52 protein-coding genes and 1 riboswitch (2 of these 53 only partly in view) are annotated in these 56,613 nt (G+C 62.7%); of the genes, 29 read left to right on the top strand and 23 right to left on the bottom strand.

Going from position 1 to position 56,613, the window contains the following annotated elements; genetic code table 11:
* From EXN22_RS03695 to tkt, 8 genes are all read right to left on the bottom strand, one after another.
* A protein-coding gene (locus EXN22_RS03695) for a YgjP-like metallopeptidase domain-containing protein (protein ID WP_130262755.1) crosses the window boundary here: on the bottom strand, positions 1–222 show its start. It extends 279 nt beyond the left edge of the window; only the first 222 of its 501 coding nucleotides appear in the window; its start codon is at positions 220–222; its stop codon lies beyond the left edge, outside the window.
* Between the two features lie 40 nt (positions 223–262).
* Positions 263–2,383 (bottom strand): putative bifunctional diguanylate cyclase/phosphodiesterase, encoded by a 2,121-nt coding sequence (locus tag EXN22_RS03690; protein WP_130262753.1) that lies wholly within the window; start codon positions 2,381–2,383, stop codon positions 263–265.
* Between the two features lie 214 nt (positions 2,384–2,597).
* Positions 2,598–3,662, bottom strand: a complete 1,065-nt coding sequence (gene fba / locus EXN22_RS03685) for a class II fructose-bisphosphate aldolase (protein ID WP_043863595.1) — start codon at positions 3,660–3,662, stop codon at positions 2,598–2,600.
* A gap of 97 nt (positions 3,663–3,759) precedes the next feature.
* Positions 3,760–4,086 (bottom strand): MliC family protein, encoded by a 327-nt coding sequence (locus EXN22_RS03680; RefSeq protein WP_130262751.1) that lies wholly within the window; start codon positions 4,084–4,086, stop codon positions 3,760–3,762.
* A 51-nt stretch (positions 4,087–4,137) separates the two neighbouring features.
* Positions 4,138–4,356, bottom strand: coding sequence for a hypothetical protein (locus EXN22_RS03675; protein WP_130262749.1), 219 nt, complete (start codon positions 4,354–4,356; stop codon positions 4,138–4,140).
* A 32-nt stretch (positions 4,357–4,388) separates the two neighbouring features.
* A complete protein-coding gene (locus tag EXN22_RS03670) occupies positions 4,389–5,552 on the bottom strand; it encodes a phosphoglycerate kinase (RefSeq protein WP_130262747.1) in 1,164 nt (387 codons plus the stop codon).
* 12 nt (positions 5,553–5,564) lie between these two features.
* Positions 5,565–6,632 (bottom strand): erythrose-4-phosphate dehydrogenase, encoded by a 1,068-nt coding sequence (gene epd, locus EXN22_RS03665; RefSeq protein ID WP_130262745.1) that lies wholly within the window; start codon positions 6,630–6,632, stop codon positions 5,565–5,567.
* A 103-nt stretch (positions 6,633–6,735) separates the two neighbouring features.
* The gene (gene tkt / locus EXN22_RS03660) at positions 6,736–8,733 is read right to left on the bottom strand and encodes a transketolase (protein ID WP_130262743.1); all 1,998 of its coding nucleotides are present in this window, start codon (positions 8,731–8,733) and stop codon (positions 6,736–6,738) included.
* 259 nt (positions 8,734–8,992) lie between these two features.
* Between tkt and EXN22_RS03655 the strand changes: the two genes are divergently transcribed.
* From EXN22_RS03655 to EXN22_RS03640, 4 genes are all read left to right on the top strand, one after another.
* On the top strand, positions 8,993–9,994 hold the full coding sequence (locus EXN22_RS03655; RefSeq protein ID WP_130262741.1) for an ArsR/SmtB family transcription factor: 1,002 nt from the start codon (positions 8,993–8,995) through the stop codon (positions 9,992–9,994).
* Between the two features lie 12 nt (positions 9,995–10,006).
* On the top strand, positions 10,007–11,197 hold the full coding sequence (gene metK, locus EXN22_RS03650) for a methionine adenosyltransferase (protein WP_130262739.1): 1,191 nt from the start codon (positions 10,007–10,009) through the stop codon (positions 11,195–11,197).
* Between the two features lie 185 nt (positions 11,198–11,382).
* On the top strand, positions 11,383–13,068 hold the full coding sequence (gene ligB / locus EXN22_RS03645) for an NAD-dependent DNA ligase LigB (protein ID WP_177413992.1): 1,686 nt from the start codon (positions 11,383–11,385) through the stop codon (positions 13,066–13,068).
* A gap of 59 nt (positions 13,069–13,127) precedes the next feature.
* Positions 13,128–13,523 carry a DUF1090 domain-containing protein gene (locus EXN22_RS03640; protein WP_130262735.1) on the top strand — a complete coding sequence of 132 codons (396 nt, stop codon included), beginning with the start codon at positions 13,128–13,130 and terminating at the stop codon, positions 13,521–13,523.
* Between the two features lie 59 nt (positions 13,524–13,582).
* On the opposite strand, the gene EXN22_RS03635 is transcribed toward EXN22_RS03640, so the two are convergent.
* Complete coding sequence (locus EXN22_RS03635) at positions 13,583–14,029, bottom strand: c-type cytochrome (protein WP_130262733.1); 447 nt, start codon at positions 14,027–14,029, stop codon at positions 13,583–13,585.
* A gap of 130 nt (positions 14,030–14,159) precedes the next feature.
* On the opposite strand from EXN22_RS03635, the gene mltA reads away from it, so the two are divergent.
* Positions 14,160–15,311, top strand: coding sequence for a murein transglycosylase A (gene mltA, locus EXN22_RS03630; protein ID WP_130262731.1), 1,152 nt, complete (start codon positions 14,160–14,162; stop codon positions 15,309–15,311).
* Between the two features lie 6 nt (positions 15,312–15,317).
* On the opposite strand, the gene EXN22_RS03625 is transcribed toward mltA, so the two are convergent.
* On the bottom strand, positions 15,318–15,704 hold the full coding sequence (locus tag EXN22_RS03625) for an MAPEG family protein (protein WP_130262729.1): 387 nt from the start codon (positions 15,702–15,704) through the stop codon (positions 15,318–15,320).
* A gap of 25 nt (positions 15,705–15,729) precedes the next feature.
* Positions 15,730–16,563: an EamA family transporter gene (locus EXN22_RS03620; RefSeq protein ID WP_130262728.1), complete on the bottom strand. Its 834-nt coding sequence runs from the start codon at positions 16,561–16,563 to the stop codon at positions 15,730–15,732.
* Positions 16,564–16,745: 182 nt separating this feature from the next.
* Between EXN22_RS03620 and EXN22_RS03615 the strand changes: the two genes are divergently transcribed.
* Positions 16,746–17,978, top strand: a complete 1,233-nt coding sequence (locus tag EXN22_RS03615; RefSeq protein ID WP_130262726.1) for a cation:proton antiporter — start codon at positions 16,746–16,748, stop codon at positions 17,976–17,978.
* Between the two features lie 90 nt (positions 17,979–18,068).
* Here the strand turns inward: EXN22_RS03615 and EXN22_RS03610 are convergent, their stop codons facing one another.
* Entirely contained in the window at positions 18,069–18,467 is a 399-nt protein-coding gene (locus tag EXN22_RS03610; RefSeq protein ID WP_010221517.1) for an acyl-CoA thioesterase, read from the bottom strand.
* 335 nt (positions 18,468–18,802) lie between these two features.
* Here EXN22_RS03610 and EXN22_RS03605 point away from each other — a divergent pair, with 335 nt between their 5' ends.
* From EXN22_RS03605 to EXN22_RS03580, 6 genes are all read left to right on the top strand, one after another.
* Positions 18,803–19,309 (top strand): inclusion body family protein, encoded by a 507-nt coding sequence (locus EXN22_RS03605; protein WP_130262724.1) that lies wholly within the window; start codon positions 18,803–18,805, stop codon positions 19,307–19,309.
* 79 nt (positions 19,310–19,388) lie between these two features.
* Positions 19,389–19,898, top strand: coding sequence for a hypothetical protein (locus EXN22_RS03600; protein ID WP_130262722.1), 510 nt, complete (start codon positions 19,389–19,391; stop codon positions 19,896–19,898).
* A 99-nt stretch (positions 19,899–19,997) separates the two neighbouring features.
* A riboswitch (S-adenosyl-L-homocysteine riboswitch) is annotated at positions 19,998–20,102 on the top strand.
* A gap of 21 nt (positions 20,103–20,123) precedes the next feature.
* Complete coding sequence (gene ahcY, locus EXN22_RS03595; protein ID WP_130262720.1) at positions 20,124–21,533, top strand: adenosylhomocysteinase; 1,410 nt, start codon at positions 20,124–20,126, stop codon at positions 21,531–21,533.
* A gap of 96 nt (positions 21,534–21,629) precedes the next feature.
* On the top strand, positions 21,630–22,475 hold the full coding sequence (metF, locus tag EXN22_RS03590) for a methylenetetrahydrofolate reductase [NAD(P)H] (RefSeq protein WP_130262718.1): 846 nt from the start codon (positions 21,630–21,632) through the stop codon (positions 22,473–22,475).
* A 66-nt stretch (positions 22,476–22,541) separates the two neighbouring features.
* Positions 22,542–23,327, top strand: coding sequence for a substrate-binding periplasmic protein (locus EXN22_RS03585; protein WP_130262716.1), 786 nt, complete (start codon positions 22,542–22,544; stop codon positions 23,325–23,327).
* 221 nt (positions 23,328–23,548) lie between these two features.
* A complete protein-coding gene (locus EXN22_RS03580; RefSeq protein WP_177413990.1) occupies positions 23,549–25,426 on the top strand; it encodes a DEAD/DEAH box helicase in 1,878 nt (625 codons plus the stop codon).
* A gap of 64 nt (positions 25,427–25,490) precedes the next feature.
* Here the strand turns inward: EXN22_RS03580 and EXN22_RS03575 are convergent, their stop codons facing one another.
* The 3 genes from EXN22_RS03575 to EXN22_RS03565 form a co-directional block, all read right to left on the bottom strand.
* Positions 25,491–26,069 carry a YceI family protein gene (locus tag EXN22_RS03575; protein WP_130262714.1) on the bottom strand — a complete coding sequence of 193 codons (579 nt, stop codon included), beginning with the start codon at positions 26,067–26,069 and terminating at the stop codon, positions 25,491–25,493.
* Between the two features lie 33 nt (positions 26,070–26,102).
* Positions 26,103–26,654: a cytochrome b gene (locus EXN22_RS03570; protein WP_130262712.1), complete on the bottom strand. Its 552-nt coding sequence runs from the start codon at positions 26,652–26,654 to the stop codon at positions 26,103–26,105.
* 259 nt (positions 26,655–26,913) lie between these two features.
* A complete protein-coding gene (locus EXN22_RS03565) occupies positions 26,914–28,773 on the bottom strand; it encodes a flavin monoamine oxidase family protein (RefSeq protein WP_130262710.1) in 1,860 nt (619 codons plus the stop codon).
* A 192-nt stretch (positions 28,774–28,965) separates the two neighbouring features.
* Here EXN22_RS03565 and EXN22_RS03560 point away from each other — a divergent pair, with 192 nt between their 5' ends.
* Both EXN22_RS03560 and EXN22_RS03555 read left to right on the top strand, forming a co-directional pair.
* Positions 28,966–30,372 carry an adenosylmethionine--8-amino-7-oxononanoate transaminase gene (locus EXN22_RS03560; protein WP_130262708.1) on the top strand — a complete coding sequence of 469 codons (1,407 nt, stop codon included), beginning with the start codon at positions 28,966–28,968 and terminating at the stop codon, positions 30,370–30,372.
* Between the two features lie 98 nt (positions 30,373–30,470).
* A complete protein-coding gene (locus tag EXN22_RS03555; protein WP_130262706.1) occupies positions 30,471–31,190 on the top strand; it encodes a 16S rRNA (uracil(1498)-N(3))-methyltransferase in 720 nt (239 codons plus the stop codon).
* On the opposite strand, the gene trhA is transcribed toward EXN22_RS03555, so the two are convergent.
* The 7 genes from trhA to pilG are packed head-to-tail and all read right to left on the bottom strand — an operon-like array spanning position 31,187 to position 41,085.
* Positions 31,187–31,804: a PAQR family membrane homeostasis protein TrhA gene (gene trhA, locus EXN22_RS03550; RefSeq protein ID WP_130262704.1), complete on the bottom strand. Its 618-nt coding sequence runs from the start codon at positions 31,802–31,804 to the stop codon at positions 31,187–31,189. The genes EXN22_RS03555 and trhA overlap by 4 nt on opposite strands.
* Before the next feature lie 55 nt (positions 31,805–31,859).
* On the bottom strand, positions 31,860–32,327 hold the full coding sequence (locus EXN22_RS03545) for a chemotaxis protein CheW (RefSeq protein ID WP_130262702.1): 468 nt from the start codon (positions 32,325–32,327) through the stop codon (positions 31,860–31,862).
* Positions 32,320–37,629, bottom strand: coding sequence for a hybrid sensor histidine kinase/response regulator (locus tag EXN22_RS03540; protein WP_130262700.1), 5,310 nt, complete (start codon positions 37,627–37,629; stop codon positions 32,320–32,322). Before EXN22_RS03540 ends, EXN22_RS03545 begins: the two co-directional genes overlap by 8 nt.
* A gap of 25 nt (positions 37,630–37,654) precedes the next feature.
* Positions 37,655–39,700 (bottom strand): methyl-accepting chemotaxis protein, encoded by a 2,046-nt coding sequence (locus EXN22_RS03535; RefSeq protein ID WP_130262698.1) that lies wholly within the window; start codon positions 39,698–39,700, stop codon positions 37,655–37,657.
* Positions 39,701–39,715: 15 nt separating this feature from the next.
* Positions 39,716–40,270, bottom strand: a complete 555-nt coding sequence (locus EXN22_RS03530; RefSeq protein ID WP_130262696.1) for a chemotaxis protein CheW — start codon at positions 40,268–40,270, stop codon at positions 39,716–39,718.
* Complete coding sequence (gene pilH, locus EXN22_RS03525) at positions 40,267–40,632, bottom strand: twitching motility response regulator PilH (RefSeq protein ID WP_130262694.1); 366 nt, start codon at positions 40,630–40,632, stop codon at positions 40,267–40,269. Before pilH ends, EXN22_RS03530 begins: the two co-directional genes overlap by 4 nt.
* A 42-nt stretch (positions 40,633–40,674) precedes the next feature.
* Entirely contained in the window at positions 40,675–41,085 is a 411-nt protein-coding gene (gene pilG, locus EXN22_RS03520) for a twitching motility response regulator PilG (protein ID WP_130262692.1), read from the bottom strand.
* 218 nt (positions 41,086–41,303) lie between these two features.
* Here pilG and gshB point away from each other — a divergent pair, with 218 nt between their 5' ends.
* The 15 genes from gshB to EXN22_RS03445 all read left to right on the top strand — a co-directional run bounded on the left by gshB (position 41,304) and on the right by EXN22_RS03445 (position 56,190).
* The gene (gshB, locus tag EXN22_RS03515; RefSeq protein ID WP_130262690.1) at positions 41,304–42,257 is read left to right on the top strand and encodes a glutathione synthase; all 954 of its coding nucleotides are present in this window, start codon (positions 41,304–41,306) and stop codon (positions 42,255–42,257) included.
* 109 nt (positions 42,258–42,366) lie between these two features.
* A complete protein-coding gene (locus EXN22_RS03510) occupies positions 42,367–43,272 on the top strand; it encodes an energy transducer TonB (protein ID WP_130262688.1) in 906 nt (301 codons plus the stop codon).
* 82 nt (positions 43,273–43,354) lie between these two features.
* Positions 43,355–44,335 (top strand): ankyrin repeat domain-containing protein, encoded by a 981-nt coding sequence (locus tag EXN22_RS03505; RefSeq protein ID WP_130262686.1) that lies wholly within the window; start codon positions 43,355–43,357, stop codon positions 44,333–44,335.
* Between the two features lie 70 nt (positions 44,336–44,405).
* Positions 44,406–44,975, top strand: a complete 570-nt coding sequence (locus tag EXN22_RS03500; RefSeq protein ID WP_130262684.1) for a YqgE/AlgH family protein — start codon at positions 44,406–44,408, stop codon at positions 44,973–44,975.
* Entirely contained in the window at positions 44,975–45,406 is a 432-nt protein-coding gene (gene ruvX / locus EXN22_RS03495; protein WP_038997540.1) for a Holliday junction resolvase RuvX, read from the top strand. The genes EXN22_RS03500 and ruvX overlap by 1 nt, the downstream gene beginning before the upstream one ends.
* Before the next feature lie 62 nt (positions 45,407–45,468).
* Positions 45,469–45,987 (top strand): bifunctional pyr operon transcriptional regulator/uracil phosphoribosyltransferase PyrR, encoded by a 519-nt coding sequence (pyrR, locus tag EXN22_RS03490; protein WP_130262682.1) that lies wholly within the window; start codon positions 45,469–45,471, stop codon positions 45,985–45,987.
* A 12-nt stretch (positions 45,988–45,999) separates the two neighbouring features.
* The gene (locus EXN22_RS03485) at positions 46,000–47,004 is read left to right on the top strand and encodes an aspartate carbamoyltransferase catalytic subunit (RefSeq protein ID WP_028945574.1); all 1,005 of its coding nucleotides are present in this window, start codon (positions 46,000–46,002) and stop codon (positions 47,002–47,004) included.
* Positions 47,001–48,272: a dihydroorotase gene (locus EXN22_RS03480; RefSeq protein WP_130262680.1), complete on the top strand. Its 1,272-nt coding sequence runs from the start codon at positions 47,001–47,003 to the stop codon at positions 48,270–48,272. The genes EXN22_RS03485 and EXN22_RS03480 overlap by 4 nt, the downstream gene beginning before the upstream one ends.
* 177 nt (positions 48,273–48,449) lie before the next feature.
* Positions 48,450–48,980 (top strand): ATP-dependent protease subunit HslV, encoded by a 531-nt coding sequence (gene hslV, locus EXN22_RS03475; protein ID WP_038615396.1) that lies wholly within the window; start codon positions 48,450–48,452, stop codon positions 48,978–48,980.
* A 77-nt stretch (positions 48,981–49,057) separates the two neighbouring features.
* Positions 49,058–50,395 (top strand): ATP-dependent protease ATPase subunit HslU, encoded by a 1,338-nt coding sequence (hslU, locus tag EXN22_RS03470; RefSeq protein ID WP_130262678.1) that lies wholly within the window; start codon positions 49,058–49,060, stop codon positions 50,393–50,395.
* A gap of 45 nt (positions 50,396–50,440) precedes the next feature.
* A complete protein-coding gene (locus EXN22_RS03465; RefSeq protein ID WP_130262676.1) occupies positions 50,441–50,818 on the top strand; it encodes a gamma-butyrobetaine hydroxylase-like domain-containing protein in 378 nt (125 codons plus the stop codon).
* A gap of 350 nt (positions 50,819–51,168) precedes the next feature.
* Positions 51,169–52,848: a class II poly(R)-hydroxyalkanoic acid synthase gene (phaC, locus tag EXN22_RS03460; RefSeq protein ID WP_130262674.1), complete on the top strand. Its 1,680-nt coding sequence runs from the start codon at positions 51,169–51,171 to the stop codon at positions 52,846–52,848.
* A 60-nt stretch (positions 52,849–52,908) separates the two neighbouring features.
* On the top strand, positions 52,909–53,760 hold the full coding sequence (phaZ, locus tag EXN22_RS03455; protein ID WP_130262672.1) for a poly(3-hydroxyalkanoate) depolymerase: 852 nt from the start codon (positions 52,909–52,911) through the stop codon (positions 53,758–53,760).
* Between the two features lie 119 nt (positions 53,761–53,879).
* Positions 53,880–55,562, top strand: a complete 1,683-nt coding sequence (gene phaC, locus EXN22_RS03450) for a class II poly(R)-hydroxyalkanoic acid synthase (RefSeq protein WP_130262670.1) — start codon at positions 53,880–53,882, stop codon at positions 55,560–55,562.
* A 13-nt stretch (positions 55,563–55,575) separates the two neighbouring features.
* Complete coding sequence (locus tag EXN22_RS03445; protein ID WP_130262668.1) at positions 55,576–56,190, top strand: TetR/AcrR family transcriptional regulator; 615 nt, start codon at positions 55,576–55,578, stop codon at positions 56,188–56,190.
* A 71-nt stretch (positions 56,191–56,261) separates the two neighbouring features.
* Here EXN22_RS03445 and EXN22_RS03440 read toward each other — a convergent pair whose 3' ends face one another.
* Positions 56,262–56,613, bottom strand: partial view of a phasin family protein gene (locus tag EXN22_RS03440; RefSeq protein ID WP_130262666.1) — the 3' portion only. Its footprint extends 404 nt past the window's final position; 352 of the gene's 756 nt are visible here — the last part of the coding sequence; its start codon lies off the right edge, out of view; it ends in the stop codon at positions 56,262–56,264.

Below are 56,613 nucleotides of genomic sequence, written 5' to 3'. Positions count from 1 at the left end.
AAGTCGATTGTCGAACAGCACCTTGTCAAGGTTCGGCGCGTTGCGCAGGTGCTCCTGTTTGAGCGCCTGGGCATAGGTGTAAAGCGCTTTGTCGCTCTGCACCGCATGCTTGTCCGGATAGCGCTGCAGCAGGTAGTCGCCCAGGCGATTGCTGGCAATCAACTGACGCACCTGATCTTGCAGGGCGGGCGGGTAGGCTTGCAGGTACTTGAGCACGGTCATGATCAAAAACGACGGGCGAGAAAACGCCCAGTGTACCCAACTACACCCGCTGCCAGTCAAAAAAGCCCGGAAACACGCCGGCATCACGCGCGGTCATCGGCCGTGCCACCAGAAAGCCCTGCACGTACTCGCAGCCATTGGCCCGCAGCCAGTCTGCCTGCGCAAGGGTTTCGACACCTTCGGCAATCACGCTGATAGCGTATTGCTTGCACAATTCGATAACACAGCACACCAGCGCCGCGTCAGCCTGCGAGTCAGGCAAACGGGCGACCAGATGCCGATCGAGCTTGAGCGTATCGATCGGCAGGTCGCGCAACATACGTAAAGAACAATCGCCGGCACCGAAATCGTCCAGGGCGATACGCACACCCAGTTCGCGCAGCTTGCGCAGTTGCTTCAAGGCCACATCGTTGTTGACCATCAACGAGGTTTCGGCAACCTCGACCTCGAGCTGCGTCGGGTCCAGGCCCTGGCTGGCGATCACCCGCCCAAGCTCCTCGGCAAGGTTTGGCATGGCGAATTGCACCCGGCTAAGGCTGATACCCAGCACCAGGGCCGGGTCGAAGCATTCGCGCCAGTCGCGGCGCTGGGCCACACCTTGGGCATAGATCCAGCTGGCCAGCTGCGAAATCAGCCGCGCCTCCTCCAGCAAGGGCAGGAATAACCCCGGCGGGACATCGCCGACACTTGGGTGCTGCCAGCGCAGCAACGCCTCGAAGCCACGCAGGCGGCCATCGGCGAAGGCCACCTGGGGCTGATAGACCAGGCTGAAGTCCTGGTGCTCAATGGCCCCGCGCACCGAATCCTCGAGCATCAGGCGTGAGCGCGCCCGGCCGTTGAGGTCCTGGTCGTAATAGCGGTATTGCTGGCGCCCGGCCTGCTTGGCCGCGTACATCGCGGCATCGGCCGCGCGCAGCAGGCCGTCGAGGTTGGCGCCACAGTCGGGGTAGGTGGCAATGCCGATACTCACGCCCAAAGTGACGTCCATGCCCTCGACCTGCTGACAGATGGACATCCGCTCGATCACCCGCTCGGCAAAGCGTGCGGCCTGCTCGGGGTACTCCAGGGCATCGAACAGCGCGGTGAACTCATCACCGCCCATCCGCGCAAGGATCGCTTTGGCCCCCAGGCAATCCTTGAGCTGCTCGGCGACCCAGTGCAGCACCCGGTCACCAGCTTCATGACCAAGAAAGTCATTGATGTGCTTGAAGCCATCCAGGTCCAGGTACATCAGGGCCTGGCTCTTGTCGCTACGCTCGTTGCGCACCAACGCGCTTTCGGCCGCCTGATAGAAGCCGCGGCGATTGAGCAGGCCGGTCAAGGGGTCGGTGACGGCCTGAAACTCAAGTTGCTGGTGCAGGCTGCGTACCACCGACATGTCCAGCACGGTGACGACCATGGCTCGCTGACCATCGCTCAGGGGCGAACACGACAGTGCCACCGGCACCGGCTCACCGCTTGCCGTGCGCAGCAGGGCATCGTGAATGCGGAAGATCTGCCGATCCAGGTAGGCCTGATAAAAGGCCGACTCACGCCACAGGGTCATCCCCGGCGCTTGCACGAAGTCCAGCAGACGAGTGCCCTGCAACGCCTCGACGGGCGCCTTGAGCAAGTGTGAAATGGCCGGGTTGGCAAAGGTGATCTGACCATCCTCAGCCACCACCAGAATACCTTCGGCGGCATTGTTGAGCACCGAGGCACTGAATGCCCGTGCGGCTTCCAGGTCACGACTCAGGCGCTGCAACGAGCGACGGTTGCGCTGCTGTTCGAGCAGCGCCTGGACCTTGGGCTTGAGGATCTGCGGGTCGAAGGGCTTGAACAGGTAGTCCACCGCGCCACTGGCATAGCCCTTGAGCACGGCGGCCTGGGACTGCTCGTTGGCGGTCAGGAAGATGATCGGGGTCAGGCGCGTGCGCTGACTGCCGCGCATCAGGCGGGCAACTTCGAAACCGTCCATGCCCGGCATCTGCACATCCAGCAGGACCAGGTCCACTTCATGTTCGAGCAGCGCGCTCAGGGCTTCGGTCCCCGAGCTCGCGGTAAGTACTTGCCAATCCTGGCGAGCCAGCAAGGCCCGCATACTGATCAGGTTTTCCGGGTAGTCATCCACGACCAGCAGCACTGAGCCGCTATCGTGTGACTGAGGTTGCGCGCAATCCATGCTGCTTCTCTTTGGACACCCATGCCGGACGTCGGCTGAAATCTGAGCGTAACTCTAGACCCGGCGGCCAAAAATCTGAAGTCAGCACATTGCCATCGTGGGAGGAATGGCCTGTTAGCCGACTAACGGTCTGTCTGTTCGGGCCATGCCCGCCGCCTCCCTGGCACGCGGGCAAAAAAAAACCCGCATCGCTGCGGGCTTTTTCTGTTCAGGCTCAGTTGACCTTGGCGGCCAGCTCACCCTTGGCGTAACGCTGGAACATCGCTTCCAGGGAGATCGGCTTGATCTTCGAAGCGTTGCCTGCGGTGCCGAAAGCTTCATAACGCGCGATGCACACGTCACGCATGGCCTTGACGGTTTCGCCAAAGAACTTGCGTGGGTCGAACTCGCTCGGGTTGGTAGCCATCAGGCGACGCATGGCACCGGTGGAGGCCAGGCGCAGGTCGGTGTCGATGTTGACCTTGCGTACACCGTACTTGATGCCTTCGACGATTTCTTCAACCGGTACGCCGTAGGTTTCCTTGATGTCGCCGCCGTACTGGTTGATGATCGCCAACCACTCTTGCGGTACCGAGGACGAACCGTGCATCACCAGGTGGGTGTTGGGGATGCGCTTGTGGATTTCCTTGATGCGGTCGATTGCCAGCACGTCACCGGTAGGTGGCTTGGTGAACTTGTAGGCACCGTGGCTGGTACCGATGGCAATCGCCAGGGCATCGACCTGGGTTCTTTTGACGAAGTCGGCAGCTTCTTCCGGGTCGGTCAGCATCTGGCTGTGATCCAGCACGCCTTCGGCGCCGATACCGTCTTCTTCACCGGCCATGCCGGTTTCCAGCGAACCCAGACAGCCCAGTTCGCCTTCAACCGAAACGCCACAGGCATGCGCCATGGCAACGGTTTGCTGGGTAACGCGCACGTTGTAGTCGTAGTCGGTCGGGGTCTTGCCGTCTTCGCCCAGCGAGCCGTCCATCATCACCGAGCTGAAGCCCAGCTGGATCGAGCGCTGGCAAACGTCAGGGCTGGTGCCGTGGTCCTGGTGCATGCACACCGGGATGTGCGGGAACTCTTCGATGGCCGCCAGGATCAGGTGGCGCAGGAACGGCGCGCCAGCGTATTTGCGAGCACCGGCCGAGGCCTGGACAATCACCGGGGAGTCGGTCTTGTCGGCGGCTTCCATGATGGCGCGCATCTGCTCAAGGTTGTTGACGTTGAAAGCTGGAACGCCGTAGCCGAATTCAGCGGCGTGGTCCAGCATCTGGCGCATGCTAATGAGTGCCATTGTGTATCTCTCTCCCGACAAGCGTCGTTTTTCGTGCAAGCCTGCCGCAGCGGCGGTTGCTATTCAAGTAGTGTGGGCCTTCGAGCGGCCCGGCCAGTCACGGCGCCTTGCAGCCCCGCCCTATCAAATCGTTGGTGGCGACCCAGTACACCAGGCCTTCTTCACCCTTGCTGTGGAACGCCAGCACTCCATCGCTGTACAACGCACCCGAGCCACTGGGCTCAGGCTTGAGCCGGTAGACCTGGTCACCGCCACCCAGGCGCACGTCCACGTCCTGCTGGCTGCTATCGGCAAAGCGCCAGAGCACTTCAGCCTGGCTGTCACAGACCCAGCGGGTCCAGTTGTCGGTGGGTGCAGGCGCAGGCTTGAAGCTTGCGCAACCACCAAGCACTGCCAGGGCCATCAAGGCCAGTACCGCTTTCATCCAATATCCTCTAGCAGACCACAAACCGGCCGGTAGGTTGCCGCAAACCGATCAAGGGCAACCCTGGGCACGACGTTGATGTTCGTCGTCGTATTTTTCCAGGCCATCCGGGCCCAGCCTTTTGTTGATCACCGGGGCTGTTTCAGCCTGCCATTGCGACTGATAGCAACCGCCTTTCGGCGCGCCGGGCTTTTGCGCCGCTTGCTCCGGATTGCTGGAGCAAGCGCCGAGCAGCCCGGCCAGGATAATCACAGGCAATTGCTTGACCATCAGGTCGCTCCCTTTGCCAGGCACTGAGTGAATCAGGCCTTGGCCCGCTGTTCCAGTATTTCAACGGCCGGCAGCACTTTACCTTCGACGAACTCGAGGAAGGCACCACCACCGGTAGAAATGTAGGAGATTTGCTCGGCAACGCCATACTTGTCGATGGCCGCCAGGGTATCGCCACCACCGGCGATGGAGAACGCGGCGCTCTGGGCGATGGCCTTGGCCAGCACCTTGGTACCGTTGCCGAACTGGTCGAACTCGAACACGCCGACCGGGCCGTTCCACAGAATGGTCTTCGACGACTTCAGCAGCTCGGCAAAGTTGGCCGCAGTTTGCGGGCCGATGTCGAGGATCATGTCGTCTGCGGCAACGTCAGCCACCAGTTTTACGGTCGCTTCGGCGCTTTCGGCAAATTCCTTGGCAACCACGACGTCCACCGGCAGCGGCACGTTGACCTTGGCGGCGATGGCCTTGGCGGTGTCGATCAGGTCAGGCTCGTACAGCGACTTGCCCACCGGGTGACCGGCCGCCGCCAGGAAGGTGTTGGCGATGCCGCCGCCGACGATCAGCAGGTCGCAGATCTGGCTCAGGCTGTTGAGCACGTCCAGCTTGGTCGAGACCTTGGAGCCGGCAACGATGGCTGCCATCGGCTTGGCCGGGGCTTTCAGGGCCTTGCCCAGGGCGTCCAGCTCGGCAGCCAGCAGCGGGCCAGCAGCGGCCACCTTGGCGAACTTGGCCACGCCGTGGGTCGAACCTTCGGCGCGGTGAGCGGTGCCGAAAGCGTCCATCACGAACACGTCGCACAGTGCGGCGTACTTCTGCGCCAGGTCGTCGGCGTTCTTCTTCTCGCCCTTGTTGAAGCGCACGTTCTCGAACAGGACGATGTCACCGGCCTTGACGTCGACGCCGTCGAGGTAATCGGCGACCAGCGGCACGTCCCGGCCCAGGGCCTTGCCCAGGTACTCAGCGACCGGCTTGAGGCTGTTCTCGGCAGAAAACTCGCCTTCGGTCGGACGGCCCAGGTGCGAGCAGACCATCACGGCCGCGCCCTTTTCCAGGGCCAGCTTGATGGTCGGCAGCGAAGCGAGGATGCGCGCATCGCTGGCAACCACACCGTCCTTCACAGGTACGTTGAGGTCTTCGCGGATCAGTACGCGCTTACCTTGCAGATCGAGGTCGGTCATCTTCAACACGGTCATGAATGCAGTCCTTCAGGGCTGTTTACAAGTGGAGCGGGTTTGATTGACGACGTGCAGAAAGTGATCGGCAACGTCGAGCATACGGTTGGCAAAACCCCATTCGTTATCGAACCAGGCCAGCAGGTTGACCAGCCGGGGGCCGGAAACGCGGGTCTGGCTGGCATCGACAATCGCCGAATGCGGGTCATGGTTGAAATCACAACTGGCGTGCGGCAGTTCAGTGTAGGCCAGCAGCCCCTGCAGCGGTCCGCTCAGGGCGGCTTCGCGCAGCACCCGGTTGACCTCGGCCGCGGTGGTGTCGCGGGCGGTTTGCAAGGTGATGTCCAGGCACGACACGTTGACGGTCGGCACGCGTACGGCTTTGGCCTGAATTCGTCCGGCAAGTTCCGGCAGCAGCCGCTCGATGCCGCGGGCCAGGCCCGTGGACACCGGGATCACCGACTGGAACGCCGAACGGGTCCGGCGCAGGTCTTCGTGGTGGTAGGCGTCGATCACCGGCTGGTCGTTCATCGCCGAGTGAATAGTGGTAATCGACACGTACTCCAGGCCAAAGGCCTGGTCCAGCACCCGCAACAGCGGCACGCCGCAGTTGGTGGTGCAGGAAGCGTTGGAGACCAGCTTCTCGCTGCCGTCCAGGCAATCCTGGTTAATGCCATAAACGATGGTGGCGTCGACATCCGCCTCGCTGGCCATGGGCTGGGAGAACAGCACCCGTGGCGCACCAGCGTCGAGAAAGCGCTGGGCATCGGCGCGGGTGTTGTAGGCACCGGAACACTCCAGCACCAGGTCGACGCCAAGCGCCGCCCAGTCGACCCCTTCGGGGGTGGCACTGCGCAAGACTTTCACGCAGTCGCCATTGATATGCAGACAATCGCCGTCGACCTTCACCTCACCGGGGAAACGCCCGTGGGTGGAGTCGAAGCGTGTCAGGTATTCGATGCTGGCCTGATCGGCCAGGTCGTTCAGTGCAACGATCTCAAAGCCCGCCTTCGCCCCCCGTTCAAAGAGTGCGCGCAAAACGCAACGACCAATACGGCCGTAGCCGTTGAGTGCAACTTTGTAAGGACGCGATTGGGGCATGGGATGCTCACGGAACAGAAGCGTTATCTGCAATCGCGGGGCAAGCCCGCTCCTACAGAACTGTAGGAGCGGGCTTGCCCCGCGATGAATCCAGCACGATCGATCAGTCTTCTAGCAGCTCTTCAGCAGTACCCAGGATGTTTTCCAGGGTGAAACCGAACTCTTCGAACAGGGCCGACGCAGGTGCCGACTCGCCGTAGGTGGTCATGCCGATGACGCGGCCTTCGAGGCCGACGTACTTGTACCAGAAGTCGGCATGGGCCGCTTCGATGGCAATACGCGCACCGACTTCCAGCGGCAGCACCGACTGCTTGTACGAAGCGTCCTGGGCATCGAACACACTGGTGCACGGCATCGAAACGACGCGGGCCTTGCGGCCTTGCTCGGTCAGTTTGTCGTATGCCTGAACGGCCAGGCCCACTTCGGAACCGGTAGCGATGAGGATCAGCTCAGGCTCGCCTGCGCAGTCTTTCAACACGTAGCCGCCACGGCTGATGTCAGCGATCTGACCGGCGTCACGGGTTTGGTGCTGCAGGTTCTGACGCGAGAAGATCAGCGCCGAAGGGCCGTCTTTACGCTCCAGGGCGAACTTCCAGGAAACCGCCGACTCGACGGCATCGGCTGGGCGCCAGGTGTCCAAGTTCGGCGTGCTGCGCAGGCAGGTCAGTTGCTCGATCGGCTGGTGGGTCGGGCCGTCTTCGCCCAGACCGATGGAGTCGTGGGTGTAGACGTGAATGACGCGCTGTTTCATCAGCGCCGACATGCGTACTGCGTTACGCGCATATTCCATGAACATCAGGAAGGTTGCGCCGTAAGGCACCAGGCCGCCGTGCAGGGCAACGCCGTTCATGATCGCGGTCATGCCGAACTCGCGCACGCCGTAGTACATGTAGTTGCCGCTGGCGTCTTCGGCGCTGACGCCCTTGCAACCTTTCCACAGGGTCAGGTTGGAACCGGCCAGGTCAGCCGAACCGCCGAACAGTTCCGGCAACAGCGGGCCGAAGGCATTCAGGGTGTTCTGGCTGGCTTTACGGCTGGCGATGGTTTCACCTTTGGCCGCGACTTCAGCGATGTATTCGTCGGCACAACGGGCGAAGTCCAACGGCAGGTCGCCGTTCATGCGTGCACCAAACTCGATGGCCAACTCGGGGAACTCAGCGGCGTAGGCATCGAAACGCTGCTCCCACTCGGCCTCAACGGCCTTGCCAGCTTCCTTTGCGTCCCACTCGGCGTAGATGTCAGCCGGGATTTCGAACGGGCCGTGGTTCCACTTCAACGCTTCGCGGGTCAGGGCGATTTCCGCGTCACCCAATGGAGCGCCGTGGCAGTCTTCCTTGCCACCTTTGTTCGGCGAGCCGAAACCGATGGTGGTCTTGCAGCAGATCAGCGTCGGCTGCGCGCTCTTGCGAGCGGTGTCGATGGCAGTCTTGATCTCTTCCGGATCGTGGCCGTCGACATTGCGGATCACCTGCCAGTTGTAGGCTTCAAAACGCTTAGGGGTGTCATCGGTGAACCAGCCTTCGACTTCGCCGTCGATGGAGATGCCGTTGTCATCATAGAAGGCAATCAGTTTGCCCAGGCCCAGGGTACCGGCCAGGGAAGCGACTTCGTGGGAAATGCCTTCCATCATGCAACCATCACCCAGGAACACATAGGTGTGGTGGTCGACGATGTTGTGGTCCTTGCGGTTGAACTGACTCGCCAGGACTTTTTCCGCCAAGGCGAAACCAACGGCATTGGCCAGGCCCTGACCCAACGGGCCAGTGGTGGTCTCGACGCCCGGGGTATAACCGAACTCCGGGTGACCCGGGGTACGGCTGTGCAGCTGACGGAAGCTCTTCAGATCGTCGATCGACAGATCGTAGCCGGTCAGGTGCAACAGCGAGTAGATCAGCATCGAGCCGTGGCCGTTGGACAGCACGAAGCGGTCACGGTCAGCGAAGTTCGGGTTGGTCGGGTTGTGCTTCAGGTAGTCACGCCAAAGAACCTCGGCGATATCCGCCATGCCCATAGGGGCACCGGGGTGGCCGCTGTTGGCCTTTTGCACGGCATCCATGCTGAGGGCACGAATGGCGTTGGCACGCTCACGACGGCTGGGCATCGCTTATCTCCTGGGTGTTGAATTAGTTACGAAACGAAAAAAGGCGGCCATTTTCGCCCAGGCACGTGCCCGGGGGCAATGACGGATGGTCGATGCAGCATGATTTTCCTGTGATTGAGAGAAGAATCAGGCGTAAAGCCGGGCAAACAGCCGGATCGGTTGCGCAGCCTGCGACGAATTGCCCCGCCCATCGCGCAATATCAAAACTTTTTGATATTGCCCTTGCGACCTTTTCGCTGCCTGACTAGACTGCCGCTCCATGAACCTGCCCGTACCGTCGATCCGTCAAGAGCAAAGCGATGCGCTGGCCGCCCTGTGCAAGGCCGGCGGCGATCCGTTGCGCCTGAACGTATTGCGCGCATTGGCCAGCGATTCGTTCGGGGTACTGGAGCTGGCGCAGATCTTCGCCATCGGCCAGTCGGGCATGAGCCATCACCTCAAGGTGCTGGCCCAGGCTGGCCTGGTGGCGACCCGCCGCGAAGGCAATGCGATCTTCTACCGCCGCGCCCTGCCCGATGGCCTCAGCCTCGGCGGCAAGCTGCATGCCGCACTGCTCGACGAGGTCGACAGCTTGAGCCTGGCCGATGAAGTGCAGGCGCGTATCGCCCAGGTGCAACAGCGGCGCGCGGCCACCAGCCAGGACTTTTTCCTGCGTGTCGAAGAAAAATTCCGCGCCCAGCAGGACCTGATCGCCGGCTTGCCGCAGTACCGCGAAAGCCTGCTCGCGCTGCTCGACAAACTCAGCTTCGAAGCCAACGCCGACGCCCTTGAAGTGGGCCCCGGCGATGGTGAGTTTCTTCCCGAGCTGGCCCGGCGTTTTACCCGGGTCACGGCTCTGGACAACAGTCCGACCATGCTCGACCTGGCCCGCCAGGTCTGCGAGCGCGAAGGTCTGGCTAATGTGAACCTGCAGTTGGCCGATGCACTCAGTGCAACGGATGTGGAAGCCGACTGCGTAGTGCTGAACATGGTCCTGCACCATTTCAGCGCCCCGGCCGAAGCCCTGCGGCAGCTGGCCAACCGTGTGAAACCAGGCGGCAGCCTGTTGGTAACAGAGTTGTGCAGCCACGACCAGAACTGGGCCAGAGAGGCCTGTGGCGATATCTGGCTGGGCTTTGAGCAGGACGACCTGGCCCGTTGGGCCAGCGCTGCGGGACTGGCTCCCGGGGACAGCCTCTATGTGGGCTTACGTAATGGTTTCCAGATTCAGGTCCGCCATTTTCAGCGACCGGCTGGCGACACCACCATCGGTAAATTTTAGGAACCCGTCGAGATGAGCGAATACTCCCTTTTCACCTCCGAGTCCGTGTCTGAAGGGCATCCGGACAAAATCGCCGACCAGATTTCGGACGCCGTGCTGGACGCCATCATTACCCAGGACAAGTTCGCCCGCGTGGCCTGCGAAACCCTGGTGAAAACCGGTGTAGCGATCATCGCTGGCGAAGTCACCACCTCGGCCTGGGTCGACCTGGAAGACATCGTCCGTAAAGTCATCGTCGATATCGGCTACAACAGCTCCGACGTTGGCTTCGACGGCGCGACCTGCGCGGTCATGAACATCATCGGCAAACAGTCGGTAGACATCGCCCAGGGCGTTGACCGCAGCAAGCCTGAAGACCAGGGTGCGGGCGATCAGGGCCTGATGTTCGGCTACGCCAGCAACGAAACCGACGTGCTGATGCCAGCACCGATCTGCTTCTCGCACCGCCTGGTCGAGCGTCAGGCCGAAGCCCGCAAGTCCGGCTTGCTGCCGTGGCTGCGCCCGGATGCCAAATCGCAGGTTACCTGCCGTTACGAAGGCGGCAAGGTGGTCGGTATCGACGCCGTGGTGCTGTCGACCCAGCACAACCCTGAAGTGTCGCAAAAAGACCTGCAGGAAGCGGTGATGGAGCTGATCGTCAAGCACACCCTGCCGGCCGAACTGCTGCACAAGGGCACCCAGTTCCACATCAACCCGACCGGCCAGTTCATCATCGGTGGCCCGGTGGGCGACTGCGGCCTGACCGGCCGCAAGATCATCGTCGACAGCTACGGCGGCATGGCCCGTCATGGTGGTGGCGCGTTCTCCGGCAAGGATCCATCCAAGGTTGACCGCTCCGCTGCCTACGCTGGTCGTTATGTCGCCAAGAACATCGTCGCCGCCGGCCTGGCCGAGCGTTGCGAGATCCAGGTTTCCTACGCGATCGGTGTCGCTCAACCGACGTCGATCTCGCTGAACACCTTCGGCACCGGCAAGATCTCCGACGACAAGATCGTCCAGCTGGTGCGCGAGTGCTTCGACCTGCGCCCGTACGCAATCACCACCATGCTCGACCTGCTGCACCCGATGTACCAGGAAACCGCTGCCTATGGTCACTTCGGCCGTACCCCACAGCAGAAGACTGTCGGCGACGACACCTTCACCACCTTCACCTGGGAACGCACCGACCGCGCCGACGCCCTGCGCGCCGCTGCCGGCCTGTAAGGGCTGAGCCACAAGCTTCAAGTTACAAGCTGCAAGTAAAAGCCCTGGCCGGGTAACTGGCCGGGGCTTTTCATTTGGCCCGCGCTCGGGGGCGAAGCACTCACCTCGACACATGACCTGACAGTTACAAACCCTCAAGGCGAACAATTTTTCCTAGGCTGGGTGTTCCACCCCTCCGAGCAAGGATGCTCGTCATGCTGCACAAGTTCCTGTTGTCCCTTCTGCTCTTGTTTTGGCTGCTTCCGGCACAAGCGCAAACCTGCCCTGACTGGGCGCCGATCCAGGCCCGGGCCGAAATCCACCAGCTTCAGCAAACCCTCGCCCACTGGGACGACCACTATCATCGCCAGGGCGTATCACTGATTGCCGACGAACTCTACGACCAGAGCCGTGCGCGCCTGAGCCACCTGCAAACCTGCTTCCCCGCGCTGGCAAAACCACAGGGCAATCCGCTGAAAACCGCTGCGGGCCCGTTGCGCCACCCGATCCCCCATACCGGCCTTGGCAAGCTCGCCGACGAAGCGGCCGTCAAAGCCTGGTTGCACGGCAAGCACGACCTGTGGGTTCAGCCCAAGGTCGACGGCGTGGCCGCCACGCTGGTCTATCGCGGCGGCAAGCTGGTGCAGTTGATCAGCCGCGGCGACGGCGTCCACGGCCACGACTGGAGCCGGCACATTCCTTCTCTGGGCGCGCTCGACCAGCAACTGCCCGAGCCCCTCGACCTGGTTCTCCAGGGTGAACTGTTCTGGCGCCTGGAGGGTCACGTGCAGGCCAACGCCGGCAGCCTCAACGCCCGCGGCAATGTCGCCGGCCTGCTGGCACGTAAAAACATCAGCGCCGAACAGGGCGCGGTGGTCGACCTGTTTGTCTGGGCCTGGCCACTGGGGCCGGCCGATCAGCGTGAGCGGCTCAAAGGCTTGAGCGCATTGGGCTTTGCATACAGCGAGTACTACAGTGAACCCCTGGCCAGCTTTGCCGATGCTGCCAAGTGGCGTGACCACTGGTACCGCAGCCCACTCCCCTTCGCCAGCGACGGTGTGGTGCTACGCCAGGGCAAGCGCCCGGATGGCACACGCTGGCGAGCTCGCGATCCTTACTGGATAACGGCCTGGAAGTACCCCTTTGCCCAGGCCCTGGCGCAAGTCCGTGGCGTACAGTTCAACATCGGTCGCACCGGACGCATCACCCCGGTGCTGCAGGTAAAGCCGGTGCAACTGGATGATCGCCAGGTCCGTCAGGTCAGCCTTGGCTCCTTCCAGCGCTGGCAGCAACTGGACATCCGTCCCGGCGACCAGGTGGCGATCAGCCTGGCCGGGCTGACCATCCCGCACCTGGATGGGGTGGTACACCGCAGCGTTCAACGTCTGGACATCACGGTCCCGGACCCCAGCCACTACCACCCGCTCAGTTGCTGGCAGCCAACTGATGGCTGCCGCAGCCAGTTCATCGCTCGCCTCAACTGGCTCAGCGGCAAGCAGGGCCTGAACATGCCGCGCCTGGGCCAGGGCACCTGGGAAAAGCTGATCGACAGTGGCCATGTTCGCGACCTGGGCGACTGGCTTGCCCTACAGGATGCAGACTTGCGCTCAGTGCCCGGGCTGGGTGAGCGCAGCCGTGCGCAGGTGCTGTACGCCTTCGATCAGGCTCGCCAGCAGTCCTTCGCACGCTGGCTCAGCGCCCTGGGTGCTCCAGGTGCGCCCCTGGCAGTACAGGGCACCTGGGCTGACCTGCTCCAACGCGATGCCGAACAGTGGCTCGCCGAACCCGGCATCGGCCGCGGGCGTAGCGCTCAATTGCTGGCATTTTTCCACTCGCCAGAGGTGCAGAAAGTGGCTGAACAATTGCGCAGACACACAATAGAGGGTTTCTAATTTGTTCGGTTCAGGGCAGCATCATGGATTCTGCCAAGCCCGCGACAACGGAGCCCCTAATGAAACTGCTTTCCCCGCTTGCCCTGATCACTGCCTGCTCACTTCTGGCCACGCCCTTGCTGGCCGCTGAACAGCAGCCTGGCCTGACCGGTTGCGCAGCCAAGAAGCAAGCCATCAGCGAACAGATCGAACAGGCTCGGGCCCATGGCAACAGCGACCAGCTAGCCGGCCTGGAAAAGGCCCTGAGCGAAGTGAACGAGCACTGCACCGATACCAGCCTGCGCAAAGAGCGCGAACAGAAAGTCCTCGACGCCCGCCACGAAGTGAACCAGCGCACCAAGGACCTGGACAAAGCCATGAAAAAAGGCGATGCCGAGAAGATCAACAAGCGCAAGGACAAGCTGGCCGAGGCCAAGAAGGAGTTACAAGAAGCCGTGGATGAGCTGGAGAAGTAATCGATAGGAGCGGCGGCTGGACTGGCCTCATCGCGGGTCAAGCCCGCACCTACAGTGAATCAGTGATTACGAAACTCGGTATGACAGGCCTTGCACGCCGCCTCGACCTTGTCCATCGGTGCAGCCAGGTCCGCAGCCTTGAGTGGCTGGCCACGGGTTACCGCCACCAGCTCGGCGGTACTGGCTTCCATCTGCCGGGCCAGGTCCTGAAAGCGCGCCTGCTTCTCCCAGACATCGGCTCGAGCGCTGGTATCATCCTCCTCACGAACCTGCGCAAAGTGCTTCCACGGTTCTCGAGACAGGTTATCGAGTTTGACTGCACCGTCGGCGAACCTCTGTCCATCGAAGGCCAGGCGCCCGCGCAGCATGCCACCCAGGTCTTCGCTGGTCTTGAGCATTTGCTTGAAGATTGTCTTGCGCTGGCCCAGTGGCGAGTTGGGGTCAACCCCGCCACAGGCACTCAGGGTCAAACACGCCAGCAGTACAACAGAAAGTCGCTTGAGCATCTTGATCACTTCGGCTCAGGGAAAAAGGCGGCCAGTATCCTCGCCTCACCGGCAAAGACCAATACCCTTATTAAAACTACGGTTAGCGAATCAGGCTGCAAGCCCCGTCAACCGTCGAGGAAAACCGTTGATGAAACTTCCTTTGCGCCACCTTGGCTGGACCCTGTCGGTGTTGGCCCTGCTGGCCGGCTGCAACGGCAGCGCACCAGAAAAACCCAAGCCACACCCGCTGGCCACTTACGTCGGTGCCACCTGGAAAGACCTGCCAACGGTCAGCGACAGCGACCTGGTGGCGGGCTTCGAGTCCTGGCGCAGCGCCTGCGAACGGCTCAAGCGCGATGCGATCTGGGCCAACACTTGCACCGCTGCGGCGGCCGTTCCTTCAAGCCCGGCTGAAGTACGCAGCTTTCTTCATGCGCAGCTGGAGGTCTACAGCATGCGTTCGGCCCAGAACAACGCCAACGGCCTGATCACCGGCTATTACGAACCGGTCTACCCCGGCAGCCTGACCCAGACCGACAGCGCCAACGTGCCGGTCTATGGCGTGCCGGACGACATGATCGTGGTGGCGCTCGACAGCATCTATCCCGAGCTCAAGGGCAAGCGCCTGCGCGGCCGCCTCGAAGGCCGCGTGCTCAAGCCCTACGACACGGCTGAAACCATCAATGCCCAAGGCGCCAAGGCCCCGGTTCTGGCCTGGCTGACCGACCCGATGGACCTGCAGTTCCTGCAAATCCAGGGCTCGGGCCGCATTCAACTGGAAAACGGCCGCCAGCTGCGGATCGGCTACGCCGACCAGAACGGCCACCCTTACCGGCCGATCGGCCGCTGGCTGGTGGAACAGGAGCAATTGAAGAAAGAAGACGTAACCATGGGCAGCATCCATGCCTGGGCCCAGAGCAATCCGACGCGGGTACCGGAACTGCTGGCGAGCAACCCCAGCTATGTATTCTTCAGCACCCGCCCGGACAGCAATGAAGGCCCGCGTGGCTCGCTCAACGTTCCGTTGACGGCCGGCTACAGCGTGGCCATCGACCGCAAGGTGATCCCGCTGGGCAGCCTGCTGTGGCTTTCCACCACCCGGCCTGATGGTACCCCGGTGGTACGCCCGGTCGCGGCCCAGGACACCGGTGGCGCGATCACCGGAGAGGTACGCGCGGACCTGTTCTGGGGCACCGGCAGTGAAGCCGGCAAACTGGCCGGCGACATGAAGCAGCAGGGCCAGATCTGGCTGCTGTGGCCCAAGGGCGCCGCCTTGCCGGCCGTGCCCCAGGTGCCCTGACGCGGCTCAGATCGAGACGAAGAAGAACGAGGCGATCAGGCCCAGCCCGACGAACCAGACCAGCGAACGCAGAGCGGCCCAGTCGGCCAGGTAGCAGATGATGTACAGCAGGCGGCTGGTGATGTAGAGCACCGCCAGCACGTCCTGGGTCACCTGCTCGGCGTTGCCGACGATATCGGCAATGATCACTGCGGCGGCAAACGCCGGGAACGCTTCGAAGCTGTTCAACTGCGCCGCGTGGGCCCGACGCGGCAAGCCCTCCAGCTTGTCGAGGAAGGCCCGCGGGTCATGGTTTTGGCGCAGGTTGAAACGCCCGCTGCCAACCTTGGCAATGCTGGTACACACAATCGGTAGGAACAACGCAATCAGTACACACCAGAAGGCAACGGTCATGGCCAAATCCTTGTCAGTCGAGTTTTCAGAGTTTCATGATCAGCATACCGATCAGCACCAGCGCACAGGCTAAGAGCCTCGGTCCGCCAAAAGGTTCTTTGAGGTAGCGCATACCGAACAGCACCACCAGAATCACGCTGACCTCACGCAGCGCTGCAGTCTCAGCCACCGAACCCAGCTGCATGGCCCAGAGCACCAGGGCATAGCTGAACAACACGCAAAAACCCACCGCCAGCCCCAAGCGCCACTGCAGGCGCCAGAACAGTATGAACGGCGCGCGCCGGGCCAGCCCAGCCAGTAACGGAAACGGCCAGGCACTGACCAGGGTCAGCCATACAAGATAGTCCAGCGGCTGCGACCATAGCCGGATCGCCTGGCCATCGAGCCAGGTGTAGCAACCGATGCACAAGCCGATCAGGGCCACCACCGGCAGCATCGACCAGGGCAGCCGGTCGCCGCCACCACCGTGCCAGAGCAGGCAGGCCATGCCGCAGGGAATGAGCAGGATGCCGATGATCTGCTGGCTGCTCAAGGCTTCGCCGGCAAAGGTCAGGGTCAGCGCCAATACCACCAGCGGCGACATACCGCGCATAAGCGGGTAGACCAGCCCCAGGTCGCCAACCCGATAGGCCTGAATCAACAGGAAACGATAGAACAGTTCAAACACGGCCGACGCCAACATCCAGGGCCAGACTTCTGCCGGCGGCACTTCAACGAACGCGACCATGATAATGGCAAACACCAGCGCCACCACGTCCATGCTGGCAATCACCAGCAAGCGTTCGCCGCTGAATTTGATCAGGGTGTTCCAGGTCGCGTGCAGCAACGCCGCGACCAGTACCAATGAAGTGGCTAACACGCAACGGTCCTTGGCAATGGCCAGCCGTTATATAACCACTTCAGCGCAGGCTGCTGGAAACGAAATCGAAGAAACGCGGTCAACGGATCCAGTCAAAAGTGTGTCCCGAAGCCCTCGGCAGGTCATCAAAGAAATGCCCGAGGCTATCGGGTGTCGACTTGGAAGCCACTACAGGACCTAGGATGCTTGAGCTCGTTGCTGCGTTTATCTGTTTGACCACCCTCCTCACCTATGTAAATTACCGTTTCATCGGCCTGCCCCCGACCATCGGCGTGATGGTCACCGCCTTGCTGTTCTCGCTGCTGCTACAAGGCCTGAGCGTGATCGGCTACCCCGGCCTGGAAGAGCGCGTGCAAGGCTTGATGAACCAGATCGATTTCAACGATCTGCTGATGCACTGGATGCTGTCGTTCCTGCTGTTCGCCGGCGCCTTGCATGTCAACCTTGCCGACCTGCGTAGCTACCGCTGGCCAATCGGCCTGCTGGCCACCGTCGGCGTGCTGATCGCAACCGTGGTCATCGGCTTTCTGGCCCACTGGATCTTTGCCCTGTTCGGCTGGCACGTGAGCCTGCTCTACTGCCTATTGTTCGGTGCGCTGATTTCACCCACCGACCCGATCGCAGTACTTGGCGCGCTGCGTACCGCCAATGCCTCCAAACCGCTGAAGACCACCATCGTCGGCGAGTCGCTGTTCAACGATGGCACCGCGGTCGTGGTGTTCACCGTGCTGCTGGGCATCGCCCAGCTAGGCGAAACGCCAACAGTGGCCGACACCGCGATCCTGTTCGCCCGCGAAGCCATTGGCGGCATCGTGTTCGGCGGCCTGGTGGGCTACATCACCTACCGTATGATCAAGAGCATCGAGCAGTACCAGGTCGAGGTCATGCTGACCCTGGCGCTGGTCATCGGCGGTTCGGCCATGGCCTATGAACTGCACGTTTCGGCGCCGATCGCCATGGTCGTGGCCGGCCTGATCATTGGCAACCTGGGCCGCAACCTGGCCATGAACGACATGACCCGTCGCTACATGGACGGTTTCTGGGAACTGATCGACGACATGCTCAACGCCCTGCTGTTCGCCCTGATCGGCCTGGAGTTGTTGCTGCTGCCGTTCTCGTGGATGCACCTGGCGGCGGCCGGCGTACTGGCAGTGGCGATCCTGCTATCGCGCCTGCTGACCGTGGCTCCGGCCATCGTCATGCTGCGCCGCTGGCGCCCGGTACCGCGCGGCACCGTACGGGTACTGACCTGGGGCGGCTTGCGCGGCGGCGTATCGGTGGCGCTGGCCCTGTCGCTGCCAACCGGCCCTGAGCGTGACCTGCTGCTGAGCATCACCTACATCGTGGTGCTGTCATCGATCCTGTTGCAGGGCCTGACGATCGGGCGGGTGGTACGCGGGGTTACCGAGCAGTAAGCCCCAAGCTGCAAGCTGCAAGCAAAAGCCGTACGTGTACTGCTCTTGATTCTGCTTGCAGCTTGAAGCTTGCGGCTCAGCCCCCAGCGATCACTCGACGGCGGTATCGAACTGATCCTTGATGTACTTGATCTCGGTCCGCCCGTGCGGCGCTGGCAGGCCGTCTTCTCCGAGGTTGACGAAGACCATGCGGTCGACCGTGAGGATGCTCTTGCGGGTGATCTTGTTGCGCACTTCGCACTTGAGGGTGATCGAGGTCCGACCGAATTCGGTGGCAGTAATGCCCAGCTCGATGATGTCGCCCTGGCGCGAGGCACTGACGAAATTGATCTCCGAGATGTACTTGGTCACTACACGCTGGTTGCCCAACTGGACGATCGCATAGATCGCCGCCTCTTCGTCGATCCAGCGTAAAAGGCTGCCGCCGAACAGGGTGCCATTGGGGTTGAGGTCTTCGGGTTTTACCCATTTGCGGGTGTGGAAATTCATCTGTACTCCTGACCTTGGCCTCTGAATAACGAGCGCCGAAGGGCAACTCAGCCCTTCGGCCGTTGCTCTACATGGTAGTCCCATTCGGGGGGAGTCGACCATTAAGACCATTGGTCAGTAGCCACGACAATTCCGCTCGATACGCTTTGACACCCCGATTGCTGCGTCTAGCCTGAGCATGTGATCCACAGATCACTCCAGGTAGTCGGACAACCGGAACTTGGCATACGGCGTGGCAGCACCGACATCGCGGGAAGCGGAGCTCCGGGCAGTGCCAGTGGAGAGCGACTGAGGCTCACCATTGACCTACTCGAACAGTGAAAAGGAATCCACTCATGTCCAGAGTCATCGACGTCAGCATCAACTTCGATACTGAAACCATCCTCAAGAAATTCCCCAATCCGAGCAAGGACCCGAACAAGCCCACGTTCATCCCGCCGGAACATATCTACATGGTCACCTACCAGGACAATGTCATCGCCGGCCAGGCCGGTGGCGAGCTGCACCTCAAGGGCCGCGTGGGTGACGTTATCCGCTGGCGTGAAACGAGCATTTCGTTTGGTTTCGAGCAGTCGGTGATCCTTTATGGGTTCGTGTCCACCGATCCGAATCACCAGTTGCTGGAAGACCCTCGCGCACTGAAGGCCAAAGTGCAATCGGCCGTGCCTAACGCCAACAACAAGACTGTGCCGACTTGCCAGATCAACGATAACTACTACTGGCGCGGCGACCTGCTCGCGCAAGGCCAGGTCACCTACCACTTCAAGTTCATGATCGTCGATCGTGATTGCAAGTGCTGTGGCTATTTCGAATGGGATCCGTTCATCACCATCACCAACTGACCCAGGGCAAAGCGCCGCCGGCCAGCCGGCGGCGCACATCAGAACCCGCCCCAATTGGTGCTCATGGAAGGAGCTCATCATGACCACGGAGAAACCCGGACACGTGTTGCTGATCGTCGATACCAAGGGCCTGCTTGCAGATCTCGACCCGCTGCCCACTGACCCCGATTCACCCGCCGATCTCGCCCCCCGCCACCTCTGCATCCTGCACACCCATCCCGATTCGGACGCATCCCTGCGTGTCGAGTCGCCCCGACTGACGGTCGAGGCAGGGAAAACGCTGCTGCTACGCATGGTCCCGGTGGCACTGCTCGGCGAGGAAATTCTCTTTAGCCACAGCCCAGCCAGCACACCCCCACTGGCTATCGAGCTTAACGAGCAGCGCAACCTGCGCCTGGCACTTCCCGAAGCTTCAGCCCCCCTGCAACCGTCGAGCCGCGAGGTCGACGACTACCACTGGCAACTGCGCAGCGATCAACCTGGCAATTTCAACCTAACCTGGCAGGTCGTGGTACTGGCTCAGGACTGCGAGCCACTTGCCCACCTGAGCCTGCGCCTGGACCTGGTAGTGACGGAGCCGACCGACTGACCCTCTGATTTCTCTTTAGCGCTTGGGAAGCTCGAAAAGCCCGGCTATAATCGCCCGGCATTATTCGACGGTGGCTGCATTGGCCACCGTTCCCGCCACCTGTCCGAGGGGCGCTGCAGCAGGTTCAACCTGTCAGGCTCGGATGGGGCGTTGTCTCGCCAGGCTTGCCTGCGGACACTAAACGCACAACGGCGCCCATTCGCACATTACGAATGGAGGCTCTCAATGAGCGCTGTAAACACGCCTGCTGGTTTTACCGATTACAAAGTCGCCGACATCTCCCTGGCTGCTTGGGGCCGTCGCGAGACCATCATTGCTGAATCGGAAATGCCTGCGCTGATGGGCCTGCGCCGCAAGTACCTGCAAGAGCAACCGCTCAAGGGTGCAAAAATCCTCGGCTGCATCCACATGACCATTCAGACCGCCGTGCTGATCGAAACCCTGGTAGCCCTGGGTGCCGAAGTACGCTGGTCGTCTTGCAACATCTTCTCGACTCAAGACCAGGCCGCTGCGTCCATCGCCGCTGCCGGCATCCCGGTTTTCGCCTGGAAAGGCGAAACCGAGGAAGAGTACGAGTGGTGCCTGGAGCAGACCATCCTCAAGGATGGCCAGCCATGGGACGCCAACATGATCCTCGACGACGGCGGCGACCTGACCGAGCTGCTGCACAACAAGTATCCGGCTGTGCTGGAACGCGTTCACGGTGTCACCGAAGAGACCACCACCGGCGTGCACCGCCTGCTCGACATGCTGGCCAAGGGCGAGCTGAAGGTTCCGGCGATCAACGTCAACGACTCGGTCACCAAGAGCAAGAACGACAACAAGTACGGCTGCCGTCACAGCCTCAACGACGCCATCAAGCGTGGCACCGACCACCTGCTGTCGGGCAAGCAGGCCCTGGTCATTGGCTACGGTGACGTGGGCAAGGGCTCGGCCCAGTCGCTGCGTCAGGAAGGCATGATCGTCAAGGTCTCGGAAGTCGACCCGATCTGCGCCATGCAAGCTTGCATGGACGGTTTCGAGCTGGTCTCGCCGTTCATCGACGGTATCAACAACGGTACCGAAGCCAGCATCGACAAAGCCTTGCTGGGCAAGATCGACCTGATCGTGACCACCACCGGCAACGTCAATGTCTGCGATGCCAACATGCTCAAGGCTCTGAAAAAGCGCGCTGTGGTCTGCAACATCGGCCACTTCGACAATGAAATCGACACCGCTTTCATGCGCAAGAACTGGGCCTGGGAAGAGGTCAAACCACAGGTACACAAGATCCACCGTACCGGCCATGGCGACTTCGACCCACAGAACGATGACTACCTGATCCTGCTGGCCGAAGGCCGCCTGGTGAACCTGGGCAACGCCACCGGTCACCCGAGCCGGATCATGGACGGCTCGTTCGCCAACCAGGTGCTAGCACAGATCTTCCTGTTCGAGCAGAAATACGCCGACCTGCCAGCCGCTCAAAAAGCCGAGCGCCTGACCGTTGAAGTCCTGCCGAAGAAACTCGACGAAGAAGTGGCACTGGAAATGGTCCGCGGCTTCGGCGGCGTGGTCACCCAACTGACCCCACAGCAGGCCGAGTACATCGGCGTTACCGTTGAAGGGCCGTTCAAGCCACACGCCTACCGCTACTGATGGGCCAAAGCCGGTGACGCTACCAAGCGCCACCGGCTTTTTTCTGTGAGCCAGCCACAAGACTGGCCTGCTTGATCGGTTTACCAGGATTTCGCCATGTCTCAAGAACGTCGTTACAGCTTCGAGTTCTTCCCGACCAAGACCGATGCTGGACATGAAAAACTGCTCGCCACTGCCCGTCAGCTGGCCAGCTACAACCCTGATTTTTTCTCCTGCACCTACGGTGCCGGTGGCTCGACCCGCGACCGCACGCTCAACACCGTGCTGCAGCTGGAAAACGAAGTGAAAGTACCGGCGGCCCCGCACCTGTCGTGCGTCGGCGACAGCAAGGATGACCTGCGCTCGCTGCTGACCCAGTACAAGGCCGCCGGCATCCAGCGCATCGTCGCCCTGCGCGGCGACCTGCCATCAGGCATGGGCATGGCCAGCGGCGAGCTGCGCTACGCCAACGAACTGGTGGAGTTCATCCGCCAGGAAAGCGGTGAGCACTTCCACATCGAAGTTGCCGCTTACCCGGAGATGCACCCCCAGGCGCGCAACTTCGAAGATGACCTGAACAACTTCGTGCGCAAGGCCAAGGCCGGTGCCAACAGCGCCATCACCCAGTACTTCTTCAACGCTGACAGCTACTTCTACTTCGTCGAGCGCGTGCAGCAGATGGGCGTGGATATTCCTGTAGTGCCGGGGATCATGCCGATCACCAACTACAGCAAACTGGCGCGCTTCTCCGACGCCTGCGGCGCCGAGATCCCGCGCTGGATCCGCAAACAGCTGGAAGCCTATGGCGATGACGTCAAAAGCATCCAGCAGTTCGGTGAAGAGGTCATCACCCGCATGTGCGAGCAACTGCTGCAAGGCGGCGCTCCAGGGTTGCACTTCTACACCCTGAACCAGGCCGAACCAAGCCTGGCGATCTGGAGCAACCTCAAGTTGCCCCGCTGATCGTCCTGCCTGGATCGACATGCACGGCTACTAGCCATAGCCGTGCGCACGTCGTAATCTCCAGCCATGCCCGACTTCACCCGCCTGTTGACCGCGCTGTTTCTCACTTGCCTAAGTGCCTTTGCTTACGGCGAGAAGCTGCGTATCGTCACCGAACCCTGGGCTCCCTATGTGTATCTGGAGAACGGCCAGGCCAAAGGCATCGACTACGAAGTCACCGCTGAGGTTTTCAAGCGCCTTGGGATCGAGGTGGAATGGCAGTTCCTGCCCTGGAAGCGTTGCCTGGCCATGATCGAGCAAGGCCTGGCTGACGGTGTGCTGGACATCTTCCAGACCGAGCAACGTGACAGCCAGCTGTTCTACCCCAGCGAACCGCTGTCCGACGTTGAGTTCACCCTGTTCTATGCCAACGACCGCCCGCACAAGGTCAAGCGCCTGGAAGATCTGCGCGGCCTGACGGTCGGAACGTCGCCTGGCTACAGCTACGGCGCGGCGTTCATCGAGTCGCCGTTGTTCACCCGTGAGCCTGCTCCGACCCACGAAGCCAACTTCGGCAAGCTCGAGCGCGGGCGTATCGATCTGCTGATCACTGACCGCCGGGTGGGTCGCTACCTGGTGCGCAACCTGGGCCTGGGGCAGCAAATCAGCGAACTGCCGCTGGTGGTCAGCCGCCAGAGCCAATACCTGGCCGTACGCCGCAATGTCGGCATGGACCTGCTGGCTCAGCGCTTTGCCGCCGAGCTGCGCCGCTTCAAGCGTGAACCGGCCTATGCCGACTTGCATGCCCGCTACGCCAAAGCCGGGGATAACTTTCAACCCGCCGTTGAGCAGCAGGAAAGCAGCACACGCTGAATGCTCTGTTATACTCGGGCCTTCCCGCCAGGCTTACGCCCGGACGCTCGGCCTTGCAAAAGGCATCCCGACCGGCAGGACAGCGCGGCCAAGAGCCCGCCCGCCGCCCCGGATGTGCATTGAAGACCCTGCTGGACCGGACGCGATAGCGTCAACTGATGCCCGTCGCGCCAGGCAAGATTATCCCATCGGGCTCAGCCCCCATTAGAACAGGATTACTCATGTCCTTTGCTTCCCTCGGTCTCTCCGAGGCTCTAGTCCGCGCCATCGAGGCTGCGGGCTACACCCAGCCCACTCCGGTGCAACAGCGGGCCATTCCCGCCGTGTTGCAAGGCCGCGACCTGATGGTTGCCGCCCAGACAGGTACTGGTAAAACCGGCGGTTTCGCCCTGCCGATCCTTGAACGCCTGTTCCCCGGTGGTCACCCGGACAAATCCCAGCGTCACGGCCCACGCCAGCCGCGGGTACTGGTGTTGACCCCGACACGCGAACTGGCCGCCCAGGTTCATGACAGCTTCAAGGTCTACGCCCGTGAACTCAAGTTTGTCAGCGCCTGCATCTTCGGCGGTGTCGGCATGAACCCCCAGGTTCAGGCCATGGCCAAAGGTGTTGACGTGCTGGTGGCTTGCCCGGGTCGCTTGCTCGACCTGGCCGGCCAGGGCAGTGTTGATCTGTCCCACGTCGAAACCCTGGTGCTGGACGAAGCCGACCGCATGCTCGACATGGGCTTCATTCACGACGTGAAGAAGGTCCTCGCCCGCTTGCCGGCCAAGCGTCAGAACCTGCTGTTCTCGGCGACGTTCTCCAAGGACATCACCGACCTTGCCGACAAGCTGCTGCACAACCCCGAGCGCATCGAAGTCACGCCGCCGAACACCACGGTCGAGCGTATCGAGCAACGTGTCTACCGCCTGCCGGCCAGCCACAAGCGCGCCCTGCTGGCTCACCTGATCACCATGGGTGCCTGGGAACAGGTCCTGGTCTTCACGCGTACCAAGCACGGCGCCAACCGCCTGGCCGAGTACCTGGAAAAGCACGGCCTGACCGCCGCTGCGATCCACGGCAACAAGAGCCAGAACGCGCGCACCAAGGCCCTGGCCGACTTCAAGGCCGGCAGCGTGCGCATCATGGTCGCCACCGACATCGCCGCCCGTGGCCTGGACATCGACCAGCTGCCGCACGTGGTCAACTTCGAGCTGCCCAACGTCGAGGAAGACTACGTCCACCGCATCGGCCGTACCGGCCGTGCCGGTCGTTCGGGCGAGGCCATCTCGCTGGTCGCTCCGGATGAAGAAAAGCTGCTCAAGAGCATCGAGCGCGTGACCCGCCAGAAGATCCCGGATGGCGACCTGATGGGCTTTGATGCCTCCAAGGTCGAAGCCGAAAAACCTGAAGTGCGTGAACGTCCGCAAAACAATCCGCGCGGTGGCCGTGGCCAGCGCGCCGATGGCAGCAATGCCGGCAGCGGCGGCCGCAAGGACAAGGGCAAGGATCAGGGCAAAGACAAAGGCCGCGACAAGGACAAGGAAAAAACCGCGGAGAAATCCGCCGGTGGCCGACAGGAGCGCAAGCCGCGCGACAACAAGCCGCGTCAAAGCCAGTCGGCCCAGCCAGGTACACCGCCGGCATCGGCCAACCGTGATCCGGAAGAGTTCCTGGATGACGACGTGGACAACTTCGGCAACCGCGCCGACTACGTCAGCCCCTACCAGGGCAAGAGCAACCAGGGCCGCAATCGCCGTCCGGGCGCACCTGCACAGAACGGTTCCGGCGCTGGCAACCCGCCACGTGGCGGCCAGCCGCGCAGCAACAACGGCCCGCGCAGCGGTGGCGGTGCTACTGCCAACGGCGAGAAGCGCGGTGGCGGTGCCCGTAATGGGGGTGGCAACCGTGACGGTGGCGGTCGCAATCGCCGCCCGGCTCGCGATGAGCAATCGAGCAAGGAGCCGGCCGTACGCAATCCGCGTGAAGGCCAGCCGCAGCCAAAGATCATGCACAAAGAGTCGAAAGTCGACCGCTTCCCGACTGCCGAACAGCTCGAACAGCTGCCAAGCCGTCCACGTGGCGAGAAGCCCGCACTGCTGACGCGCAACCGCTGAGTTAGCGACCGCGCCAACAAAAACGCCGCCCTCAAGGGCGGCGTTTTTGTGTGTCCAGCAACAATTACTTCTGTTTGACGCCTTCGATCGAGATATCCAGATCCAGGGTCTGCGAAGAAGCACCTGGGCCCTTGATGCCGAAGTCGTTCAGGTTCAGCGTGGTGGTAGCGTTGAAGCCAGCACGCTCGCCACCCCATGGATCCTTGCCTTCACCGTTGAAGGTAGCCTTGAAGATCACCGGCTTGGTCACGCCGTGCAGGGTCAGGTCGCCAGTCACGTCAGCGGTTTTCTCGCCGGTGGTTTTAACGGCAGTAGACACGAACTTGGCGTCTGGGTACTTCTTCACATCGAGGAAGTCTTTACTGGCGATGTGCTTGTCACGCTCGGCGTGGTTGGACCACAGGCTGGCAGTTTTCAGGTCAACAGCGATCTTGCTGGCTTCAGGCTTGGCGGCATCCCAGCTGAAGGAACCATCAAAATCCTTGAAGGTACCGTGGATGAAGCTGTAGCCCAGGTGGCTGATCTTCCAGTCAACGAAGGCGTGCTGGCCTTCCTTGTCGATCTTGTAGTCTGCTGCCATTGCCTGACCGGCCGAGAACAGTGCGGTACCGAGCGCCAGAGCGGCAAAAGTCTTTTTCAACATGCGTCTATATCCCTTTGGAGTTGAGGTTGAACATCAAGCTTTGCGGCCCAGCATGCGGATCAGGGTCGCGTCACGGTCGATAAAGTGGTGCTTCAGGGCTGCCAGGCCGTGCAGCCCGGCAAAGATCACCAGGCCCCAGGCCAGGTAGAAATGGACCTCGCCGGCAACATCGGCCTGATCAGGAATGCTGCTGATCAATGCCGGTACTTCGAACAAGCCGAACACCGGGATGCCGACGCCATCAGCGGTAGAAATCAGGTAACCGGCGCTCATCACCGCGAACAGGCCCAGGTACAGCAGGCCATGGCCGAGCTTGGAGGCGATGCGGGTGAACTTGCCGTGGCTGTCCGGGGCTGGCGGTGGCGGGCTGACAAAGCGCCAGAGCACACGCAGCAGCATTACCCCCAGCAGGACCAGGCCAATGCTTTTGTGCAGGTCGGGGGCGTCTTTGCGCCAGGGGCTGTAGTAGTCCAGGCCCATCATCCACAGGCCCAGGCCGAACAGGCCGAATACAGCCAGAGCAACACCCCAGTGCAGGACGATGCTGACAAAGCCGTAACGAGAAGGTGAGTTGCGCAGTTGCATTGCCGTGTTTCCCTGTAAAAACTGTGCTCAAGACTAACGAGTTATCTATCGATTAAAAGCAGAAAAACTTGCTGTGAAATATCGAGAAATATGATCTTTAGTATGTGGCGAAGCTATTAAGGAAACATTAACTACGTGGGAAGGGAAGCCCTATCGCGGGGCAAGTCGAGTCGTCGCACCGCCGCTCCCACAGAGCAAGATGAACACTGTGGGAGCGGCGGTGCGACGACTCGACTTGCCCCGCGATGGATTCAGCGCATCACTGCGCCTTGGCCTGGGTATTGGCCAGCGGCTTTTTCGCAGGCTCCGCCTTGGCGGCGGCTTTCTTGGCCGGTGCCGCCTTGGCTGCGGTCTTTTGCTGCTGTTGCGTCTTGGCTACCGGCTTCTTCGCCGGTGCCTGCTTGGCCGCAGGTTTGGCCGGGGCTGCTTTCACCGGCGCCTTGGCTGGCTCTTCCTTGGCCACTGGTGCCACCGCAGGTGCAGCCGCCGGGGCCGGTGTCGGGGCCGGAGCTACCTCGACCGGCTTGGCCGCTGGTTGCTCTGCAGGCTTGTCAGCAGCACCGAACAGACGCTTGAAGAACCCTGGCTTGCCCTCTTCCTGCTTCACCGGCGCCTCGGCCTTGGCCGCCTTATCGGACGAGCCGCCGAACAGGTTGCTGAAGAAGTTGCCCTTGCTCGCCGCCGCCGCAGCAGCGGTGCCTGCAGCGGCGGTAGCGGCGACCGCCTTGACCGGTTCGAACGACTTGCCGGCGGCCAGGTCCTGGACCTGGCTGGCAGCACGCTGGCCACTGCGCAGTGCGCCTTCGAGGGTGCCCGGGTACATTGCATCGGTGTGCTCGCCAGCAAAGCTAATGCGCTGCACCGGCCGCTCCCACAGGCGCCAGTACTTGCTGATCTGACCCGGACCGTAGGCCAGGTAGGCACCACCGGTACCGGCGTCGGTGCTGTAACGGCGTACTTCGTAACCGGTGAAGGCACCACGGGCTTGCGGGTAGAACGCATGCAGGCGGATCAGTACCTGATCGACCATCTGCTTGTCGCCAAAAGCCTGGAGCAGGCGGGCGTTGTCACCGGAGAGGTTGATCACGACGTTGGCACCGCCCTTGAGCGCAGGCTCGATCCAGAGCATGCCCAGGCCGGTGTTGCTGTAGATTTCGCCAGACATCCGCGCGCGGCTTTCCCACACCGGCGTCTTGAACTTGAGCATCAGCTGGTCGCGCCAGCCGTAGTTGGTGCCCTTGAGGGCGGCCAGGTGCTGGGTGTCCAGGCCCGGGGTCATCTGGATTTTCGACAGCGCGCGCAGCGGTACGGCCAGTACGACATAGTCGGCCTGGTAACCGACGCTACCCACCTTGACGGTAACGCCGTCCTTGTCCTGGATGATGGCGCTGACCGGCGACTGGGTCTTGATGGTCTTCAGTTGCTTGACGAAGGCCTGGGCCAGTACCGGGCTGCCGCCAGGCAGGCGGGCGGCGCGCAGGTCACGGTCGCTGACGCCACGGTAGACGCGGGTCTGCTGGGCGAAATAGAGCAGCGACAGGCGCGACGGCTCGTCGTAGCGGGTACGGATCTGCTGGTTGACCAACTGGCGCGCGGTGGTTGGCAGTTGCAGCTTGTCGAGCCAGCCGGAAACGTTGAGCTGGTCCAACGCGAACAGGGTGCTGTTGGCCGCCGGGTTCAACGGGTCATCGATCGAACGGGCCAGATCGTCGAGGGTCTTCTCATAGCGCTTGAGTGCCTCGGCAGTGGCCGGTTGCTTGGTGGCAAGGTCAGCCGCGCTGAAGTACTCGCCGTCGATCAGGTAGCCCGGGGTCCGCACGAACTCCGGTGCCGGCAGGGTGCTGAGCTTGAAGGCGTCCAGGTACTGGTTGAGCACCGGCTGGGCCTTGCTGTTGCCAATCCACTCACTGGTGGCCAGGCCCGAGCGCCCGCCCATGCCGGTTTTGGCTTCAAGCAGGGTCACCTGCCAGCCCTTGTTCTGCAATTCATAAGCGGCTGTCAGGCCAGCCAGACCGCCCCCGACGACGATTGCCGTCGGGGCTTTGTCTTTGGCCAGCGCAGCGCCGCTGAACAGTCCTATCATTACCAGCGCACAGGCGCGCAGCCAACCAGCAGACATTTGGCGAACTCCGGATAAAAAGCAGAAGTGTTTTTGGGGGATCCCCCAGAAAGAGTAGCCGAAGGATACGCCACGCCAAGCGCCCCCGCCAGCAACGCCAGCACCCTGATTGCAGCGTACGGGTTGTTCTCGACCGGCGCTTTGCATAGGCTTGCGCGGCATGTCCAAGCCGCCGTCGTCAGGAGAATCGCAATGGGCCTAAACCAACAGTGGATGCAACGTGACCTCAAGGTCCTGTGGCACCCCTGCACCCAGATGAAAGACCACGAACAACTGCCGCTGATTCCGATCAAGCGCGGTGAAGGCGTGTGGCTGGAAGACTTCGAAGGCAAACGCTACCTCGACGCCGTCAGTTCCTGGTGGGTCAACGCCTTCGGCCATGCCAATCCGCGTATCAACCAGCGCATCAAGGACCAGGTCGACCAGCTTGAGCATGTGATCCTCGCCGGTTTCAGTCACCAACCGGTGATCGAGCTGTCCGAGCGTCTGGTACAGATCACTCCTGCAGGCCTGGACCGGGTGTTCTACTCCGATAATGGTTCGTCCTGCATCGAAGTGGCGCTGAAAATGAGTTTTCACTACTGGCTGAACAAGGGCCAGCCAGAGAAAAAGCGTTTCGTCACCCTGAGCAACAGCTATCACGGCGAGACCATTGCGGCGATGTCGGTTGGCGATGTGCCGTTGTTCACCGAAACCTACAAGGCATTGCTGCTCGACACCATCAAGGTACCCAGCCCGGATTGCTACCTGCGCCCTGAAGGCATGGGCTGGGAAGAACATTCGCGCAACCTGTTCGCGGCCATGGAGCAGACCCTGGCAGAGCACCATGCCAGTGTCGCTGCGGTGATTGTCGAGCCATTGATCCAGGGCGCCGGTGGCATGCGCATGTACCACCCGGTGTACCTCAAGCTGTTGCGCGAAGCCTGCGACCGCTACGGCGTACACCTGATCCACGACGAAATCGCCGTGGGCTTTGGCCGTACCGGGACGATGTTCGCCTGCGAGCAGGCCGGCATCCGTCCGGATTTCCTGTGCCTGTCCAAGGCCCTCACCGGTGGTTACCTGCCGCTGGCCGCTTGCCTGACCACCAACGAGGTGTACAGCGCCTTCTACGACGATTACCCGACCCTGCGCGCCTTTCTTCATTCACACAGTTACACCGGCAACCCGCTGGCTTGTGCCGCAGCGCTGGCGACCCTGGATATCTTCGAGCAAGACAACGTCATCGAAGCGAACAAGGCGCTGGCCCAGCGCATGGCAACGGCGACTGCGCACCTGGTCGACCACCGGCATGTCGCCGAAGTGCGCCAGACCGGCATGGCCCTGGCCATCGAGATGGTCCAGGACAAGGCCAGCAAGAGCGCCTACCCGTGGCAGGAACGCCGCGGCTTGAAGGTCTTTGAGCACGCCCTGAGCCGCGGCGCGCTGCTGCGTCCCTTGGGCAGTGTGGTGTACTTCCTGCCGCCCTACGTGATCACCCCGGAGCAGATCGACTTCCTTGCCCAAGTGGCCACCGAAGGTATCGACATTGCCACCCGCAGCAGCGTCAGCGTGGCTGTGCCGGCTGATTTCCACCCTGACTTTCGCGATCCGGGCTAACCCCATCGCGGGTCAAGCCCGCTCCCACAGAGATCCCTGTAGGAGCGGGCTTGACCCGCGATGAGGCCCGAACTGCCAACATTTTTTAGAGTTGACCCATGAGACTGTCCCGCTTCTTCATCGACGCCCCCCTGAGCCTCGGCGAGCACGACCTGCCCGAAGCCCAGGCCCACTACATCGGCCGCGTGCTGCGCATGGCCGGCGGCGACGCCGTACAACTGTTCGACGGCAGCGGCCAGGAATTTCGCGGCCAGTTGCTCGAAGTCGGCAAGAAAACCGTCCGCGTGCAGCTCGATGAAGCCTTCGCCGGGCAAGCCGACTCCAGCCTGCACATCCACCTCGGCCAGGGCCTGTCCCGCGGCGAACGCATGGACTGGGCGATCCAGAAAGCCACTGAGCTTGGCGTCAACGCCATCACCCCGATCGTCAGTGAGCGCTGTGAAGTGCGCCTGAAGGATGAGCGCGCCGACAAGCGCCTGGCCCACTGGCGTCAGGTGGCAATCAGCGCCTGCGAACAATGCGGGCGCTCAAGCGTGCCGGTGATAAATCCGCCGCAGCTGCTAGCCGACTGGCTCAAGGCTTGCGACGAGGACCTCAAGCTGGTCCTGCACCCGGTCGCCGAGCCCATGATCAGCCACCAGCAGCCGGCCAGCCTGGCCTTTCTGATCGGCCCCGAGGGCGGCCTCAGCGAAGCGGAAGTCGAGCAGGCCAAAGGCGCAGGCTTTCACGCCGCGCGCCTGGGCCCACGCGTGCTACGCACCGAAACCGCACCGGTGGTCGCCCTGGCCGTCGCCCAGCAGTTGTGGGGCGACTTTTAAAGGACGTAGAAGAACACCGCGATGAAGTGCAGCAGGCTGCCGGCGATCACGAACAGGTGCCAGATGCCATGCCAATGGCGAAAGCGGCTGTCGTAGGCAAAGAAGATGATGCCGATGGTGTAAAACGCCCCGCCACCTGCGAGCCAGGCAAAGCCTGCAGTGCCGAGGCTGGCCAGGAGCGGCTTGACCGCAACCAGGACGATCCAGCCCATCAACGCGTAGATGATGATCGACATGACCCGCGCTTCCGAGCGCGGTTTGATCTCTTGCAACATGCCGATCAGCGCCAGCCCCCAGACCACTCCGAACAGGCTCCAGCCCCAGGGCCCACGCAGGCTGACCAGGCAGAACGGGGTATAGCTGCCGGCAATCAACAGGTAGATCGACAGGTGATCGAGCTTGCGCATGATCACTTTGGCCCTGCCGCGCACGCTGTGATACAGCGTCGAGGTGCTGTAGAGCAACAGCAGGGTAAAGCCATAGATCGCCAGGCTGACGATTTTCCAGGGATCCCCCTGCAGGCTTGCCACCACCAGCAACCAGATGGCGCCGATACAGGCCAGAACGGCGCCGACCAGATGGGTCCAGGCGTTGAAACGTTCACCGTGATACATGCAACAGGGTCCTCCTGACGTGAAACAGGACTCCCATCCTACACAGGCAAATGTTTCAAACCACCCCTGCGTCCACCATCAGTTGCTCCAGTGCGGGCAAGTCCGGGACTCGCGCCACCTGCTCACCCACCTGCACCGCCGCCAGCTCCAGGGCGGCCAGCGGCACATCGACGAAGTTGAGCTGGCTATCGAGCTTGCACGAGCGCGGGATACCCTGCACCAGCAAGGCGACAAAGCGCAACGGGCTGCTGCCCAAGGCATTGAGCACCACGATGCGCGCCCGCTCGCCCACCTGCAGCTGACCACCACACGCCGCCTCGAAGCTCAGCAGGGGCAGGCGCTGGCCACGCCAGTCGATCCAGCCGAGCAACCATTCGGGCGGCTCCAGGGTCGGACTACCGGCTTGAAAGCCGATCAACTCGGCCACGGCAACGTTGGGCAGCACCAGGCAGCGATCGCTCAAGGGCAGCAGCAAGCCGGTCAGGCTGCTGCGCCGGTTATGCCGGGCGTTTTGTTCAAGCATCGCGGTGACTCCATTGGGCGATGCTCTGCAACAGCACCGATTCCTGATAGGGCTTGCCCAGGTAGTCGTTGACACCAATGGCCATGGCCCGATCGCGGTGCTTCTGGCCGGTGCGCGAGGTGATCATGATAATCGGCAGGTCCTTGAGCTGGGGATCATGGCGAATCTGCGTGGCGACTTCAAAGCCGTCCATGCGCGGCATCTCGATATCCAGCAGAAGAATATCCGGACGATGCTCCTGCAACAGGGCCATGGCGTCGACACCGTCCTTGGCCGTCAGCACATTCATGCCATGGCGCTCGAGCAGGCGCCCGGTGACCTTGCGCACGGTGACCGAATCGTCCACCACCATGACCAGCAACGGCCTTGCCGGCAAGCTGCCGAGGCTCTCTCGGCGCTGACCGTCACTGCCCAAATGGTGCCGGGCCATCTGCTGCAAACCGCGCAACTGGCCAGGCAGATCGAGAATCAGCACCACCCGCCCATCACCCAGCAACGTCGCCCCGGACAAGCCCTGGACCGCCGCAAACTGCGGCCCGAGGCTCTTGACCACGATTTCACGGCTGGCGGCCAGGCCATCGACCTGCACTGCATATTGCTGATCATGGGAATGCACCAGCAGCACCGGCAGCGGCAGGCTCTGGCCCAGAAGTTTTGGTTGCGGCGCCCCCTGCAGCAACTCACCCAGGTAGCGCAGTTCATAGCGATGCCCGGCGTACTGGTAATACGGCGGATCGAGCTGGTAACAGGCTTCAAGCTCGGCCGGCGGTACGCGGACAATACCTTCGATGGTGTTCAGCGGAATCGCGTACTGCTCTTCCCCATGGTGGACCATCAAGCCGCGATTGATCGACACGGTGAACGGCAGACGAATCAAAAAGCGCGCGCCCTTGCCCGGCTTCGACTCGATCACCATCGAACCACCGAGCTGCTTGACCTCTTCATGCACCACGTCCATGCCCAGGCCCCGTCCGGAAATCTGGGTGATCTTCTCGGCAGTGGAGAACCCCGGCTGCAGAATGAACTGCATGATCTCGTGGTCGCTAAGCACAGCGGCAGGGTCGAGCAACCCGCGCTTGATCGCCTTGCGCCGCACGGCCTCCAATGGCACCCCTGCGCCGTCATCGCTCATTTCGATGACGATATCGGCCCCTTCGTGCAGCAGGTTCAGGGAGATCAGCCCCTGCTCCGACTTGCCCGCCGCCAGGCGCGCCTCGCGCGATTCCAGGCCATGGTCGACGGCGTTGCGCAGCATATGCTCCAGGGGCGCCATCATGCGCTCCAACACGCTGCGGTCCATTTCCCCTTCAGCATTGCCGACCACCAGCTCGACCTGCTTGCCAAGCTCACTGGACACCTGCCGCACCACCCGCTGCAAGCGCGGCACCAGACGCTCGAACGGCACCATGCGCGTGCGCATCAGGCCTTCTTGCAGCTCACTGTTGACCCGTGCCTGTTGCTGCAACAGGCTCTGCGCGTCATGGGCGCGCACGCTCAGGGTTTCCTTCAGGTCCAGCAGGTCGGAGGCCGATTCGAACAGGGCCCGGGACAACTGCTGCAGCTGCGAATGGCGGTCCATTTCCAGCGGGTCGAAATCCTCATAAGCCTGGCCATCGCCATCGGCCTGGCGGCTGAGAATGCGCCCCTGGGTTTCAGTGTCCAGGCGCCTGAGCTGATCGCGCATGCGCTCCAGCGTGGTTTCCATCTCGCTCAGGGCCACTTGCGCATCGTTGACCTGCTGCTCGATCCGGCCACGGATGATCGAATTTTCCCCAGCCAGATTGCCAAGGTCATCCAGCAGTTCCGAAGCCACCTTGACCATGTCGCCGGCGCCACGCTCGGGCGCGGTCACCGGCAGTTCCGGCGGTGCCGTGTCCGCTGGCGCCTGGCTGGCGCCGGCATCAGCCAGGGCCGCGCTGCTGAAGTTGCGGATATAGTCGATCAGTGCCGTGGCCGCATGCAGCGGCTGTTGCAGGCGCACGGCGTCGAGCATATGGGCCAGGCGGTCATGGCAGTTCTGCAACAGGCTGAACAGCGCTGCACTGGGCTGTAGCTGGCCGGCAGCGAGCAACTCGTAGAGAAATTCCAGCTCGTGGGCCAGGTCGCCGATCGGTGCGATCTCGACCATCCGCGCGCCCCCTTTGAGGGTGTGCAGGTCACGCAGCAGGTTCTCGACCTCGACACCATTGCGCGGCTCGGCCTGCCAGCGCAGCAGCGCTGCGCTGGAGCTTTCGACCAGGTCGAGGCTTTCTTCGAGGAAGATTTCCAGCAGCTCTTTGTCGCCCGCATCCTGCTGTGCTTCGACCGGCTTTTCCATCGGAGTCGGCGGCGGTGCGTCATGGCGAAACTCGCGCAGCGCCGCCAGCAGTTCGACCTGAGCGGCGGGTAACTGGCCTTGCTGCAACTGCTCGAGCATGTGCGCCAGTTGCTGGTGGCTAAGCTTGAGCAAGGCGAATAGCTCGGCGCCGGGGCTGAAGCGGCGATCTACCAAGCCTTCGTACAATAGCTCCAGCTCTTGCGCCAGTACTTCGAATGCCCCTAGAGCAGCCATCTGCGCGCCACCCTTGAGGGTTTGCAAATCGCGCGACAACGATGACAACGCCGAAGCATTGTCGGCATCCAGCAACCAGCGCGCCAGGGCCTGGTCGGCACTGTCGAGGATGTCATTGGCCTCGTCGAGAAACAGCTCCAGCACGGCGGGATCAGGCGCCTGAGCCGCAAGTTCAGCGGTGGCACTGGCAAGTTCGGTGACTGCCCCGCCCTGGCTGCTGACCAGCCCCATGGCTGAGGGATCCAGACCTTCGGCCAACAGGTCACGCAAGGCCTGCAGACGTTCGGGACGCGGGTCGACTTCCTGGCCGGCGGCAATCTGATCGAGCATGTCGATCAACGCCTCATGGGCGCCCTGGGCCTCGCTGAAGAACCGCGCACTGACCGCCAGGCTGCTTTCCTCCACGGCGCCATACAGGTCGAGCAGGGCTTCGCACAGTTCGTCCACTTGCCACAAATCGGCCAGGTGCGCGCTCTGCCCCAGGGTAGTCAATTCGTCGAGCAGGGCGTTGAGTTCCTGGCGCTCACCCGGATGCTCCTGCCAGCGCAACAGCAGCGACTCGGCATCCAGCAGGATGTCCATGCCCTGGGCCAGGAAGCTGGCGATCAGTTGCGGGTCACGCTTGACCCGTAAGCCCTGGCTTGGCGTATCGAGTAAGGCCTGCAGGCGCGCATCGACCACCTGATGGATATCGGCGATCAACGTCGCGGCCCCGGCAATCGGCGCCAACGGTGTGCTGAACAGCTGCTGCAAACCACGCCGCAACAAGGGCTCTGCGGTTTCCAGCAGGTAGATTTCTTCGAGGTCGAACGCCAGTTGATGGGCCTTGAACTCACGGGCCAGCAAATCCAGGCCACCGGCCAGCTCGGCAATCGGCAGCACACCGGCCATCGCCGCGCTGCCTTTGAGGGTGTGCAAAGCACGTTGCAGGCTGTCGCTGACCGCCAATGGCAGTTGCCGGTCGGCCTCGCGCAAAAAGACTTCCAGGCTGTCCAGGTGCCCCAGCGCTTCGTTACGGAAAATCTCCAGCAACTGCGGGTCGATGGCCTCATTGGCCTCGATCTGGCTGTGCGGGTCATTCATTGCCAGGGCATGCAGGTGGGCGGCCAGCTGTTCGATGTCGGCGTGGGCCAGCGCCTGGGCCCTGGCAAACTCACCGAGTAGCACCGGCAACTGATCCAGCGCTTGCTGCAATGCCGCCAGCGGCGCCTGGCCAATCTCCACCCGGCCTTCAAGCACACGGTTGAGAAAATGCTCTGCCGCCCAGGCCAGCTCCGCCAGCACCTGCGCGCGCACCATGCGCCCGCTGCCCTTGAGGGTATGCAGGCCACGGCGCAGCTCGATCAAGGCTTCGCGGTCGGTGCCATCGGCTTGCCAGCGGGTCCACATGGCATTGAGCAGGGGTAGCAACTCGTTGGCTTCTTCAAGAAAGATCTCGCGCAACTCATCATCAACCGGCGGATCCTCAAGCACCGCAAGCGGCGGTGCTTGGACCACCACTGGTTCAGGCTCCAGCCGATAGCCGAGCATACCGAGGCTGTTCTGGGCCACCTCAAGGAAGCGCGAGGGATTGGCCTGAGGGTCGGCGATCAGCCATTGCAGGTAGCATTCGCATGCACTCAGGGCCTCGGCCAGATGCCCCAGGGCAGCCGGATCGGTTAACGCTGCACTGCTCAAAAGCCGCTGCTGCACATAGTCACCACAGTGCCCGATCAACGCCGCGGCCCGTGGCAGCATCAGCATCGCCAGGGCACCACGGATCTGCTGCAGCAAGCCTGGCAGCGCTTGCAGGCGCTGGGTTTGCCAACCGGCATCCAGGCAATCGCCGATCTGGTCCTTGACCTGCTGCAACACTGCGTAGGCTTCTTCGAGCACCAACTGGCGAATTTCGGCAAGGTCCGTGCCGGGCAGCGGGCTCTGGCTGTTCTGCTCAAGCGGCCCGACCATGCCTGCCAGCGTCGCCTCGACATACAACAGCGCCCCAGCGATATCCATCAGCAAGGCGTCGGCAGGTTCACGCTGGCCCTGGGCCAGGCTTTGCAACACCAGCACCTGGTCGATGATCACCCGCCGTGGCTGACCGAAGCCTAGCACGGCCAAGGTGTCGGCGATCTGTCGCAGCGGCGCCAGCAGTGGCTCCAGCTCGTCCAGATGCTGGCGATCACCACGCACGAACTGGTCGAGGCGCTCCTTGACCCGCTTGAGGTCCTCGCACAACGCCGCAACGACCGAACGCAAGGCATCACGATCGGGGCCGGCCTGCAGGCGGTCGCGCCAGGTGCCCAGGTACAGGTCGAGGTTGGCCAGCTGTTCGGCGTCGGCAGGGCTGCTGGCGAGCAGGCTGTCCTGGGCCAAGGCCCCTGCGCCGCGCTCTGCACGCAATTGATTGAGCACCGGCAACACCACCAGCGGCAAGTCGCGGCGGGCACTGCGCAGACGCTCAAGGTACAGCGGCAACTGCTCCAGGCCGCGAAACAGTGCCCCCAGGGCCTCGCCGCGCTGATTGGCGCGGCCCTGGCGCAAGGCCAGACCCAGTTGCTCCATTTCCTCGGCGAGCAGCGCTGCACCGTTGAGCTCAAGCATCAGCAGGCAACCGCGCACTTGATGCAAATGCTCGACGAAGCCGTCGAGCACCGCTTCGTCCCCGGGCTCGGCAGCGAAGTGTTCAAGGGTCTGGCGTGCTTGCCCCAGGCAGTCGGCAATCGAGCCTTTGACCCAGGCCAGCGCCACCGTATCGTGCCGATCAGCCATAACTGCTCCCATCACCATGATGCCCTCAACGCGGCGGCGCCGGTGGTAGGGTAAAGCCGGACACCGAGCGGCGCATTTCACTGGCCATGCGCGCCAGGTTGCCGATGCTCTCGGCGGTAGCAGTTGAGCCAGCCGAGGTTTGCGAGGTGATCTGCTGGATCACCGACATGGTATGCGAGATCTGCCCGGCCGAAGAGGTCTGCAGCTGGGCGGCATCGGAGATGCTGTGGATCAGGTCGGCAAGGGTCTGCGACACGCCTTCGATTTCCGCCAGGGCCACCCCGGCATCCTGGGCCAGGCGCGCACCGCGTACCACTTCAGCGGTGGTTTGCTCCATGGAAATCACCGCTTCGTTGGTGTCGGCCTGAATGGTGCGCACCAAGGCTTCGATCTGCCGTGTGGCCGACGACGAGCGTTCGGCCAGGCGTTGTACTTCGTCGGCCACCACGGCAAAGCCGCGACCGGCTTCCCCGGCCAGCGAAGCCTGGATCGCTGCATTGAGCGCGAGGATGTTGGTCTGATCGGCAATGTCGTCGATCAGGCTGACGATATCGCCGATCTCCTGGGACGACTCGCCCAGGCGCTTGATCCGTTTAGCGGTGTCCTGGATCTGTTCGCGGATGTTGTCCATGCCATTGATGGTGTTGTGCACCACTTCGTTGCCCTTGTTGGCGATGGCCACCGAACGCTCGGCCACTTTCGCCGACTCGTAGGCGTGGGTGGACACCCGGTCGATGGATTCGGCCATATCACCGACCGCCACCGAGGCATCGCTGATCTGTTGGGCCTGGTGCTCGGAGGCCTTGGCCAACTGACGTGCAGTGTTCTGGGTGTCCTGCACGGCGGCGGCAACTTCTTCGGCACTCAGGTTGATGGTCGCCACCAGATCGCGCAGCTGGTCGATGGAGTAATTGATCGAATCGGCGATGGCCCCGGTAAAGTCTTCAGTCACCGAGACCGTCACGGTCAGGTCGCCATCGGCGAGGTCTTCGATCTCATCGAGCAGGCGCATGATCGCCTGCTGGTTGCGTTCGTTCTTCTCGGCAGTTTCGCGCAACTGGCGGTGAGTGGTACGCACCATCACCAGGCCGATAAGGATGACCGAGGCCAGCGCCAGCAAGCCCAGGACGTAACCGCCAACCGTATCCAGGGTGCGCCCGCCGGCCAGGTTTTCAAAGCCGGTGGCCAGCCGCGAAGCTTCATCGAGCAAGGTTTGCGACAGACCGAAGATACTGCCGGCAGCCTCACGGACGCGGAACAACTCTGGCGAAGTTTCGAGGATTTCGTCCACGGAACCTGCGACGAACTGGAACAACTCGGCGATCTCTGCCAACCGCGCGCGGGCGTCCGGGTCCTGCACCCGGGTAACCTGGATCGATTCGTTGCCACCCAGCATGGCTTCAAGCACCTGGCCAAAACGGCTGGCGTCGCGGCCAAAGGCATCAGCGGCCTGCACCGCAGTGTCGTCGCCGGCCAGCACGGTGTTGACCGAGCCCAGAATGCGTTCGGCCAGCAGCGACTGGCGCTGAGCCACGGCCACCTGGCTGGCCGGTGCACCGCTCTGCAGGAGGATTTCCACGACCTTTTCGTATTCGATCTGCAACTGCGGCACGGTTTCAGCCAGGGTCGCGGCAACCTGATGCAACGACAGCACGGTCTGCTCGCTGGCCAGAATCGTATCGGTGTTTTTGCGCAGGTTCTCCCAGTCGCGCAGCACGGCGTCCATTTCCTTGCGCACCGCCGCAGGCGCAGCGGGCAGTCCGGTGCTGGCATCGCCCTTTTTCAGGTAGCCCCAGCGCTGCTCGAAATCGTTGCGCGCCTCGCTCAGCAAGCGGAAAGCCACGGCCTTGCCGGCAGCGGCTTCGGTGGCGTTCTTGGCGATGCGCTGGGACAGCACGCGCAGCTCACCGGCATGGCCGATGTACTGTTTGTCGTAGTTGGCCTGGGTGTTGAGGTAGGCGAAGTTGGCGAACAGCAGGATGATCGACAGGATCAGCACCACGAACAACGCCGCGATCTGCGCGCTGCTGCGGGAACCCTGGGGCGATGGAGCCGTCTTGGTGGTGGTCACGGGAGAGGCATTCCTTTACAGCGCGACATCAAGAAAACCCGGCGCCTGGGCCAGGGCGAAGGGGCTGAAGATCGCCCAACTGCGCTCGCGCTGAAAATGCCCTTGAACAAAGGGCGCAGCAGCGCTGAGCAGTGGGGTTGGCGGCGACAGGTCGAGGCTGTGCAGTGGAAAATGCTGCAGGCCCAGCACTTCATCGACCAGCAACCCGGTGAACAGCTCGTCATGATCAAGCACCAGCACCCGCCGTTGCTTGCGCGGCGCCGACAGGCCCAGGCCAAAGAAGCCACGCAGGTCCATCACCGGCAGCAGCCGGCCACGCACATTGGCCACGCCGCTGACCCACGGTTTGACCCCGGGGATGCGGCTCAGGCGCGGCTCATGCAGGACCTCGGCGACTTCGCCCATGGGCGCGACAAACCACTGCTCGGCGATGCGAAAGCCGATGCCGCTCCAGCTCTGCAGGCGGGTTTCCTGCAACGGCAGGTCGGCGGCCAACAGCCGGCAGCGCCGGTCGATGTCCAGCAGCAGCTCGAAGGCCGTCAGCGACTCGCCCATGGGCCGGGTCGTCAACCTTTGAGCACGTCGTTGAGCTTCTTGATCAGGGTGTCTTCGTCCACCGGCTTGGTCAGGTAATCCTTGGCGCCCTGGCGCTGGCCCCAGACCTTGTCGGTCTCCTGATCCTTGGTGGTGACGATAATCACCGGGATATGCGCGGTTTCAGGGTCTTTGCTCAGCTGGCGGGTAGCCTGGAAGCCATTGACCCCGGGCATGACGATGTCCATCAGCACCGCATCGGGTTTTTCGTGCCGGGCCAGGGCCACACCGTCGGCGCCGTTTTCGGCCTTGAGCACCTGATGCCCGTGTTTTTCGAGCATACCGGTCAGTTTGTACATTTCGGTCGGCGAATCGTCGACGATCAAAACTCGGGCCATGCTGTTCCCCATGAAGGAATAGACGCCTGCGCAGGCGCAGTGTCAGGGTGCGTGTTGTTCTTCTGCGGCGAATCCGGGCACATGGGTGCGGATTGCATCCAGCAGTTCTTCCTTGCTGAAAGGCTTGGTCAAAAATTGATCAGATCCAACGACACGACCGCGAGCCTTGTCGAACAAGCCATCGCGGGACGACAGGAGTATCACCGGCGTGTCCTTGAAGCTGCTGTTCTGCTTGATCAGGGCGCAGGTCTGGTAACCGTCCAGACGCGGCATCAGCACGTCGACGAAGATGACCTGTGGCTGGTGGTCGATGATCTTGGCCAGGGCATCGAAACCGTCGATGGCCGTAATGACCTCACATCCTGCTTCAGTGAGCAACATCTGGGCGGTGCGGCGAATCGTCTTGGAGTCGTCGATCACCATTACCTTCAATGCCGCGCCGGGCTGTTCCATAATTGCTCTACCATCGCTACTCGCTATGAGCGGCAAGCTACAAGCTGGCAGCTTGAAACTGAAAAGGGCCGTGCGGCCACCTGTCTGGCCTTTTTAGCACACTCCGCAGAGGCATTCCATCAGGCTCTGCCCCTTGACCGCCAGCGCTGCGAGCGCCACCCTGACGCCACTTTTCATTCGAGCCAATGCGGCCCATTGCCGCTGAGAGGATTTAGCCCATGAGCGTTCGCCTCGGGATTGTCATGGACCCCATTGCGCGCATTTCCTATAAAAAGGACAGCTCGCTGGCCATGTTGCTGGCCGCCCAGGAGCGCGGCTGGTCGCTGTTCTACATGGAACAGCAGGACCTCTACCAGGGCGCCGGTGAAGCCCGTGCGCGCATGCGCCCGCTGAAAGTCTTCGCCGACCCTGAGCGCTGGTTCGAGCTCGATGCCGAACAAGACAGCGCCCTGAGCGAGCTGGACGTGATCCTGATGCGCAAGGATCCGCCGTTCGACATGGAGTTCGTCTACAGCACCTACCTGCTGGAGCAGGCCGAAGCCGCCGGGGTGCTGGTGGTCAACCGCCCGCAAAGCCTGCGCGACTGCAACGAAAAACTGTTCGCCACGCTGTTCCCGCAGTGCACGCCACCGACCCTGGTCAGCCGCCGCGCCGATATCCTGCGCGAGTTCGTCAACCAGCAAGGCGACACCATCCTCAAGCCCCTGGACGGCATGGGCGGCACCTCGATCTTCCGCCATCGCCCGGGCGATCCGAACCTTTCGGTGATTCTCGAAACCCTGACCGCCAATGGCGCCCAACAAATCATGGCGCAAGGCTATCTGCCGGCCATCAAGGACGGCGACAAGCGCATCCTGATGATCGACGGTGAGCCGGTGCCTTACTGCCTGGCACGCATTCCGGCCTCTGGCGAAACCCGTGGCAACCTGGCCGCCGGTGGCCGTGGCGAAGCCCGGCCACTGACCGATCGCGACCGCTGGATCGCCGAGCAGGTCGGCCCGACCCTGCGCGAGAAGGGCCTGCTGTTCGTTGGCCTGGATGTGATCGGCGAACACCTGACCGAAATCAACGTCACCAGCCCGACCTGCATCCGCGAAATCGACAACGCCTTCGGCACCCGTATTGGCGTACTGTTGATGGATGCCATTGATCGCAAGCTCAAGGCGCGCTGACAACCGACGCGGAGCAACCGCGCAGAGTGGGGTATCATGCCGGTCGTTTTTATGACCTGGGCTCCTGTTCTGCCGGTTTCCCCCGGTTTTTGCAGCTGCTGGATACCTGATGACGCTTCTTGCTGACATCCCTGCCGACTTCTCTCCACCCCGCGTACGCCCGGTGGACCGCCTGGGCTTTACCCTGTTCCTGGCGGCGCTGCTGCACCTGGCGCTGATCCTCGGCGTCGGTTTCACCTTCGCCAAGCCCGAAGAAATTCGCCGGACCATGGAAATCACCCTGGCTACCTTCAAGAGCGAGAAGGCGCCAAGCAAAGCTGACTACCTGGCCCAGGACAACCAGCAAGGCAGCGGCACCCTGGACAAGAAAGCGGTGCCGAAAACCACCGAAGTGGCGCCTTTCCAGGACAGCAAGATCAACAAGGTCACCCCGCCCCCGGCCGCCAAGCCCGAGGTGCAGCCGCAACCGACGCCACCCAAGGCGGTGGTCGCAACCAAGGCGCCAAAACCGGAAAAAGTCGAAACCCGGCCCAAGGAAGCCAAGCCGCAGCCCACGCCCAAGGCCGCAACCCCGGATTTCGACAGCTCGCAGTTGTCCAGCCAGATCGCCAGCCTCGAAGCCGAGCTGTCCAATGAGCAGCAGTTGTATGCCAAGCGTCCGCGTATCCACCGCCTCAATGCCGCCTCGACCATGCGCGACAAGGGTGCCTGGTACAAGGATGAGTGGCGCAAGAAGGTCGAGCGCATCGGCAACCTCAATTACCCCGACGAAGCCCGGCGCCAGCAGATCTACGGCAGCTTGCGGCTGATGGTGTCGATCAACCGCGACGGCTCGTTGTATGAAGTGCTGGTGCTCGAATCCTCCGGCCAGCCCCTGCTCGACCAGGCTGCGCAACGCATCGTGCGCCTGGCCGCTCCGTTCGCGCCGTTTACCGGCGACCTTGCCGATATCGACCGGCTGGAGATCATCCGTACCTGGCGTTTCGCCCGCGGCGATCGGCTGCAAAGCAACTGATCTAAGGCTCCGCCTGATGGCAAAACAATAGCCATACTGCGATGATGCGCGCCCGTATCCCCCCCAAGAAAGGATTCTGTTGATGTCGCGCATCAATTTCGCCCGCAAAACTGCTGCCCTGGGCCTGGCCCTGGCCGCCTGCGCTCTGCCTGCTGCCGCCTTCGCTGACGCTGCCGCACTTTCACAGAAGCTTTACAACGAAGTTGGCGAATACAATTACGACGAAACGCCGGCGCGCCTGGCCAAGATCCAGGCCCTGCTCGACCAGGGTGCCGATCCCAAAGGCCAGCCGATGTTCCTGGCAGCCTCCTACAAGATCGTCGCGCCGTTCGAGTTGTTCCTGCCGAAGATCGACGCCAAAGCCCCGATCCAGGAGAACGGCGAAACCCTGCTGCTGTTCGTCCTCAACCAGGCCGAACAGTCCAAGGCTTCCGAGGCCGACCTGCGCATGGTCAAGGGCCTGATCAAGGCTGGCGCCGACGTCAACGTGGTGGCCCAGGGCGATTCCGCCACACCGCTGAACACTGCGGCACGCAAGGGCTCACCCGAACTGATCAAACTGCTGCTGGCTTCTGGCGCCGATGCCAAGGCCGTGCGGCCGAACGGTTTTACCCCATTGACCGGCCCGGGCGCCTCGAACCTGGAAGTGATCAAGCTGCTGGTCGCGGCCGGCGCCAATCCGTATCAGGTAACCCTGACCGGCACGACGCCGCTGCATCACGTCTGTGAACGCGCCTTTGAAATGAACGGCCAGCCCGACCCGCAAGCCGCCCAGCGCATCGCCCTGCTGCTGAAACAAGGCAGCTCGATCGATGCCTACCACGAGCAGCAAGGCACCTTCCCGGTCGGTACACCGCTGCAAGAAGCCGCCCGCATGGACAACCCGGACTGCGTCGCCGCGCTGATCAAGGCCGGCGCAAGCCTGCAGGCACCGGCGTTCCCCGAGAGCTACCTGGCCAAGTACCCGCAGGCCAAGCAGAAGACCGTCCAGGAGTACGTGCTGTCGGCCGCTGAAGAGTCGCCAACCCTGTACACCGAAGAAGTGGTCAAACAGTTCAAGTAACCCGCAGTAAAGCTGACAAGGTGATCGCAGCACCTTGTCAGCGTGGCCGCTCACCGCCACACTATCAGCCATGAAGAACCTCAGCCCGGATTACCTCAAGCATCAGTTCCTGATTGCCATGCCGCACATGGCCGACCCGAACTTCGCGCAGACCTTGACCTACATCGTCGAGCACAACGCCAATGGGGCGATGGGGCTGGTGGTCAACCGGCCGCTGGAGCTCAACCTGGCTGATATCCTCGAACAGCTGCGCGCGGACGTCGAGCCGCCCGCCAGCAGCATTCACGTCCCGATCTACACCGGCGGCCCGGTGCAAACCGACCGCGGCTTCGTCCTGCACACCAGTGACCGCACCTTCCAGGCCACCGTCGAGCTCGACGGCCTGTCGCTGACCACGTCCCAGGACGTGCTGTTCGCCATTGCCGACGGCCTTGGGCCGAAAAAGAGCCTGATCACCCTCGGTTATGCCGGCTGGGAGGCCGGGCAACTGGAAGCGGAGCTGGCCGACAACGCCTGGCTGAACTGCAAATTCGACCCCCAGATCATCTTCGGCATGGCCTGCGAACAGCGCCTGGCCGCCGCCGCCGCAAGCCTGGGGATCAACCTCAGCCTGCTGACCAGCCAGGCGGGGCACGCCTGATGGCCGAAGTACGCCTGCTGCTGGGCTTTGATTACGGCAGCCGCCAGATCGGCGTCGCGGTCGGCCAGGTGATCACCGGCCAGGCCCGCGAGCTGTGCACCCTCAAGGCGCAGAACGGCACACCGGACTGGGCCCAGGTGGAAAAACTGATCAAGGAATGGAAACCCGATGCCCTGGTGGTCGGCCTGCCATTGAACATGGACGGCAGCCCCAGCGAAATGAGCGAGCGCGCAGAAAAATTCGCCCGCCGCCTCAATGGCCGCTTCAACCTGCCGGTACACACCCACGACGAACGCCTGACCACCTTCGAGGCCAAGGGCGAGCGCATGGCCCGTGGCGGCCAGCGTGGCAGCTATCGCGACAACCCGGTGGACGCGATTGCCGCCGCCTTGCTGCTGCAGGGCTGGCTGGAGGCCAATACCGGGGCCTGAGACCCGATCATCGCATTCAAGCCGGGCCAGCCTACCGCTCCCCGGCCTATTGAGGAGCAAGCATGAGCCTACCCAATCCCGCCGATCTGATCCGGCAGATGGCTGTCGACCTTCGCGCCCATCTGGCCCGGCGCGCCATTGCCGAACCGCGTTTCATCGGCATCCGCACCGGTGGTGTCTGGGTTGCCCAGGCATTGCTGAAAGAGCTGGGCAGCGACACCGCCCTGGGCACCCTCGACGTTTCCTTCTACCGCGACGACTTCAGCCAGAACGGCCTGCACCCGCAGGTGCGCCCGTCCGAGCTGCCCTTCGAGATCGAAGGCCAGCACCTGGTGCTGATCGACGACGTACTGATGAGCGGGCGCACCATCCGCGCCGCCCTCAACGAACTGTTCGACTATGGCCGCCCGGCCAGCGTGACCCTGGTCTGCCTGCTGGACCTGGATGCCGGTGAATTGCCGATCCGGCCGAATGTGGTCGGCGCCACCCTGTCGCTGGCCGCCCATGAACGGGTAAAATTGACCGGACCCGCACCGCTCGCCCTCGAGCGCCAGGACCTCGCCTCCGCATCCGCCCTTTAAGAGTCCCCCGCGATGACGCCAATCGACGCCAAGCGCCCGCTGCAGCTCAATGATCAGGGCCAGCTGCGCCACTTTCTCTCGCTCGACGGTTTGCCCCGCGAACTGCTGACCGAAATCCTCGACACTGCCGACTCGTTCCTCGAAGTCGGCGCCCGGGCCGTGAAGAAGGTCCCGCTGCTGCGCGGCAAGACCGTCTGCAACGTGTTCTTCGAGAACTCCACCCGCACCCGCACCACCTTCGAACTGGCCGCCCAGCGGCTGTCGGCCGACGTCATCACCCTGAACGTGTCGACCTCCTCGACCAGCAAGGGCGAAACCCTGTTCGACACCCTGCGCAACCTCGAAGCCATGGCCGCCGACATGTTCGTCGTGCGTCACGGCGACTCGGGCGCGGCGCACTTCATCGCCGAGCACGTGTGCCCGGAGGTGGCGATCATCAACGGCGGCGACGGCCGCCACGCCCACCCGACCCAGGGCATGCTCGACATGCTCACCATTCGTCGGCACAAGGGCAGTTTCGAGAACCTCTCGGTGGCGATCGTTGGCGACATCCTGCACTCGCGGGTGGCGCGCTCGAACATGCTCGCGCTGAAAACCCTGGGCTGCCCGGATATCCGCGTCATCGGCCCGAAGACCCTGCTGCCGATCGGTATCGAGCAGTACGGCGTGAAGGTCTATACAGACCTGGAACAAGGCCTCAAGGACGTCGACGTGGTGATCATGCTGCGCCTGCAGCGTGAGCGCATGGCTGGCGGCCTGCTGCCCAGCGAAGGCGAGTTCTACCGCCTGTTCGGCCTGACCACCGCACGCCTGGCCGGCGCCAAGCCGGATGCCATCGTCATGCACCCGGGGCCGATCAACCGCGGCGTGGAGATCGAGTCGGCAGTGGCCGACGGCGCCCACTCGGTGATCCTCAACCAGGTCACCTATGGCATCGCCGTGCGCATGGCGGTGCTGTCCATGGCCATGAGCGGGCAGACCGCGCAACGTCAATTCGAGCAGGAGAACGCCCAGTGACCCTCAGTATTCTCGGCGCCCGGGTCATCGACCCGCTAAGCGGCCTGGACCAGACCACTGACCTGCACATCGATGCCGGCAAGATCATCGCCATCGGCGCCGCCCCGGCAGGCTTCAAGCCCGCGCGCAGCATCGATGCCCAGGGGCTGGTGGCCGCCCCCGGCCTGGTCGATCTCAACGTCGCCCTGCGCGAGCCCGGCTACAGCCGCAAAGGCAGCATTGCCAGCGAAACCCGCGCCGCCGCTGCCGGTGGCGTCACCAGCCTGTGCTGCCCACCACAGACCAAGCCGGTGCTGGACACCTCGGCAGTGGCCGAGCTGATCCTGGACCGCGCCCGCGAAGCCGGGCACAGCAAGGTGTACCCGATCGGCGCCCTGAGCAAAGGCCTGGAAGGCGAGCAACTGGCCGAGCTGATCGCCCTGCGCGATGCCGGCTGCGTGGCCTTCGGCAACGGCCTCAATGCCTTTGCCAACAACCGCACCCTGGCCCGCGCCCTGGAATACGCGGCAACCTTCGACCTGACGGTGATCTTCCACTCCCAGGACCGCGACCTGGCCCAGGACGGCCTGGCCCACGAAGGGGCCATGGCCAGCTTCCTCGGCTTGCCGGGCATTCCGGAAACCGCCGAAACCGTGGCCCTGGCGCGTAATCTGCTGCTGGTCGAACAAACCGGCGTACGCGCGCACTTCAGCCAGCTGACCAGTGCCCGCGGTGCGCGGCTGATCGCCCAGGCCCAGGAACTGGGCCTGCCGGTGACCGCTGACGTGGCTCTGTACCAGCTGATCCTCACCGATGAAGCGCTGCGCGACTTCTCAAGCCTCTACCACGTGCAACCGCCGCTGCGCACCCGCGCCGACCGCGACGGCCTGCGCGCGGCGGTGAAGTCCGGGGTGATCCAGGCAATATCCAGCCATCACCAGCCCCATGAGCGTGATGCCAAGCTGGCACCGTTCGGCGCAACCGAGCCGGGCATCAGCAGCGTCGATGTATTGCTGCCGCTGGCCATGACCCTGGTGGAAGACGGCCTGCTGGATCTGCCAACTTTGTTGCAACGTTTGTCTGCGGGACCGGCGGCGGCGCTGCGCCTGCCGGCGGGCGAACTGAAAGTTGGCGGAGCGGCGGACCTGGTGTTGTTCGACGCCAAGGCCTCGACCGTCGCTGGCGAAGAGTGGCGTTCCAAGGGCGACAACTGCCCGTTCATCGGCCACTGCCTGCCGGGCGCAGTGCGTTATACCTTGGTCGATGGGCATATCAGCCACGAAGCCTGAGTCTGAATTACCACATCGCGGGTCAAGCCCGCTCCCACAGGATTTCACCCATCTGTGTAGGAGCGGGCTTGCCCCGCGATAGCCAATACCGCTCATCCTGTAAGGTTGAAATCCTTCCCTGCACCCCCATATGAGTCTGCATCAGGCATTTTCGCCCCGCTGCGTGGAGACTCTCCCTTGACCACCATCGTTTCAGTTCGCCGCCACGGCAAAGTCGTCATGGGCGGCGACGGCCAGGTTTCCCTCGGCAACACCGTGATGAAAGGCAACGCCAAGAAAGTCCGCCGCCTGTACCACGGCCAGGTCATCGCCGGTTTTGCCGGGGCCACCGCCGATGCCTTCACCCTGTTCGAGCGCTTTGAAGGACAGCTTGAGAAACATCAGGGCCATTTGATCCGCGCCGCCGTCGAGCTGGCCAAGGAATGGCGTACCGACCGCTCCCTGAGCCGCCTGGAGGCCATGCTGGCCGTCGCCAACAAGGACGCCTCCTTGATCATCACCGGCAACGGTGACGTGGTCGAGCCCGAAGACGGCCTGATCGCCATGGGTTCCGGTGGCGCCTACGCCCAGGCCGCCGCTCGCGCCCTGCTGCAAAAGACCGACCTGTCGGCCCGCGAAATCGCCGAGACCGCGCTGAACATTGCCGGTGACATCTGTGTGTTCACCAACCATCACCTGACCATCGAGGAGCAGGACCTGGCCGAGTAACTCAGCTGTTCTGGCGCCCGGCCCCGGTGGCCGGGCTTTTCCACGCTGATTCATCGAGCCCAAGGACCATCACTATCATGTCCATGACCCCCCGCGAGATCGTCCACGAACTCAACCGCCACATCATCGGCCAGGACGACGCCAAGCGCGCCGTCGCCATCGCCCTGCGCAACCGCTGGCGGCGCATGCAACTGCCGGCCGAGCTGCGCGTTGAAGTGACGCCAAAGAACATCCTGATGATCGGCCCGACCGGCGTCGGCAAGACCGAGATCGCCCGACGCCTGGCCAAACTGGCCAACGCACCGTTCATCAAGGTCGAAGCGACCAAGTTCACCGAAGTCGGCTATGTCGGCCGTGACGTCGAGTCGATCATCCGTGACCTGGCCGATGCCGCGATCAAGATGCTCCGCGAGCAGGAAATCATCCGCGTCGGCCACCGCGCCGAAGACGCCGCCGAAGAGCGCATCCTCGATGCCCTGCTGCCGCCGGCGCGCACCGGTTTCAATGAAGACCAGGTCACCAGCCAGGACTCCAACACCCGTCAGCTGTTCCGCAAGCGCCTGCGCGAAGGCCAGCTCGATGACAAGGAAATCGAGATCGAAGTGGCCGAGGCCGTGGGTGTCGACATTTCCGCGCCACCGGGCATGGAAGAGATGACCAACCAATTGCAGAACCTGTTCGCCAACATGGGCAAGGGCAAACGCAAGAGCCGCAAGCTCAAGGTCAAGGAAGCGCTCAAGCTGGTGCGCGACGAAGAAGCCGGGCGCCTGGTCAATGAGGATGAACTCAAGGCCAAGGCCCTGGAAGCAGTCGAGCAGCACGGCATCGTGTTCATCGACGAAATCGACAAGGTGGCCAAGCGTGGTAACGTCGGCGGCGCCGATGTCTCGCGTGAAGGCGTGCAGCGCGACCTGCTGCCGCTGATCGAAGGCTGCACGGTGAACACCAAGCTGGGCATGGTCAAGACCGACCACATCCTGTTCATCGCCTCCGGCGCCTTCCACCTGAGCAAGCCGAGCGACCTGGTGCCCGAGCTGCAAGGCCGTCTGCCGATCCGTGTCGAACTCAAGGCCCTGAGCCCGGAAGACTTCGAGCGCATCCTCAGCGAACCCCACGCCTCGCTCACCGAGCAATACCGCGAGCTGCTCAAGACCGAAGGCCTGAACATCGAGTTCGCCGCCGACGGTATCAAGCGCCTGGCCGAGATTGCCTGGCAGGTCAACGAAAAGACCGAGAACATCGGTGCCCGTCGCCTGCACACCCTGCTTGAGCGCTTGCTCGAAGAGGTGTCGTTCAGCGCCGGTGACCTGGCCAGCGCCCACAGCGAAGCGCCGATCCGCATCGACGCCGACTACGTTAATGGCCACCTGGGCGAATTGGCGCAGAACGAAGACCTTTCTCGTTATATTCTGTAAGCCTTTCTCTCTTACAGGCAGGGCCGCCTAGCGGCCCTGAACCACATGGCCAGACTCCCTACCGGCATCAACCTGCACAAAGCCTCCAAGACCCTCACCCTGACCTACGGGCCAGACGAGGTGTATCACCTGCCCGCCGAATTCCTGCGCGTGCACTCCCCCTCCGCCGAGGTCCAGGGCCACGGCAATCCGATCCTGCAGCACGGCAAGCTTGGCGTTGGCCTGAGCGGGCTGGAGCCTGCCGGCCAGTACGCACTGAAACTGACCTTCGATGACGGCCACGACAGCGGCCTGTTCACCTGGGAATACCTTGAGCAGTTGTGCCTGCGCCAAGAGGCGCTCTGGGCAGACTATCTCGACGAACTGGCCAAGGCCGGAAAATCCCGCGACCCCGACGAGTCGATCGTCAAGCTGATGCTCTAGCCCGGGCCCTTCAGGGTTTAGAGCGCATTTTCTAATTCTATTTGCTTGAATGCCTGCACCACGGCCAATGAGTGGCCGTCTTGCGCATTACCAAAAAGTCGGGTAACCAATGGATCTGGCAAGGTCCCTGCATCGGATTTAATGCAGGGTCGGGCCGGTATGTAGAGGTCGCGAGCGAAAGCAGGCAGTCTTCTCACGCAGAACAAACCCGCAGGGCTCATCGTCGTTTGCATCCGGCCGCAGGACCGCAGTTCGTTATCACTGGTCACCCGAGCAGCAGTACCGGGCGTTCGTCTGTGTAACGCGCACAGTCAAACCGGTACTCGTCTCAGGACAACGGAGCGTCGTAGATGAGTAACAAGAATAACGATGACCTGCAGCGCCAAGCCTCGGAAAACACTCTGGGTCTGAACCCGGTGATCGGCTTGCGCCGCAAGGATTTGCTGACTTCTGCTCGAATGGTGCTGCGCCAGGCCATTCGTCAACCGCTGCACAGTGCCAAGCATGTCGCCCATTTCGGCATGGAACTCAAGGATGTGATCTTCGGCAAGTCGAGCTTGCACCCGGAGAACGACGACCGTCGCTTCAATGATCCGGCCTGGAGCCAGAACCCGCTGTATCGCCGCTACCTGCAGACTTACCTGGCCTGGCGCAAGGAACTGCACGACTGGATCGATACCAGCAACCTGAGTGACCAGGACATCAGCCGCGGCCACTTTGTCATCAACCTGATGACCGAGGCCATGGCGCCGACCAACACCGCGGCCAACCCTGCGGCGGTCAAACGCTTCTTCGAAACCGGCGGCAAGAGCCTGCTCGATGGCCTGTCGAACCTGGCCAAGGACATGGTCAACAATGGCGGCATGCCCAGCCAGGTGAACATGGATGCCTTCGAGGTCGGCAAGAACCTGGGGACCAGCGAAGGCGCGGTGGTGTTTCGCAACGATGTGCTGGAGCTGATCCAGTACCGGCCAATCACCGAGCAGGTGCTGGAAAAGCCGCTGCTGGTAGTGCCACCGCAGATCAACAAGTTCTACGTCTTCGACCTCAGCCCGGACAAGAGCCTGGCGCGCTTCTGCCTGCGCTCCAACGTGCAGACCTTCATCGTCAGTTGGCGCAACCCGACCAAGTCCCAGCGCGAATGGGGCCTGTCGACCTATATCGATGCACTCAAGGAAGCGGTCGAGGTGGTTCTGGCAATCACCGGCAGCAAAGACCTGAACATGCTCGGCGCCTGTTCCGGCGGTATCACCTGCACCGCACTGGTGGGCCATTACGCGGCCCTCGGCGAGAAGAAGGTCAACGCCCTGACCTTGCTGGTCAGCGTGCTCGACACCACTCTCGACACTCAGGTGGCGCTGTTCGTCGACGAGCAGACCCTGGAAGCAGCCAAGCGCCATTCCTACCAGGCCGGGGTGCTCGAAGGCCGCGACATGGCCAAGGTGTTCGCCTGGATGCGCCCCAACGACCTGATCTGGAACTACTGGGTCAACAATTACCTGCTGGGCAACGAACCACCGGTGTTCGACATCCTGTTCTGGAACAACGACACAACGCGCCTGCCGGCCGCCTTCCACGGCGACCTGATCGAGATGTTCAAAAACAATCCACTGCTGCGCCCCGATGCACTGGAAGTGTGCGGCACGCCGATCGACCTCAAGCAGGTGACCACTGACATCTTCAGCGTCGCCGGCACCGCCGATCACATCACCCCGTGGCAGTCGTGCTACAAGTCGGCGCAACTGTTTGGCGGCAAGGTCGAGTTCCTGCTCTCCAACAGCGGCCACATCCAGAGCATTCTCAACCCGCCGGGCAACCCCAAGGCGCGCTACATGACCAGCAGCGAAATGCCCGCCAGCGCTCTCGACTGGCAAGAGAACTCGACCAAGCACACCGATTCCTGGTGGCTGTACTGGCAAACCTGGCTGGCCGAGCGTTCGGGCAAGCTCAAGAAAGCCCCGGTCAATCTCGGCAACAAGGCCCATGCGGCCGGTGCCGCAGCGCCAGGGACCTACGTTCACGAGCGTTGATAGCGAACACCGCCGCAGCTCGCAAGGGCGGCGGCGTTTACCAACCACAGGGCTTCGCGCATGCCGCAACCGTATATCTTCAGGACCGTCGACCTGGATGGCCAGACCATCCGCACCGCCGTCCGACCCGGCAAGTCGCACTTGACGCCGTTGCTGATTTTCAATGGCATCGGCGCCAACCTGGAGCTGGTGTTCCCCTTTATTCAGGCTCTGGACCCGGACCTCGAGGTCATTGCCTTCGATGTGCCCGGGGTCGGCGGCTCCTCCACCCCACGCCACCCCTATCGCTTCCCGGGCCTGGCCAAGCTCACCGCGCGCATGCTCGATTACCTCGACTATGGCCAGGTCAATGCCATCGGTGTGTCCTGGGGCGGCGCCCTGGCCCAGCAGTTCGCCCACGACTACCCCGAGCGCTGCAAGAAACTGGTGCTGGCTGCCACGGCCGCAGGCGCGGTGATGGTCCCTGGCAAGCCCAAGGTCCTCTGGATGATGGCCAGCCCCAGGCGCTACGTGCAGCCGTCCCATGTGATTCGCATTGCGCCGCAGATCTACGGCGGCGGCTTTCGCCGTGACCCGGACCTGGCCCTGTCGCACGCGGCCAAGGTACGTTCCGGGGGCAAGCTGGGTTACTACTGGCAGCTGTTCGCCGGGCTTGGCTGGACCAGCATCCACTGGCTGCACAAGATCCAGCAGCCCACCCTGGTGCTGGCCGGTGACGACGACCCGCTGATTCCACTGATCAACATGCGCTTGCTGGCCTGGCGAATTCCCAATGCCCAGCTACACATAATCGACGACGGTCACTTGTTCCTGATCACCCGGGCCGAGGCCGTCGCCCCGATCATCATGAAGTTCCTCCAGCAAGAGCGCCAACGCGCCGTCATGCACCCTCGGCCCGCTCCCAGCAGCTGAGACGCCTGCCACACCCGAGCCCATGGCGGGACGCCAGGCAACCCGGGTGCGCGGTGTGAGGTTGGTGTCGCTTTTGCATTGATGTGTTTGTTGATGGCCTGACGACGGAGTGTTGCCTGATGAAAGACAAACCCGCGAAGGGGACGCTACCGGCCCCCGCCACCTATATGAACGTGCAGAGTGCAATCAGTGGCCTGCGTGGCCGCGACCTGCTCTCGACCTTGCGCAGCGTCAGCCGCCACGGCTTGCGCCACCCACTGCATACCGCCAAGCACATGCTTGCCCTGGGCGAACAGTTGGGCAAGGTGCTGCTTGGCGAAACGCCCTACCAACCCAGCCCCCGCGACAACCGTTTCAAGGACCCGGCCTGGAGCCAGAACCCGCTCTACAGCCGTGGCCTGCAAGCCTACCTGGCCTGGCAGAAACAGACCCGCCTGTGGATCGAAGAGAGCCAGCTTGAGCCGGACGACCGCGCCCGGGCGCACTTCTTGTTCACCCTGATCAACGACGCCGTGTCGCCGAGCAACTCGCCACTCAACCCCCTGGCGGTCAAGGAACTGTTCAACTCCGGTGGCCTGAGCCTGCTGCGCGGTATCAATCACCTGCTCGATGACCTGCGCCACAATAACGGCCTGCCACGCCAGGTCAGCCTGCAAGCCTTCGAGGTCGGCCGCAACCTGGCCACCACCCCAGGCTCGGTGGTGTTTCGCAACGAGCTGCTGGAGCTGATCCAGTACAAGCCCATGAGCGAAAAACAGTATGCCAGGCCCCTGCTGGTGGTGCCGCCACAGATCAACAAGTACTACATCTTCGACTTGAGCCCGGCCAACAGCTTCGTCCAGTACATGCTCAAGAACGGCCTGCAGACCTTTATGGTCAGCTGGCGCAACCCCGATCCACGGCATCGTGAATGGGGCCTGTCGAGCTATGTCGAGGCACTGGAAGAGGCCCTGAACGTGTGCCGGGCGATCACCGGCAGCCGCGAGGTCAACCTCATGGGCGCCTGCGCTGGCGGCCTGACCATGGCGGCGCTGCAAGGTCACTTGCAGGCCAAGCGCCAGTTGCGCCGGGTCAGCAGCGCCACCTACCTGGTCAGCCTGCTCGACAGCCAGATCGACAGCCCGGCCAGCCTGTTCGCCGACGAGCAGACCCTGGAAGCGGCCAAGCGCCGCTCTTATCAGCAAGGGGTGCTCGATGGCGGCGAGATAGCCCGGGTGTTTGCCTGGATGCGCCCCAACGACCTGATCTGGAACTACTGGGTCAACAACTACCTGTTGGGCAAGGCGCCGCCAGCGTTCGACATCCTTTACTGGAACAACGACAACACCCGCTTGCCGGCCGCCCTGCATGGCGACCTGCTGGACTTCTTCAAGCACAACCCGCTGGCCCGTGCTGCGGGGCTTGAGGTGTGCGGCACGCCGATCGACCTGCAGAAGGTCAACGTCGACAGTTTCAGCGTCGCCGGGAGCAACGACCACATCACGCCCTGGGATGCGGTGTACCGCTCGGCGGCGCTGCTGGGTGGCGAAAAGCGCTTCATCCTCGCCAACAGCGGCCATGTGCAGAGCATCATCAACCCACCGGGCAACCCCAAGGCGCACTATGTCGACAACCCGCGCCTGAGCAGCGACCCACGGGCCTGGCTCTATGATGGCAAGCAGGTTGACGGCAGTTGGTGGCCGCAGTGGCTGGAGTGGATTCAGGCACGCTCCGGCGCCCAGCGCGAAACCCTGATGGCCCTCGGCAACCAGCACTACCCTCCCATGGACCCCGCGCCCGGCAGCTACGTGCAGGCGCGCTGAACAAGAAGAACGGATGAAAACCCGCGACCGTATCCTTGAGTGTGCCCTGCAGCTGTTCAACCGCCAGGGCGAGCCGAATGTCTCGACCCTGGAGATTGCCAACGAAATGGGCATCAGCCCGGGCAACCTCTACTACCACTTCCACGGCAAGGAGCCGTTGGTGCAGGGGTTGTTCGAACGTTTCGAGGACGAGCTCACGCCACTGCTCGACCCACCGCTGGAAGTGCGCCTGGACGCTGAGGACTACTGGCTGTTCCTGCACCTGATCGTCGAACGCATGGCCCAGTACCGCTTCCTGTTCCAGGACCTGTCGAACCTGACCGGACGCCTGCCCAAGCTGGCCCGTGGCATGCGCAACCTGCTCAATGCCCTCAAGCGCACCCTGGCAGCCTTGCTGGCCAGCCTCAAGACCCAGGGCCAGGTGCTCAGCGATACCCGGGCACTGGGGCAACTGGTGGAACAGATCACCCTGACCTTGCTGTTCTCCCTCGATTACCAGCGCGTGCTGGCCCGTGAAGGTGAGGTAGGGGTGGTGGTGTATCAGGTGATGATGCTGGTGGCGCCGCATCTGGAGGCCGAATCACGGCATGCGGCCGAGCAGTTGGCCTTGAGGTATCTGGACGGCTGAAAGCATCGCGGGGCAAGCCCGCTCCCACAAAACTTCTGTGGGAGCGGGCTTGCCCCGCGATAGAGCCAGTATCAGGCCTGGCTGATCGAGCTGACCGGTGCCGAGGGTGCCGGCGTGGTCGATGCTGCCGTTACTACCGGCGCTGCGCTTGCTGCCGGTGCAGCGCTGGCCGCAGGTGCTGCCGGTTTCGCTGCAGCAGGCTTGGCGGCTGCTGGCTTTTTCGCTGCCGGTTTCTTCGCCGCAGCCGGTTTGGCCGCAGGTTTGGCAGCGGGTTTTGCCGCAGCAGTTTTTGCTGCCGGCTTAGCCGCTACAGGCTTGGCCGCCGCAGTTTTAGCTGCAGGTTTGGCCGCAGCTTTTGGTGCAGCCTTGGCCAGTGGCTTGGCCGCGGTCTTGCTCGCCGCCGGCTTTTTCGAGATAGGCGTG

This window comes from Pseudomonas tructae (genome assembly GCF_004214895.1).
In the GTDB taxonomy this organism is placed as follows: domain Bacteria; phylum Pseudomonadota; class Gammaproteobacteria; order Pseudomonadales; family Pseudomonadaceae; genus Aquipseudomonas; species Aquipseudomonas tructae.
This window is presented reverse-complemented; position numbering and strand designations above follow the sequence as displayed.

What these genes read in the sequence shown, in the direction of transcription:
- EXN22_RS03690 (WP_130262753.1), bottom strand. Translation starts at nt 2,383, where the DNA reads ATGGATTGCGCGCAACCTCAGTCACACGATAGCGGCTCAGTGCTGCTG.
- EXN22_RS03610 (WP_010221517.1), bottom strand. Translation starts at nt 18,467, where the DNA reads ATGAATTTCCACACCCGCAAATGGGTAAAACCCGAAGACCTCAACCCC.
- EXN22_RS03675 (WP_130262749.1), bottom strand. Translation starts at nt 4,356, where the DNA reads ATGGTCAAGCAATTGCCTGTGATTATCCTGGCCGGGCTGCTCGGCGCT.
- EXN22_RS03655 (WP_130262741.1), top strand. Translation starts at nt 8,993, where the DNA reads ATGAACCTGCCCGTACCGTCGATCCGTCAAGAGCAAAGCGATGCGCTG.
- EXN22_RS03540 (WP_130262700.1), bottom strand. Translation starts at nt 37,629, where the DNA reads ATGGCTGATCGGCACGATACGGTGGCGCTGGCCTGGGTCAAAGGCTCG.
- pyrR (WP_130262682.1), top strand. Translation starts at nt 45,469, where the DNA reads ATGAGCCTACCCAATCCCGCCGATCTGATCCGGCAGATGGCTGTCGAC.
- EXN22_RS03510 (WP_130262688.1), top strand. Translation starts at nt 42,367, where the DNA reads ATGACGCTTCTTGCTGACATCCCTGCCGACTTCTCTCCACCCCGCGTA.
- EXN22_RS03565 (WP_130262710.1), bottom strand. Translation starts at nt 28,773, where the DNA reads ATGTCTGCTGGTTGGCTGCGCGCCTGTGCGCTGGTAATGATAGGACTG.
- gshB (WP_130262690.1), top strand. Translation starts at nt 41,304, where the DNA reads ATGAGCGTTCGCCTCGGGATTGTCATGGACCCCATTGCGCGCATTTCC.
- EXN22_RS03575 (WP_130262714.1), bottom strand. Translation starts at nt 26,069, where the DNA reads ATGTTGAAAAAGACTTTTGCCGCTCTGGCGCTCGGTACCGCACTGTTC.
- tkt (WP_130262743.1), bottom strand. Translation starts at nt 8,733, where the DNA reads ATGCCCAGCCGTCGTGAGCGTGCCAACGCCATTCGTGCCCTCAGCATG.
- EXN22_RS03640 (WP_130262735.1), top strand. Translation starts at nt 13,128, where the DNA reads ATGAAACTGCTTTCCCCGCTTGCCCTGATCACTGCCTGCTCACTTCTG.
- EXN22_RS03500 (WP_130262684.1), top strand. Translation starts at nt 44,406, where the DNA reads ATGAAGAACCTCAGCCCGGATTACCTCAAGCATCAGTTCCTGATTGCC.
- metK (WP_130262739.1), top strand. Translation starts at nt 10,007, where the DNA reads ATGAGCGAATACTCCCTTTTCACCTCCGAGTCCGTGTCTGAAGGGCAT.
- EXN22_RS03465 (WP_130262676.1), top strand. Translation starts at nt 50,441, where the DNA reads ATGGCCAGACTCCCTACCGGCATCAACCTGCACAAAGCCTCCAAGACC.
- ahcY (WP_130262720.1), top strand. Translation starts at nt 20,124, where the DNA reads ATGAGCGCTGTAAACACGCCTGCTGGTTTTACCGATTACAAAGTCGCC.
- phaC (WP_130262674.1), top strand. Translation starts at nt 51,169, where the DNA reads ATGAGTAACAAGAATAACGATGACCTGCAGCGCCAAGCCTCGGAAAAC.
- EXN22_RS03555 (WP_130262706.1), top strand. Translation starts at nt 30,471, where the DNA reads ATGAGACTGTCCCGCTTCTTCATCGACGCCCCCCTGAGCCTCGGCGAG.
- EXN22_RS03605 (WP_130262724.1), top strand. Translation starts at nt 18,803, where the DNA reads ATGTCCAGAGTCATCGACGTCAGCATCAACTTCGATACTGAAACCATC.
- phaZ (WP_130262672.1), top strand. Translation starts at nt 52,909, where the DNA reads ATGCCGCAACCGTATATCTTCAGGACCGTCGACCTGGATGGCCAGACC.
- trhA (WP_130262704.1), bottom strand. Translation starts at nt 31,804, where the DNA reads ATGTATCACGGTGAACGTTTCAACGCCTGGACCCATCTGGTCGGCGCC.
- EXN22_RS03600 (WP_130262722.1), top strand. Translation starts at nt 19,389, where the DNA reads ATGACCACGGAGAAACCCGGACACGTGTTGCTGATCGTCGATACCAAG.
- EXN22_RS03545 (WP_130262702.1), bottom strand. Translation starts at nt 32,327, where the DNA reads ATGCTTGAACAAAACGCCCGGCATAACCGGCGCAGCAGCCTGACCGGC.
- EXN22_RS03560 (WP_130262708.1), top strand. Translation starts at nt 28,966, where the DNA reads ATGGGCCTAAACCAACAGTGGATGCAACGTGACCTCAAGGTCCTGTGG.
- EXN22_RS03615 (WP_130262726.1), top strand. Translation starts at nt 16,746, where the DNA reads ATGCTTGAGCTCGTTGCTGCGTTTATCTGTTTGACCACCCTCCTCACC.
- hslU (WP_130262678.1), top strand. Translation starts at nt 49,058, where the DNA reads ATGTCCATGACCCCCCGCGAGATCGTCCACGAACTCAACCGCCACATC.
- EXN22_RS03670 (WP_130262747.1), bottom strand. Translation starts at nt 5,552, where the DNA reads ATGACCGTGTTGAAGATGACCGACCTCGATCTGCAAGGTAAGCGCGTA.
- EXN22_RS03505 (WP_130262686.1), top strand. Translation starts at nt 43,355, where the DNA reads ATGTCGCGCATCAATTTCGCCCGCAAAACTGCTGCCCTGGGCCTGGCC.
- EXN22_RS03485 (WP_028945574.1), top strand. Translation starts at nt 46,000, where the DNA reads ATGACGCCAATCGACGCCAAGCGCCCGCTGCAGCTCAATGATCAGGGC.
- pilG (WP_130262692.1), bottom strand. Translation starts at nt 41,085, where the DNA reads ATGGAACAGCCCGGCGCGGCATTGAAGGTAATGGTGATCGACGACTCC.
- ligB (WP_177413992.1), top strand. Translation starts at nt 11,383, where the DNA reads ATGCTCGTCATGCTGCACAAGTTCCTGTTGTCCCTTCTGCTCTTGTTT.
- metF (WP_130262718.1), top strand. Translation starts at nt 21,630, where the DNA reads ATGTCTCAAGAACGTCGTTACAGCTTCGAGTTCTTCCCGACCAAGACC.
- EXN22_RS03680 (WP_130262751.1), bottom strand. Translation starts at nt 4,086, where the DNA reads ATGAAAGCGGTACTGGCCTTGATGGCCCTGGCAGTGCTTGGTGGTTGC.
- EXN22_RS03635 (WP_130262733.1), bottom strand. Translation starts at nt 14,029, where the DNA reads ATGCTCAAGCGACTTTCTGTTGTACTGCTGGCGTGTTTGACCCTGAGT.
- EXN22_RS03445 (WP_130262668.1), top strand. Translation starts at nt 55,576, where the DNA reads ATGAAAACCCGCGACCGTATCCTTGAGTGTGCCCTGCAGCTGTTCAAC.
- epd (WP_130262745.1), bottom strand. Translation starts at nt 6,632, where the DNA reads ATGCCCCAATCGCGTCCTTACAAAGTTGCACTCAACGGCTACGGCCGT.
- mltA (WP_130262731.1), top strand. Translation starts at nt 14,160, where the DNA reads ATGAAACTTCCTTTGCGCCACCTTGGCTGGACCCTGTCGGTGTTGGCC.
- EXN22_RS03580 (WP_177413990.1), top strand. Translation starts at nt 23,549, where the DNA reads ATGTCCTTTGCTTCCCTCGGTCTCTCCGAGGCTCTAGTCCGCGCCATC.
- ruvX (WP_038997540.1), top strand. Translation starts at nt 44,975, where the DNA reads ATGGCCGAAGTACGCCTGCTGCTGGGCTTTGATTACGGCAGCCGCCAG.
- pilH (WP_130262694.1), bottom strand. Translation starts at nt 40,632, where the DNA reads ATGGCCCGAGTTTTGATCGTCGACGATTCGCCGACCGAAATGTACAAA.
- EXN22_RS03625 (WP_130262729.1), bottom strand. Translation starts at nt 15,704, where the DNA reads ATGACCGTTGCCTTCTGGTGTGTACTGATTGCGTTGTTCCTACCGATT.
- EXN22_RS03570 (WP_130262712.1), bottom strand. Translation starts at nt 26,654, where the DNA reads ATGCAACTGCGCAACTCACCTTCTCGTTACGGCTTTGTCAGCATCGTC.
- phaC (WP_130262670.1), top strand. Translation starts at nt 53,880, where the DNA reads ATGAAAGACAAACCCGCGAAGGGGACGCTACCGGCCCCCGCCACCTAT.
- EXN22_RS03585 (WP_130262716.1), top strand. Translation starts at nt 22,542, where the DNA reads ATGCCCGACTTCACCCGCCTGTTGACCGCGCTGTTTCTCACTTGCCTA.
- fba (WP_043863595.1), bottom strand. Translation starts at nt 3,662, where the DNA reads ATGGCACTCATTAGCATGCGCCAGATGCTGGACCACGCCGCTGAATTC.